Genomic DNA, 57,406 nt, shown 5'->3' with positions numbered 1-57,406 from the left:
TTTGCCGGATGGTGGCTCGCAGGGCCGGCTACGCTGGCCGTATTGGTGTTCCTTATGCTGCCGGTCGCGGCCACCATCGCCACGACCTTCGGCGAGGACGGCGGTATTTTCGCGCCCTACATCGCCTTCTTCAACAGCGGCTTCCGCCGCACCGTGCTTTGGCGCACCATCGAGATTTCGCTGGCGACCACCGCCATCTCGCTCGTCGTCGGCTTCCTCACCGCCTATGTCGTGTCGAAGTCGCCCGGCAAGCTGAAGAGCCTGTTGATCATCGCCGCCGTCTTCCCGCTGCTGACAGGCGTCGTCGTTCGCTCCTTCGCCTGGCTGATCATCCTTGGCAAGAACGGCATCCTCAACAACTTCCTGGTCGGCATCGGCGCGATCAGCGAGCCGCTGTCGATGCTCTACACGCAAGGCTCGGTCATCGTCGCGATGGTCTACCTGTTCGTGCCGCTGATGATCCTGACGCTTGTCGGCGTGCTCGAGAACATCCCTGACGACGTGGTGCAGGCTTCCGCCTCGCTGGGTGCGACACCGGCAGGCACCTTCCGGCAGGTGATCTTGCCGTTGGCCGTGCCCGGCCTCATCGTCGGCGCCGTGCTGGTCTTCACCGGCTCCTTCACCGCTTACGCCACGCCGCAGCTGCTTGGCGGCGAGCGCCAGATGGTGATGGGCACGCTGATGTACCAGCGCGCCATGGTGTCGTTCGACTGGGTCGGCGCTTCCACAATCGCAGCGATCATGGTGGTAATCACCATCACCGTGGTTCTTGCCATGAGCCGCGTTGCGCGGCGTCTCAACCCGATGGCGACATGATGACCAGCCGTATCAACCCCCTGCTGATCCTGTTCACCGTCGTCGTCTACATCTTCCTGATGGGGCCGCTGATCATCGTGCTTGGCGCCTCGGTCAGCGACACCACCTATCTGACCTTCCCGCCGCAGGGCCTGACGCTGCGCTGGTTCGAGAACATCTTCGAGATCAGCGCCTTCCGCCGCACCATCATCACCAGCCTCGAACTCGCCTTCCTGGCGACGGGCCTGGCACTGCTGGTCGGCATCCCGGCAGCCTATGCGCTCAACCGCTACCGCATCAAGCTGCCGTCCTGGCTGTCGACGGTGTTCGTGCTGCCGATCCTGGTGCCCGAGATCGTGCTCGGCTTTTCGCTGCTCAAGTCGGTGGCGGTCGGCATGGAGACGCCGATCTTCCTGACGCTGCTGATCGGCCACATGCTGCTGGTGCTGCCCTATTGCGTGCGTGTCGTCTCGGCGAGCCTCGCGTCCTTCGACTTCTCGATCGAGGAAGCCGCCGTCAGCCTTGGCAGCCCGCCGGTGAAGACCTTCTTCACCATCGTTTTGCCCAATGTGCGCTCGGGCGTGATCGCGGCTTTCATCCTCGCCTTCATCACCTCGATCAACGACGTGTCGACCTCGCTGTTCCTAACCGGTCCCGGCATCTCGACGCTGCCGATCCAGATCCTCGCCCATGTCGAGCAGTTCTTCGATCCGACGATCGCGTCGGTGTCGGTGCTGCTGATGCTGCTGACCGTCGCAGTCATGGCCATCGTCGAGCGCACGCTCGGCCTCACCTTCCTTGCGAAGTAGAACCATATGACCCAGGCACTTACCGTCCAGAATCTTACCGCCCACTACGGCACCACCAAGGTGCTGGAGGACTTGTCGCTGTCGGTCGGCAAGGGCGAGCTCGTCTCGCTGCTTGGCGCCTCGGGCTGCGGCAAGACGACGACGCTGCGCCTCATCGCCGGCTTCCTCGAACCGACCTCGGGCACGATCCGGCTTGGCGACAAGGACCTGACCCGGCTGCCGGCCTACAAGCGCGACATCGGCCTGGTGTTCCAGAACTACGCGCTGTTCCCGCATCTGAGCGTGCTCGACAATGTCGCCTTCGGCCTCAAGCAGCGTGGCGTGGCCTCGGCGGATCGTGAGAAGCGCGCCAAAGCGATGCTCGAGCGTGTCGGCCTGTCGCCGCTCGCCGACCGCCTGCCGGGCGCCTTGTCGGGCGGACAGAAGCAACGTGTGGCGTTGGCGCGTGCACTGGTCATCGAGCCGCCGCTGCTGATGTTCGATGAGCCGCTGTCCAACCTCGACGCCAAGCTGCGTGTCGACATGCGCGTCGAGATCCGCCAGCTGCAGCGCGCCAATGGCACCACCTCGGTCTATGTCACGCACGACCAGGAAGAGGCGTTTTCGATCTCCGACCGCGTCGCCATCATGAATGCCGGCCGCATCATGCAGTTCGACACGCCCGAGATGCTGTACCAGCGCCCGGCCAACGCCTTCGTCGCCCGCTTCGTCGGCTTCGAAAACCTGGTGCCGATGACGGTGTCGGCGCGCGATGGCGAAACCGTTACCGCAACGACGCAGGACGGTTCGCAGCTCAAGCTGTCGCAGGAGCGTTTCGGCGCCATCCCCGATGCGTTCGTGCTGGCCGCACGTGCGGACGGCCTGTCCGTCTCGACCGACGCCAAGGCCGAAGGCATCCCGGCAACGCTCGGCCTGCGCACCTATCTCGGCCGCGCCTACCAGTACCAGAGCGAAACGGCTGCCGGCCAGCTTATCGCCAACGGCTCGCTGTCGGCGCCGCTGGAGCCGGGCGCAAAGGCGAAGCTGGTGCCGGTGCCCGACCAGTGCTGCGTGCTGCTGCCGGAATGAACTGAGGACTGCAATGTCCATTCTGATTGCCAACGCCATCGTTCTCCCCTGCACGGACGACATGCCGGTCATCGACAAGGGCTGGGTCCATGTCGAGGGCGACACCATCAAGGCCGCCGGCGCGGGCGAGGCGCCTGAGATCGCCGGCGCGGAAATGATCGATGCCGAGGGCGATCTCGTTATGCCCGGCATGGTCAACCCGCATTGTCATATGGCGATGACGCTGTTTCGTGGCCTGGGCGAAGACGTCGACGACCGGCTCTACCGCTACATCCTGCCGCTGGAGCGCAAGTTCGTGCGGCCCGAGGCGGTGCGTGCCGGCACCGCACTTGCGGCGCTCGAGCTGATCGAGGGCGGCGTCACCTCAGTTGCCGACATGTATTACTTCGAAACCGAGGTCGCCCGCGTGGTCGCTCAGGCCGGCATACGTGGCGTGCTCGGCCAGACCATCGCCGACTTCGATCCGCCTGACCACAAGACCGCCGACGAAGGTTTCGAACTGACCGAGGCGCTGGTCGCCGAATTTGCCGGCCATAGCAGGGTCACGCCGTCGATCGCGCCGCATGCGCCCTATTCGACCGGCATCGCCGTCATGGAGCGCATCGCCCGCTGGTCGCAAGATCATCCCGACGTACCTGTCCAGATGCACCTCGCCGAAAGCGACGCTGAGATGGAGTGGGCCCAGAAGACCCACGGCATGCGCCCGGTCGAGGTGGTCGAGAAGGCCGGCCTGCTGCGCAAGGGGCTGATCTGCGCCCACTGCCTGCATGTCGACGAGACAGACATCGAGCGCATGGCCCATGCCGAGGTCTGCGTCGCGCACAACGCCCGCTCCAACGGCAAGGCCGGTCGCGGCATTGCGCCCGTCGAGGCGATGCGGAAAGCCGGCATTCCTGTCGGCATCTCGACCGATGGCGCGATGAGCGGCAACACGCTCGACCTGTTTTCGCAATTCGCGCCGGTGTCGATGTTTGCAAAGCTGCTCGGCCACAGCCGCAAGCCGATGGCCTCGATCGATGTCGTGCGCATGGCGACCCGCGACGGCGCCAAGGTGCTGGGGCTCGACGCCAGGGTCGGCTCGCTCGAGCCGGGCAAGCAGGCCGACCTCATCCGCGTCAGCCTGGCCTCGCCGCGGCAGCAGCCGATCTACGACATCTATTCGACGTTGGTTTTCGCCACCGTGCCGACTGACGTGCGTGACGTCATGGTCGGCGGCGGCTGGCTGATGCGCGGCCGCGAGGTGCTGAGCCTCGAACGCAAGAAGGTGCTGCGCGACGCGCTGCAGGTGGCGCAGAGCTTCAAGGCCGAGATGGCCCGCATCGACGCCGTCGGCTAGGGCAGTTCCAGGAAAAGCGTGAAGCGGTTTTCAGTCCGGAATTGCGTCAAAGGACTTTAGGGAAGGACAAAGCCATGAACAGATCAGAAGCTTCGGCACGCCTCGACGAGGTGCTCGCCAATGTCGACGCCAACATCGACGGCAGCCTGGAGCGCCTGTTCGACCTGATCCGCATCCCTTCCGTCTCCACCGATCCGACGCACGCCGCCGACTGTAAGCGCGCCGCCGAATGGCTGTCGAAGGAGCTTGGGCAGCTCGGCTTCGACGCCTCGGTGCGCCCGACCGCGCGCCATCCGATGGTGGTCGGCCACGACCGCACCGGGCGGGGGCCGCATGTGTTGTTTTATGGCCACTACGATGTCCAGCCGGTCGATCCGTTGGCGCTTTGGCACTCCGATCCGTTCGAACCGAAGCTGGTGCCGCAGCCCGACGGCGGGACCCATATCGTTGCCCGTGGCGCCTCAGACGACAAGGGCCAACTGCTGACCTTCGTCGAGGCGTGCCGGGCCTGGAAGGCCGTCACCGGCAGCCTGCCGATCCAGGTCTCGGTGCTGTTTGAGGGCGAAGAAGAGATTTCGAGCCCGAGCCTGCCGCCGTTCCTCGACACGACGGGCGCCGAGCTCAAGGCCGACGTGGTGCTGGTCTGCGACACCGACATGTGGGACGCAGAGACGCCGGCCGTCACCACCATGCTGCGCGGCGTGCTGAAGGAGGAGATCGTCATCTCCTGCGCCAGCCGCGATCTGCATTCGGGCATCTACGGCAATGCCGCGCGCAACCCGCTGCAGGTGCTGTCCGACATCGTCTCCAGCCTGCGCACGTCCGATGGCGGTGTCGCCGTCGAAGGCTTCTATGACGGCGTCACCGAACTGCCCGACGCGATCAAGGCCCAGTGGCAGCGCCTGCCTTTCGACGACAAGGGTTTCCTGGGCAACATCGGCCTCAACATCCCCGCCGGCGAGAATGGCCGCTCGGTGCTCGAGCAGGTCTGGGCGCGCCCGAGCTGTGAAATCCACGGCATCATAGGCGGCTACACGGAAGAGGGTTTCAAGACCGTCATCCCGGCCAAGGCGCAGTCCAAGATCTCGTTCCGCCTCGTCGCCGGCCAGGACCCGGCCAACATCCGCGACGCCTTCCGCGCCCATGTCCGTGCCCGCATCCCCGGCGATTGTTCGGTCGAGTTCATCGACCACGGCGCCAGTGCCGCGACTGTCATGCCGATCGACGGCGATTTTCTCACCAAAGCGCTCGGCGCGCTGACCGAGGAGTGGGAGCGCGAGGCGGCAGTGGCCGGAAGTGGCGGCTCGATCCCGATCGTTTCTGCCTTCAAGGAAAAGCTCGGCATGGATTCGCTGCTGATCGGCTTCGCCCGCTTCGACAACCGCATCCACAGCCCGAACGAGAAGTACGACCTGACGAGCTTCCGGAAGGGCACCCGCTCCTGGGCGCGGATTTTGGCGGCGTTTGCCGAAGACAAGGGCTGAGGTCGGGGCTGGCGGGTACGTCCTTCGCGGCTCGCCCACCGAGGTTTTCGCGAACTGGTCGGCGGTCTTGCGGGCTCCCCTGTCCTCAGCCCGAAGTGCTCGCCCATCGGGCGAACCTTAAAGGGCGCACTTAGGCTCTAAAGCCTCGCCGCTACCAAACGACCTTCTGGCTTTCGCCTGTCTGCACGTTGACGAAGCCCTCGGGCACCGCATCGGTCGGTGCCACCAGCACCCAGCGCCATGGGGCGCAGGTCAGCGTCGCGAACTGCAGCCGCTCGGGGAAGCCGGGGAACCAGCGCGGCGAGAAGGTCGGCTCGTAGAGCCAGTCGATCTTGTTGGCCTCGGTATAGAGCTTTTCCATCTCGGCATCGAGCGCCTCGGCCGGCCGGTTGGTCATCAGTCCGCCGACCTCGTAGTGCACGTCGGCCACCACCTTGCCCCCCGTCACCAGCGCCCAGCCGCCCTGGTTGTCCGAGATGCGGTTGACCACTTCGGCCATGGCGGCGTCGGACGAGCCGACGACCCAGATGTTGTGCTGGTCGTGCGCCACCGTGCAGCCGACCGCCGTGTCGGGCGTCTTCGGGCCGCAGCCGAGCCAGAACATCTTGGCGACGCGGCCCTTGCCCGAATAGCGGTCGACGACGGCGAATTTGGTGATGTTGCGCTCGCTGTCGCGCTGCACCTCGCCATCGGCCACTGCAAGTTCAGTGGTGATGAAATTGTCGTCCCAGTGGAACGGACGCAGCAGGGCCGCCTGCATCGTCTCGCGCCCCGGTTCGGCCGCGATGGCGAAGTCGCCAGCACCGAGCTTGCGCCCGACATTGACCGTCTTGGTCGCCCATTCCGGCCAGTCGATATCAGGCAAATGGCCGGTGAAAGTCTTGCCCTCGGAAACCTGCTCGCCATCGGCCCAGACCTCCGCGATCGACACGGTCGCCACCTTTTCGAGCAGGACCATGTCGGCAAAGCGGCCGGGTGCGATGGAGCCGACAAAGGGTGTCAGCCGCATGTGCCGCGCCGGGTTGATCGACACGCACTGGTAGGCGATCTCGGGCGCCAGCCCGCTTTCGATGGCGAGCCGGACATTGTGGTCGGTCGCGCCCATCTTCAGCGTGTCGGAGGCGCTGCGGTCGTCGGTGGCGAAGGCCACTTGGCTCCAGTCGCGCAGGCCGCGCTCCAGCAGGCCCTTGATGATGTCGGGCATCGAATGCGGGCGGATCTCGATGAAGATGCCACGCCGGAGCTTGTCCCACGCCTCTTCAGGTGTCCACGCCTCGTGGTCGGAGGACAGGCCGGCGGCGGCGAAGGCGTTGATCGAGGGCAGGTCGCGCAGGCCGGCACCATGGCCCTCGACCACACCACGCTTTTCGAATGTGGCCTGGATCATGCCCCACAGCCTGTCATAGGACGGGTTCTCCGGGTTCCACACGGCGGGCCAGTCCATCACCTCGTCGAGGCCCGCAACCATCGTGCTTTCGCCGAGAAAGCCGATCTGCTCGGCATAGCCGAAATGGCCGCCGCCACCCTCATAGGCCGTCGGCGGCACGGCCGAACCGGGCAGTGGAAAGATCTTCATCGGCGAGCCGGCGCGGCGCGCCGTCAACCAGAATTCGAGGTTGTTGGGGCCGTTGACATTGGAGAATTCGTGGCTTGCCTCGCAGGTCCAGGTGTTGCCGCGCGGCATGACCAGTGCCGCCTCGTGCTCAGGCGTCAGGTGCGAGCTTTCGATGTGCTTGTGCACCTCGCCAAAGCCGGGAACCGCTGACAGATGCGTGCGGTCGATCGTTTCGCGCGCCGTACCTGCGAAACTGCCGGCGGGGCCGACATAGGCGATGCGCCGGCCGCGGATCGCCACCTCGCAATCGTCCATCCAGGTGCCGGTGTGCACGTCGAGCACGCGGCCGAACTGGACGAGGCGATCGGCCTCGCGCTTGCCAAGTGCCGTCAGCACAAGATCCTGGCGAATGAGGATTTCGTCGGCGGGTTCGATGAGGAGATCGGCGGGCAAGGGAGCTGTGTTGGTCATGGTGCCGCCTCTAATGCATCGCTGTTGAAATCGAAACCGGTTTCCGCTGTGCCAGCATACAGCAGGTTCGGTCGTGCGGCGCTGGGACAAGCATTTCGGCTTGATTCCCCTGTTGCGATGATGTGAAGCCAGTCGGACCCGATTTGAGACTGGAATGAAAGGTCGCGCCATGCAGCAGAATCCCACCCGCAAGGTGATCATCGACACCGATCCCGGCATCGACGATGCGGTGGCGATCCTGCTGGCGCTGAAGTCGGCGGAGTTCGACGTCATCGGCATCACCACGGTTGCCGGCAACATCGGGATCGCGACCACCACGCGCAATGCCGGCCGCATCCTGGCGCTCGAAGGCCGCGTCGACGTGCCGGTGGTTGCGGGCGCTGCCGGTCCGCTGTCGCGAAAAGGCTTCGACACTGCCGACATTCACGGCAACGATGGTCTTGGCGGCGTCGCCTTCCCCGATCCGTTGGCGAAGCCTGTGGCCGGTGATGCCGTGAGCTGGCTGCGAGATACGCTCACGGCTGCCGAAGCCGGCGCCATCGACATCCTGGCGCTTGGCCCGCTCACCAACATCGCCCGTCTGGTCACTGAACACCCCGAGGCTGCCCGCCGTATCGGCCGCGTCATTGCCATGGGTGGGGCGGTTTACGAGCCGGGCAACATTGGCCCGCGCGCCGAATTCAACATCGCCGCCGACCCGGAGGCGGCCGAGATCGCCTTTGCCGCCGGGCTCGACTTCACGCTGATCCCGCTCGACGTCACCCGCAAGGTGCGCGCGACGCGCGACGATACTGCGATGTTGCAGAACGCCGATGTGCCGGCGGCCGTCGCTTCGGGCGCGCTGATCGACGCCTATTTCCAGTCGACCACGGGTGGCGAGAGCCGGCCGCTGCACGACCCCTGTGTCATGCTGCTGGCGCTCGACGAGGCGCTGTTTGGCTGCGAGACGCTCAAGCTTGTCGTCGATACGAGCACGACGCGCGACGCTGGCGCTTTGACGGTCTCGCAAGATGGGGCTGCGGTTTCGGTGGCGCTGAAGGTCGAGAGCGCCGCAGTGCTGAAGCTGCTCTATCACAGGCTGAAGGCGGAGTAACCCTCGTCACCTGGAAGTGGAGTCAGATGCAGGCTATCCGGGATCTGCAACTGGAGGCACGTCGTCGCCCCATCGACTGGTGAAAGAGCCCCCACTCCGTCACGGCTTCGCCGTGCCACTTGGGAGAGGAAACGCCAATCTCGTAGGGCGCTACCTTCCAGAACTTGGGTTCGTCGCCCCCAAATTTCGGGCGGTAGGAAAGTGGGTGCCCCTGCAGCGGCTTTCCTCTCCCCCGTCGAACGGGGGAGAGGTGGTTTGCGAAGCAAACCGGAGTGGGGGTCGACAGCGCTTGAGTGGCCATCATGGGATGACGGCCTTGCGCACTTGCCCCCGAGCGACCGGAAACTATGCCGCCAATTCCTGCTCGACCAGAGTCGTCCAGAACCTGACCCCGCTCGCCAGCGCATCATCGTTGAAGTCATAGCGGCTGTTGTGGTGCAGGGCGCCGTCGACGGCGGGGCCGTTGCCGAGCCAGACATAGGCGCCCGGCACCTCCTGGGAGAACATGGCGAAGTCGTCGCCGGCAGTCGATGGCGGGAACTCGGTCATTACCTTGTCGACGCCGAGCGCTGCCTGCGCCGCCGCCAGTGCCCGGCGCGTGGCGTCGCGGTCGTTGACGACAGGCGGCATCTGCCTGAAATAGCGGTACTCCGCCTCGATGCCGTAGAGCCGCGCCGAGCCCTCGGCCAGCGCGCCGATCTCTTCTTCCAACTGGTCGCGCACGGCGGCCGAATAGGCACGCGATGTGCCGCCGATCTTGACCAGGTCGGGGATGACGTTGAGCGCCTCGAAGCTGCCGGCTTCCATGGCGCAGGCGCTGACCACGGCCGGCTGCAGCGGGTCGACGCGGCGGGCGACGATGGTGTGCAGTGCGGTCAGGAACTGGCCGGCTGCCGTCATCGCGTCGCGGCCGAGATGTGGCTTGGCGCCATGGGTGCCGATGCCCTTGAAGGTGACGGTCCAGCGGTCGGACGAGGCGAGCTGTGGCCCGGCGACCACGGCCATGGCATCGGGTGCGATACCGGGCATGTTGTGCAGTCCGTAGACCGCATCGACCGGGTATTGCTTGAAGAAGCCGTCCGCGATCATCGCCTTGGCGCCGCCGCGCCCTTCCTCAGCCGGCTGGAAGATGAAGTGCACCGTGCCGGAGAAATTCTGGCGCCGGGCGAGCTCGCGCGCAGCACCTAGCAGCATGACAGTGTGGCCGTCATGGCCGCAGGCGTGCATCTTGCCCTCGATGGTCGACTTGTAGGCACGCTCTTCGGCCATTTCGGGCATGGCGAGCGCGTCCATGTCGGCGCGCAACGCGATGCGCCGCGAGCCATCACCGAGCTTCAGCGTGCCGACGACGCCGGTCTTGCCGAGGCCTGTCTGCACCGAGATGCCGGCTTCGGCCAGCATCTTCTGCACGATGCCTGATGTGCGTAGTTCCTCGAAGCCCAACTCGGGATGGGCGTGGATGTCGCGGCGCAGCGCCGTCAGCATCTCGATTTCGCCCTTGTCGTGCCCGGCCGTCGATGTCATCACGCAAACTCCGTCCGGCCCGTCTCGCTGCTGTCATGCGGCGCCCAGGGCCATCGGCGCCACATATCCCTTCTGCATCAGAAAGGTCCATTGTGCCACTCGCTCCGCATCAATTCTGGCAGACAGTCTATCCCGAGGGCACGTTCGAAACGCAGCCCGCCGATGGCTTCAGCGACCTCTACCCAGCGTCGCTTCCCGACGGTCGCCAGATCGCACTGCCGATCCGCATCCTGCCGGGCGATGGCACGAGCGCAGTTGCCTCGATGATCGTCAACCAGGCGAGCTTCACCGTGGAAGATGCGCTGTCGGATGCCATGGCCGTGCATGCCCGAGCCTATGATCCCGAGGTGGTGATCGGCGTGCCGACACTCGGCCTGCCGCTTGCCAATGGCGTCGCCCGGCGTCTCGGGCATTCAAGAATGGTGGCGCTCGGGACGTCGCGAAAGTTCTGGTACAGCGAGGATCTGTCGGAGCCGATGAGCTCGATCACCAGCCCGGACCACGCCAAGCGGCTCTATCTAGACCCGCGCATGCTGCCACTGCTCGAGGGCAAGCGGGTACTGGTCGTCGACGATGTCATCAGTTCCGGCACCTCCATGTTGGCAGTGCTGAAGCTGCTTGAAAAGGCCGGCATCGAACCGGTCGCGGCGGTCTTCGCCATGCTGCAGGGTGACAACTGGCGCCAGGCCATCGGCGAACACGATGCACCACTCGTTTCACGCATCCACGGCGCGATTGTCTCGCCGCGCCTGAGACTCGGAGATGACGGTGACTGGTGGCCGTCAGCCAGCTGAGCCCGCCTGCCGTCCTGATCAGTTGGACGCCTTGGCCTCCGAGACCAGCACCGGGTCGCTGCGGTAGCGATCGGGGAAGAGGCGTTTCAGGTTCTCGATCTTCGGCAGGTCGTTGTAGACGATGTAGGGATAGGTCGGGTTCAGGGTCAGAAAATCCTGATGATAGTCTTCGGCCTTGTAGAAGGCGTGGCCGGGTTCGATCGTCGTCGCGATCGTCGCGTCAAAGACCTTGGCCTTGTCGAGTTGGGCGACATAGGCCTTGGCGACCTTGGCCTGCTCGGCGTCGGCCGGGAAGATCGTCGAGCGGTACTGGGTGCCGGTGTCGGGCCCCTGGCGGTTGAGCTCGGTCGGGTCATGCGCGACCGAGAAGTAGATCTGCAGAATCCGGCCATAGCTGATTTTCTGCGGATCGAAGGTGATCCTGACCGACTCTGCATGACCGGTCGAGCCACTGCCGACGACGTTGTATTTGGCCGTCTGCTTGTCGCCGCCGGCATAGCCTGACACGGCGTTCGTGACGCCCTCGACATGCTGGAACACGCCCTGCACGCCCCAGAAGCAGCCGCCTGCCAGCACCGCCACCGCCGAGTTGCCTTGCGCCGGTGCGTCGAGCATTGGCGCCGGAATCTTGATGCCCTCCTGCGCGGCACTCGGTGTCGTCAGAGCCCAGGTGCCGAATGCGGCTGCCGCGGCTAACAGCCAGAATGCCGGCCCGCTGGCAATCTTTCTCACTTCCGAAAATTCGCGTGTCATCCAACTGCTCCAGTTCGTCGATCCTGGCGGCGTTCTTGTGAGGCGCCTGGGCTCACCCGGCCAAGCCAGCCGATGTCCGCCAGCACAGGATACGGAGATGAACGTGGCTTTGTTACGCGGAATCGGCGTGGGTCACGCGCAAGTGACTGCGGCTGCGGTTCATGCCCGACGCGCGATCCAAGTAGCCCCTGCGCCCGATGCCAACCGTTTCCCGCTGACCCTACGGCCCGCAATCCAAAATACCGACGCCATTTCGAGGCGGTTGATCTCGCCGCGAACTTACGTTATCACGATGATGGTTTGATCAAATGAGCGTACAAGGCAGAGGCGACCAATGACCAGAAAAGCGATCTATTCAGGCTCCCCCTTCGAGGAGCTGGCTGGCTATTCACGAGCCGTGATCGATGGCGACTGGATTTTCGTCTCGGGTACGGCGGGATACGATCCCGAAATCGGTGGCTTTGACCCTGACGCGGCAGTGCAGACGCGCCGGTCGCTGGACATCATCGCCGCCGCTCTGGCCGAGGCCGGTTCCAGCATGCGCGACATCGTGTCGGTGCGCGTCAATCTCGCCAGCCGTGACGACGTCATTGCCGTGTCGCGCCTGCTCGGCCAGACCTTCTCCGATCCGCGCCCGACCAACACGACCGTCATCGTCGGTTTCGCCGTCGAAGAGATCAAGGTCGAGCTCGAGGTCATCGCGCGGCGTCAGGCCGACACCGCGGCAGATGCAACCAAGGTGGGACAATGAGGCGGGTCGCGCGGCGTATCTCCGGGACGCCACAGAAATCATTCGGCATGTACCAGAAGGCTGCGGCGCTGGCCGGCAGCGGGCGTGACCTGATCCATCTCGAGCTTGGCCGTCCCGCCGCCGATACGCCCGAACACATCAAGCAGGCAACGATCGCGGCGCTGCTTGCCGGCGACGTCCATTACAGCGACCTCAAGGGCACCGCTAGCTTCCGGGCGGCGCTGGCCGAGAAGCTGCAGCAGCAGAACGGCATGCACGTGAGCGCGGCCGACATCCTGGTCACCAATGGCCTGACGCATGCCTCGTTCGCGGCATTCCTTGCCCTGCTCGATCCGGGCGACGAGGCGATCCTGCTCGACCCGTTCTACCCCCAGCATATCGGCAAGATCGAACTGGCCGGCGCCAGGCCGGTATTCGTGACGCTGGATGCCGCCGACGACTTCGCGCTCAGGCCGGAGCTGATCGAGGCCGCCATCACTGAGCGCACCCGGATGATCGTGCTGGTCAATCCGGTCAATCCGACCGGCCGAGTCTATTCCCGCGCCGAGCTCGAAGGCCTTGCCGAACTGGCGATCAGGCGCGACCTGCTCGTCATTTCCGACGAGGTCTACGAAGACATGGTCTATGACGGCCGCGAGCATATCAGCATTGGTGCACTGCCCGGCATGGCCGAGCGCACCGTTACCGCCTTTGCGTTCACCAAATCCTTCGCCATGGATGGATGGCGTCTCGGCTACATGACAGCACCTGCCTGGGCGATGCCAGGGCTGCTCAAGATCACCGCCAACGACGCCACCCACGTCAATACATTCATCCAGGCCGGGGGGCGTGCTGCGATCACCGGTCCTTCCGAAGTGCTCGCCGAGCTTGTCGACCACGACCGCCAGAAGCGCGATCTTGTCGTCCGCCGCCTGAACCAGATGCCGGGCGTGAAATGCCCGTCGCCGCAAGGCGCGATCTACGCATTCCCTGACATCTCGGCCTTCGGCATTCCGTCTCAGGCGCTTGCCGAAAGGATCCTCGACGAGGCAGATGTGGTCGTCGAGGCCGGCAGCTTCTACGGTCAATCGGGCGAGGGCCACCTTCGCGTCTGCTTCGGTTCCGAGAGCCTGGAGCGACTGGACGAAGGCATGAACCGGTTGTCCAGGTTCTTCAACAATCTCTGGGACGGCCGCGACGGCGCGGCGGCCAGCGAAGCAAAGCGGGGCAGTGCATGACACAGACCGGCGATGTCATCCTGCAGACCCGGGGACTGTCCAGGAGCTTTGGCGCGCTCAAGGCGGTGGACGGCGTCGACATGGCGGTCAAGGCGGGCCAGATCACCGGCCTGATCGGCCCTAACGGCGCCGGCAAGAGCACGCTATTCGGCCTCATTGCCGGCGAAGTCCAGCCGAGCGCCGGCGATGTCATCTTCGACGGCAAGCCCATTTCGGGCCTCAGGCCCGACAGGATCTTCCGCGCCGGCCTGGCGCGTACCTTCCAGATCCCGCGGCCGTTTCCTGAAATGTCGGTGCTGGAAAACGTCATGCTGTCGGCCACCGGCCAATCGGGCGAGACCTTCTGGAACAACTGGTTCCGCAGCAAGCTGGTCGCCAGCGAAGAGCGTCAGGCCCGCGAACGCGCGATGGAGGTGCTCGCCTTCACCGGTCTCGCCGACAAGGCGCGCGACCTCGCCGGCGTGCTTTCGGGCGGCCAGCAGAAGCTGCTCGAACTTGCCCGCGTCATGATGGTCGATCCGCCGCTCATCCTGCTCGACGAGCCGACGGCAGGCGTCAACCCGACGCTCATCGAGACGCTGATCGACAAGATCGTGGCGCTCAACGAGCGCGGCGTCGCCTTCCTCATCGTCGAGCACAACATGGACATGGTGATGCGCATCTGCCGCCACATCGTGGTAATGGCGCAAGGACGGGTGATTTTCGAGGGCGATCCGGCCGGCGTGATGAAAGAGCAGCGCGTCGTCGATGCCTATCTTGGTGACGTGACGGTGGGAGAACTGGCATGAGCGCGCCCGTCTGCGAAGCACGCAACCTGCGTGCCAGCTACATCCCCGGCATGCCGATCGTCTTTGACATTTCGGTCACCATCGATGCCGGCGAACTTGTCACCCTGATCGGCCCGAACGGTGCCGGCAAATCGACCTTCCTCAAGGCGCTCGCCGGCCTGGTGCTGGTCGAGGGCGGCGAGGTCAAACTTGGCGGTCAGCGCATCTCGGGGTTGCCGACGCATGAGATCATCGCCGCCGGCGTCGGTTTCGTACCGCAGACCAGCAACGTCTTTTCCTCGCTTTCGATCGAGGACAACCTGATCAGCGGCGGCCACACCTTGCCGCGTTCGCTGTTGCGCGAGCGTGTGCAACGGGCCTTCGAGCATTTTCCCGCTCTGGCCGACCGTCGTCGCGCCGCAGCCAACGTGCTGTCGGGCGGCCAGCGCCAGATGCTTGCGGTGGCACGCGCGCTTATGACCGATCCGCGCGTCATCATGCTCGACGAGCCGACGGCGGGCCTGGCACCCAAGATCGTGCACGAGGTGCTCGATGATTTGCGCCGCCTCGCCAAGAGCGGGGTTGCGGTGCTGATGGTGGAGCAGAACGCCAAGGCGGCGCTTCGGGTTTCCGATCGTGCCTATGTCCTGGTCGAAGGCCGCAACCACATGACTGGAACGGCGGCCGACCTGCTCGATAACGACGCCATTGCCGAAGCATTCCTGGGCTTCCGGAGGAAATCATGATCGGACAAGCCATCGCCGACGGTCTCTTGACCGGCGGCATCCTCGCGCTCGGGGCAATCGGCTATTCGCTGTGCGCGCACATGCTGAAATTTGCCAATTTCGCTCACGCCGAAATGCTGACCTGGGGCGCCTATCTCGCGCTTGCCGTCGTGGCATTCCTGCCCGCAGGCCAGCCCATCGGCCCGTTCTCCTTCGGCTGGCCGCTGCTCGTGGCAATCGCCGTCTCCTGCGTCGGTACCGGGCTGATCGCCGTTGCTGCCGACGCGCTGGTGTTCTCCAAGCTCAGGAAGCGTCGCGCCAACAGCCTGACGCTGGTTTTCGCCAGCTTCGGTATCGCGCTGATCCTGCGCAATCTGGTGCTCTTCGTCTGGGGCGCGGACGCCCACTACTATGGCCAAGAGCTGCAGATCTCGCTCGAAATCCTGCCCAATGTCAGGCTGATGCCCGACCAGGTGCTCGTCCTCGTGCTGACGGTGGCGTTGGTCGTGGCGTTGCACCTGTTCCTCAAGTTCAGCCGCATTGGCGTCGCCATGCGCTCGATGGCCGAGAACCCGGCTCTGTCGCAGGTCTGCGGCATCGACATCGCCAAGGTGGTGCGCTGGACCTGGATGCTCAGTGGCGCCCTTGCCGCCATTGCCGGCGTGTTTGCCGGATTGACCGTGCAGATCCGCCCGGAGATGGGCTTCAACATGCTTCTTGCACTGTTCACAGCGGCGATCCTCGGTGGCACCGGCAGCCTGTTTGGTGCGGTCGCCGGCGGCCTGATCGTCGGCCTTGCCGAAAGCCTGTCGGCGCTGGTCATACCTACCGGCTACAAGGCGGCGGTGCCCTTCGGCCTGCTGCTCATCATCCTCTACCTCAGGCCTCAGGGTCTGTTCTCCAGGTCGGCACGCGTGTGAGGCTCAGATGATCGGATTTGTTTCGTATCTCGTATTCTTCCTCACCGTCGCGCTGATCCTCGGCATCGCGACCCTGGGGCTCAACCTGCAATGGGGCGGCACCGGCCTGTTCAACGCCGGAATCGTCGGCTTCTATGCTATCGGCGCCTACACCTTCGCGATCCTGACGGCGCCTCCGCGGCCGGAACTGGTGGGCAATTTCGAACTGCCCTGGATCGTCGGCCTGGTTGGCGCGATGGCTGCCGCAGCTCTGGCGGCACTTATCACCGGGATGGCGACGGTCCGGTTGCGTGGCGACTATCTCGCGGTCGCCACCTTCGGCATCGCCGTCACCATCCAGCTCGTCGCCACCAACTTCGAAGCCTTGACCGGCGGCACGATGGGCATTGCCTCGATCCCCAATCCGTTCCGTGGGCTGTTTGCGACGCCGCTCGCCAACAATCTCGGCTACCTGGCAGTCGTGGTGGTGATCCTGGCCGTCGCCTATGTCGCCCTCGAGCGCATCGCGCGTTCGCCGTGGGGACGCGTGCTCAAGGCGATCCGCGAAGACGAGGTCGCCGCCGAGACGCTGGGCAAGAACACCCGCAGCTTCCGCCTGCAGGCATTCGTCATCGGCTCGACGCTGATGGGGCTTGCCGGTGCGCTTTATGCCAGCTTCATCGGCTTCGTCAGCCCGTTCGACTTCCTGCCGATCCTGACCTTCCAGATATGGACGATGTTGATCATCGGCGGCAGCGGCAACAACCGCGGCGCCATCCTCGGCGCGATCGTTGTCTGGGGCATCTGGAGCGCCATCGGCGCGGCGTCGTCGAAGATGTTGCCCGAACAGTTCCAGATCTATGGCGGTGCTGCTCAGGCGATGATCATCGGCCTGGCGCTGGTGCTCGTGCTGTTGCTGCGCCCGCGTGGCCTGATCGGCGAGCAGCCGGTCACCTCGCGGCACGCAGCCTGAGCCCATCGGCTAAAAGGGCCGGCGCTCTTGCGCCGGCCGGTCAGCTTGTCTCGACGGCTTCCTTGCACAGCCGGCGCAGCAGCGCTTGCGTCGTCTCGATGTCGCCCTTGATCGCCTTGGCGGCGGCACGGGCGTCGCCCGCATCCATAGCCTCGATCAGGTCGCGATGATGCGAGCTCGGCTGGTACTTGCCGGAGACCAGTACCGGTTCGATATGGCCGGACAACATGCGCATATAGGGGCCGAAGCGCAGCCACAGGCTCTGGATGAACTGGGTGATGACAGGCGAGCCGCAGCAGTCGTAGATCGCGAAATGCAGCTCCTGGTTCCGGGCCAGCATCTCTTCGAGATTCCGGTCGTTGGCGGCGGCCTCATGCTCCTCGACGAGATGCCGGAAGGTCTTGCGGTCGGCCGGCGTCGAGCGTTCGGTGGCGAGCTTGGCCGCAAGCGTTTCCAGCGCTATGCGCGTCAGGCACAGATCGTCCAGTGCCGCGAGGCTTACGGTGGGAACCTGCGCCGAGCCGGTGGTCAGCACGACCAGCGCGTTCTCTGCGATCAGGCGACGCAGCGCCTCGCGAACCGGCATGTGGCTGGTCTTGAACGTGTCGGACAGCATCGCGATGGTCAGTGTCTGGCCGGGATCGAAATGCCCCGACATCAGCGCCTTTCGCAGCTGCCGGTAGATACCGTCCTGAATCGTCGAGCGCGACGAAACAGGCTCCAGGAAATCGACGCTCATCCAGCTTCCTCTTTTGATCAAACGATGAATGTGCACATAGCATAGAAATCGCGCCGCGCGGTATCAAGCCGGCACGACGCGCGTGAACTGTTTGCCTGCGAAGGCTCTACCAGTCGACCCGTTGGCCGAGGCCCCTGTCGGTGGCGTTGCTCACGGCGCGGATGGCCGCCGCTGCATCCTCCACGGCAATGCCGAGCGACTTGAACACGGTGAGTTCCTGAGGCGACGAGCGCCCGGGACGCAGTCCGGCGAGCACCTCGCCGAGCTCGGCACGGGCATGGTCGGGACCGATCACGCCGCGTTCGAGCGGCTGCAGCAGCTCGCCGCACTCGATGGCGGCCTGGCTGCGCGAATCGACAAAGAAGGCCGAGGCGGCGACGATGTCGTCGCCAAGCTCGCGCGCATTGCGATTGCTCGAGCCGACGGCATTGATGTGGCAGCCTGGCTTCAGCCAGCCAAGCTCGATGATCGGCTCCTTCGATCCGGTCAGGGTGCAGATGACGTCGGCGTCGGCCACTGCCCCCCGCGCGCTGTCGGCCACCTCGCCGCCGCTTTTGCGGGCAAGCTCCTCGAGCTTGTCGGGCGAGCGCCCCCAAAGCACGAAGGCAGCCTCAGGGATGACATGGCGCAGCGCTTCGATATGCGTCTCGGCCTGCGTTCCGGTGCCGAGGATGGCGACCGTCCTGGCGTTGGGCCGGGCCAGCGCCGCCGTTGCCACAGCCGAGGTCGCGGCGGTGCGGCGGGCGGTGATTTCGGTGGCGTCGAGCACGGCGCGCAGTTGGCCGGTCTCGCCATCATTGAGCAGTACCGCGCCCTGGTGGTTGTCGAGGCCGCGCGCCGCATTGTCATGAGCGACCAGCACATCTTTCAGGCACCAGAGCTTCTCGCCGCCGGCCAGCGAGAATGTCGGCATCAGCCCCATCAGCACCTCGCCGGGGCCGGCATTGAGCTGCTGGCGGGGGAACAGCCGGTAGCCGCCGGTGGCGAAATCAGCCAGCGCGATACGCATCGCGTCGATGCAGTCGGCCATGGGCAAGGCGGCAGCGACGGCCTGCCGGTTGAGGATCAGCATCGAAAACGGCTCCTTTGCGAGGCCAGACAGATATGCCGTCGTATCAGGCGATTACAATCCCTGGCGCCGGTCCTGCCATCTGGCCTGGGCAATGGCGACCGACGGGGCAGCGGCGGCGAAACTGCGAAACGGCAGGGCCCGCGGCGAAGTCTGCGGGATTGGCAATGCATCGAGCGGCGTGCCCGACGCAGCGTCGGCCAGCACCTCGCCGAGCATGGCGGTCAAGGCGATACCACGGCCGTTGCAGCCAATGCCGCCGATGAAGCGCGGGCCGAACTCATAGACATGTGGCAGGAAATCGGTGGTCATGGCGGCGGTGCCGCGCCAGATGCTTTCGACGGCAGGCAGTCGCGGCAGGCCGAGCTCGGCCTGCAGGCGGCCGGCGACCATCGCGGCCATGCGCGCCTCGGCGCCAAGCGGAAGCATCGACATGCCGCCGCTGATCAGCCGGTTGTCGCGGTCGAGCCTGAAGGTGAAGAGATTGGCACGCGTGTCGGCGACGGGGTTCCGCTCCGGCGAAATGCGCCGCACCGTGACCTCGTCGAGCGGGGCGGTGGCAATCTGGTAGACGCGCAGCGGCACGACGATGCGGCCGAGGCGGCGGGCAACGCCCTGTTCCGAGGCATTGGTGCATAGCAGGACCGTATCGGCGTCGATCGTGCTTTGTCCGCTGGTCAGCCGCCAGCCATTGTCCGACCGTTCCACGGCCTGGACAGGTGCGTTTTCGTGGATCGAGGTTCCGGCCTTGATGGCAGCACTCGCCAATCCATAGGCGTAGTTGAGCGGATGCAGCGTGCCGCCGCTGTCATCGATGAGAGCTCCGGCGTTATGCCTGAGGCTGGCGCGGCGGCGCGCCTCTGTAGCGTCGAGCATGCGCACCGGACGGCCCAGCGCCTGCCAGGCTTCCGCCCGGCGTTCGAGGATGCCGAGCATCTTTTCCGAGTGCGCGACGTGCATCCAGCCGACCTGCTCGGCATCGCAAGCGATGCCATGTTCGCGGATGGTCGCGTAGACGCGATCGGCGCCGCCACCGATCATCTGCAGCAGTCTGTAGCCGCGTTCCTCGCCAAGCTTGCCAACCACCGCCGCAGGGTCTGCCTTGGCGAAATTCGGCACCACGAAACCTGCATTGAGTCCGCTCGCGCCGCTGCCGATCGTCTCTGCCTCGAGCACGGCGACACGCGCGCCGCGTCGAGCGAGGTGGAGTGCAGCGGTCAGGCCGGTGAAGCCGGCGCCGATGATCGCGACGTCGACCTTGCTTGCAGCGCGCAAGGGCTGGGTAACAGGGGCCGGATTGGCGGTTTGCCACCACACCGTACGCATGTGTTGGTGCGGCGCGCTCTGTGCGGTGGTCATGATGTCGCGAAGTCCGGCAGGCAAAAGGCGGTGACAGGTGGAAGCGGGCCGGCAAAGGCGGCGATCTCGACAAGGCACGTCTGGGCGCTGCAGCCTTGCGACAGGCCGGACGCCGGCACGTCGAGCGTCAGCACGTTCGGGTTGCCGTGCTTTTCGAGCCCGGTTTCCGGGTCCGGATCGAACCAGGCGCCGGTGTTGAGCCGCGCCACGCCGGGCATGATGTCGCTGGTGATCGTCACCGCAGCCAGGCAGCGGCCGCGGTCGTTGAACAGCTCGACGATCTGGCCTTCCCCGAGCCTGCGTTGTGCGGCGTCTGCCGGGTTCATGTAGACCAGCTCGCGGCCATTCGACTTGCCGCCGGCACTATGGGGACTGGCGTCGAGCTGGCTGTGCAGCCGGCGCGCCGGCTGGTCAGTCAGAAGGTGCAGCGGATATCTGGTGGCAAGCCCGGCGCCCAGCCACTCCACCGGTGCCATCCATGTCGCATGGCCGGGGCAGTCGTCCAGGCCGAAGCCGGCGATACGCTGCGAGAAGATCTCGATCTTGCCCGACGGTGTACCGAGCGGTTTGCTCTCCGGATCGGCGACGAAATCGGCAAGCATGGTGACCGGCCGGTCGAGCGGGGTCAGGTCGATCAGCCCATCGCGCCAAAAGGTTTCGAAATTGGGCAGGTCGAGCCCGCGCGCGCGATTGTGCGGCCGGCATTCCTCGTAGAGCCGCGACAGCCAGCCCGTCGCGTCGAGCCCTTCCGAGAAGGTTTCGCCGCAGCCGAGTCGCTCGGCCAATTCGGCGAAGATGGCGTAGTCGTCGCGCGCCTCTCCCGCCGGCGGCACTGCTTGCTTCATGGCAACGATGAAGGCCTCCAGCGTGGCCGAACCGATATCGTCGCGTTCGAGCGAGATTGTCGCCGGCAAGACAATGTCGGCGCGCTTGGCCGTCGGCGTCCAGTACTGCTCGTTGACGATGACGGTGTCGGGCTTCTGCCAGGCCGTGAGCAGGCGGTTGAGATCCTGGTGATGGTGGAACGGGTTGCCGCCGGCCCAGTAGATCAGGTGGATGTCAGGGTAATTCTGCGTCTTGCCATTGTAGGTGAAGGGCGCGCCGGGATTGAGCAGCATGTCGGCGATGCGCGCGACCGGAATGAAGTCGGGAATGCCCGGCTTGAGCTGCGACAGCGTCGGCCCCTTGATACGGGTGTGGGCGCTGCCGACAAGATTTGCCGCGCCATAACCGACGCCGAAACCGCCGCCAGGCTTCCCGATCTGGCCAAGCATTGCCGCCAGCGTCACCACCATCCAGTAGGGTTGTTCGCCATGGCTGGCGCGCTGCATCGACCACGAAACATTGAGCATCGTGCGTGCCGATGCCATGTGGCGGGCAAGATCGACGATGGTTCCGGCAGGCACGCCGCTGATCGCTTCGGCCCATTCGGGTTTCTTCGGCACACCGTCGGTGGCTCCGGTGAGGTAGGGGACGAAGTTCTCGAAACCCGTGCAGCAACGGTCAAGGAAGGCCTTGTCGTGCAGGCCCTCGCTGAACAACACCCAGGCCAGCGCCAGCATCAGGGCGGTGTCGGCGTTGGGGCGGCAGGCGATCCATTCCGCCGCATCGGCGACCGCGCCGAAATTGTCGCGCACCGGGCCGATATTGACGAAGCGGGTGCCGGCTGCGCGCATGCCGGCAAGGCCTGCCGGCACGCCGTGCAGGGCAACGCCGCCGGCATTGATCTGCGCGTTCTTGACCGGCACGCCGCCGAAGCTGACGAACAGCTCGCAATGCGCGGCCAGCGTGTCCCAAGAGGAATGGCCGGCCATCAGATCGTCCATGCTCGCCACGATATGCGGCAGCACGACGTTGGCGGCGCCCAGGCTGTAGGAATCGACATGGCGGACATAGCCGCCGGCGGCATTCAGGAAGCGGTGGACCTGGCTTTGCGCGTGGTGAAAGCGGCCGGCACTGGACCAGCCATAGGAGCCACCGAAGATCGACGCATTGCCGTGGGTGATGCGGACCCGGTCGATCTCGGCGGCAGTGAGGTCGAGCGCCACGTCCCACTCGACTTCGACGAAGGGATCGCTGCCGCGCCGTTCCGCAGCCGCTCCCGGACCATGATCGAGCCAGCTCTTGCGTATGGCCGGTCGCCGGACCCGGAGCCTGTCGAGCGCCGGGTCGAGCTGGTAGAGGCCGATCGGGCTCGGGTCCCGATCGCGCCTGAACGGCTTGAGGGCGGGCAAACCGTTTCCACGGGGTTCGACCTCGTAGGTGCCCCAATGGGAAAGGGTGTAGCTGGTCATGCCCGTCCGGTACCCGTTGTTGCTTAGCCGTCGATTTCCGCTAGCAGCTTTGCCATATCCTCGGCGCTGATGGTCTTGTCGATGACCAGTTCCTCGCCCTCGATGTGCCAGGTCAGCGCGGGGCCGCTGATGTCACCATTGACGTCGAACTCGATCGGGCCGAGCGCGCCGACATATTTGATCGGCTTGCCGGCCTTGACCAGCTCCAGTGCCTTCTTGAACTCCGCCGGGCCGGTGCCGATGACCTCGCCGCCTGATGTCTGGGTCTTGCGGATCGCATCGCGGATCGAAGGGCCGGACAGGTCGGGCGCGATGTTCATGGCAAGGCCGAGGATCGTCACTGCGTCGTATTCGTTGGAAATGCCGGGGCCGTCGGCACTGATGTTGTAGGCCGACTTGAACGCTGCCTTGAACTCGTCGAGCGTGGCGCTCTGGGTCGAGGTATTGTCGGTGCCGAACGCCTTGGTCAGGTACTTGGCGCCGACGGCCTTGACGAAATCGGGGCTGCGCAGCGCGTTGTTGAGGATCAGCTCCTGCGTGCCGCCGAGCGAAATCCATTCGCGGGCGATGGTGGCGCCGTCCTGCGGGAAGGCGACGATGAACATCGCATCGGGCTTCTCGGCCAGTGCCGCCGAAACTTCGGCGCGATACGACGCCTGGTTTTCGTTGAAGGCGACAGCCTTGACCACTTCGCCGCCGAACTTCTCGGTCGCCTTGGTGAAATCCTTCACCAGGCTCGCGCCGTAGTCGGTGTTCACATAGATCATCGCGATGCGCTTGAGGCCGCGGTCGGCCGCGATCTTGGCCGGCAGGTAGGAGAGGTTCTTGACCACCGGGAAGGTGCGGAAGAAGAACCCGCCGGTCTTGCCTTCCTGCGCCATCGTCGTCAGCACCGGGGCTGACGAGCAACAGGCGATCTGGGGGATCTGCGACGGCGCTGAAACCGAGGTCAGGATCGGGATGGTAACGCCGCTGCCGATGCTCGCCGACAGTGCCTTCACGCCCTCGACATCGACGAGATACTTGGCCGCGTCGACGCCGACATTGGGCTGACCCTGGTCATCGCGCAGCACGAACTCGACCTGGCAGCCCTTGATGCCGCCGCCTTCGTTGATGTTGGCGATGGCGAGCTGTGCGCTGTTGCCGATGGCCTTGCCCACCGCACCCATCGAGCCGGTCAGCGACAGCACGCCGCCGATCTTGACTGGGCAAGCGGCGTCCTGGGCCATTGCCGAGGTGGTGGAAAATGCGGTGGCTGCAAGCAGGCTGGCCAGCATCAGGCCCTTGGTTTTGTTCATCAGTCCGTTCCCCTTGTTTGGATGATGGCAGCCGCGTGCTCGTCTCAGGCCTTGGTGCCCGTTGGTCAAACCGTCGCGGAAACGTTCCTCACTTCCATCATTTGATCATAAGCGCACAAAATTTTGCCGTTGTAAAGCGAGGCCGGAAGACGTGGAATCGAGATCACAACGGCGAAGGAAATGTCGAAATACGTGATTGTAATCAGATGTTTGATTTATTTAGCAGTGTCTTTCGTAGCTGCGTAACGCAGCAGAAAAACGAAGCGTCCGGATTTCGGTTTTTTGTCGAATTTGTGCCGGATCGGAAGATTTTCACCTGCCCTGAAGCCGAACGCAGGCACGATGCGGCGGCCTGCCGGGGCCAAGGTCAGGCCCGCTGGCATCTCGACAGCTGCCCCTTGGTCAGTCAAATCCGGCCGGAACCATGCATGCGGGGATATTCGAGCTTGAAGGATGCCAGCCTTGTTGGCATCTAGGCAAAAATAATATTTGCAAATGCATATGACTTGATTAGGCTGAAGCAAACCTGGCCTTCCGGACCGGGCAAAGAGGAGGAGAGCCAAGATGACAGCCAACCAGACGCTGGCGGATTTCGCTTCAGCAATTGCCACCGGCGCGGTCCAGATCGTCGACCTGACGGCGCCGCTTGGGCCGGACACTCCGGTTTTGTATCTGCCGCCGGATTTCGCCAAGAACACGCCGAAGTTCAAGATGCACGAGATTTCGCGCTACGACGCCAACGGGCCGTGGTGGGCGTGGGGTTGGATGGAGCTGGGCGAGCACACCGGCACGCATTTCGATGCCCCGGTGCACTGGATTTCCGGCAAGGACGTCGCCCAGGGCACGACCGATACCGTGTCGACGCAGTCCTTCGTAGCACCTTGCGTCGTTATCGACTGCTCCAAGGAGGTCGCCGCCAATCCGGACTTCCTGCTCACCGCCGATGGCGTGAAAGCCTGGGAGGCCGTGCACGGTCAGATCCCCAGGGGCGCCTGGGTGCTGATGCGCTCGGACTGGTATCCGCGCAACACTTCGACCGAGGCCTTCCTGAACGCTGACGAGAATGGCCCGCATACGCCCGGACCAAGCGTCGATTGCATCCGCCTGCTGGTCGAGCGCGGTGTTCTCGGGTTCGGCAACGAATGCGTCGGTACCGATGCCGGCAGCGCGGTGGCGATGGATCCGCCGTTTCCCGCCCATAGTCTGCTGCTCGAAGTCGGCAGCTACGGCCTTGCCAGCCTGTGCAACCTCGACAAACTGCCGGCGACGGGTGCCGTGCTGGTCGTCGCCCCGCTCAAGATCGTCGGTGGCACCGGTAGCCCGGTGCGCGCCTTCGCGCTTGCGCCACGCGCCTGATCGAGCCTCATCGAGGACCGCGGCGGCTCCCACCGCCGTTGTCGCCGCAAGATGGATGGGCACCAGCCGTCTCGCGGCGTAGGGCCGGGTTGCCTTTTTGGTGCCCGGCCTTTTCGTTTGATGTGAGCTGCGTTGCTCTGGACGGTTGCCGGATAATCGGCTTCATGGCAATCCGAACAGCGTCGAACTCCCTCGAGCCGAACGGGTAGCAATGGTCACGAAATACTTCACCGGGTCGTTCAGGGAAGCCGGCGACGGAAACCGTTTGCCCAGCCTCGGCGAAATCGGGCTCAACCGCTTCGCGCCGCATCTGATCAACCGCCTGTCGGCGAGCTACAACGCCAATCTGCAGGAACGGCTGCGCCCGCTTGACCTGACCACGCCGAAGATGCGGGCCATCGCGCTTTTGACCATCTCGCCGGGGCTGACCGTCAATGAGCTGTCCTTCCTTGCGGTTGTCGAGCAGTCAACGATGAGCCGCACGCTTGATGCGCTGGAGGAGCAGGGGTTTGTCCGTCGCCAGTCGCGCGCTGACGACATGCGCGTGCGCGAAGTGCACATCACCGATGCCGGCCGCGACGTCTTCCAGCAGTTCTGGCCGGTGCTGTTCGGCATCTTCTCGCAGCTGTTCGAAGGCATCGAGCCGGACGAGTACGACGCCTTCATCGTCACGCTGCACAAGGTGCTGCGCAACATCGACAAGCTCGGTGGCGGCGGTGAAGCCACGGCAAAGGCCGGGGACGGAAAAGGCGACGCAGAGGCCTAGGCTGCGCGCCGAGAGTCGTCACGCGAAGCTTCTGACTGTCGCCAATGCGCCGTCGAGCGACTTGCCGGCTTCGTCCTGCAGTGCGGCCTGCACCAGGCGCTTGAGCCAGGTCCCGCCATCCTCGCGCGCCTTAAGCAAGGGCACCACCGAAAGCACCTTGTCGAACTTGCCCTGGCCGCGGCTGTGGGTGTCGGAATAGCCTTTCACCAACCGGCGGCTGCCGATCACCGCCGACGCCAGATCGTAATTGGCGGGCAGCAGGGCCGAGGCCGTCTCCAGCCAGCTTCCGATATGCGCCATCTCGCGCTTGTGACGCAGCATGGTGCGGCGCATCGGCTTCAGGCTGGAGAGCGCATAGAGCGCCACGAACCAGCCGACGGTACCGGTGCGCACACGCCGGCCCTTGCTGAACAGGCGCTCCAGCAGCTTGAGCAGTGCCGGGCGGTTCTCGACGAATTGGCCGAGCAACGCCGGCATAGTGCCGACGACTTCCTCGGCGCGCGGATGCATGTATTCGGTGGTGTAGACGAGTTGCTCGCCGGTCGCGCCGATTTCCTTGCGCACGCGCTCGAAGCGCGTCGCGCGCGTCTTGAGGTCTGCGACGCGCACGACATCGTCATAGGCCATGGCGATGGCGAGATATTTGGCGACTTCCTGGCTGAAGCCAAAGCCCCTGGCCGCGCCGCCGGCATCGCGGTCGTGGACAAGCAGGCGCGCGGCGGTGTCGAGATACTCTTCGGCGTAACGCGGGTCCTGGAAGTCGACGAGCTTCTTTACTCCGGCATAAAGCATCGGCGCCAATACAGGCGGGAATTCGGAATGGATGCGGCCGAGCAGCCGGTCTAGCTTTGGATGGCCGACTGACACAGGTGCATCCGGCAGCAGTTTGTCAGGCTTCCTGGCCACCTTATCAGGCTTGCCGTCGCGGGCACGGTCGAAGGCGGCGCCAAAGGCCCGCAAGCTGGCCTCGACGCCTTTGCCACCGGCGCGCACCGCAGCCTCGAACGCGTTTCGGGTGAAGGGCAGGACATTGGCGCCGGCCAAGGCACCGAACATTGCCGACGAGATCACGCTGCCATTCTTCTCGGCCAGCGTCTGCATGTCGAAGATGACAGTCTTTTTGGCCGCGACATCGAAGGCATCGACGACGGCGAGCGGATCGCCGATGCCGTCGCCCGGCACCTCCTTCTCGCCGACCGCGTAGGAGCGATGCGTCGACGCGATCAGCGTGGTCTTTTCCGGTGTCACCAACCCGCGCAGCATCGAGCGGCCCGCTTCCATGAACTCGGCTGCCAACACGACATCGACGTCGCCGGGCGTCGGCATCAGTGATAGCACTGGCATCTGGCCGCCCTTGGGCTTGAGCATCTCGACATAGTAGATCGTGGCGCCAGTGCGCTGGGCCACTCCGGGCACCGAGGTCGACTGGGCCACCCAGCCCTCGGCCTCGGCGAGTGCCACCACCCAGTCGGCGAGCACACCGCCGCCTTGCCCACCCATGGCAAGGATGGCGATGGCGATAGGCTTTTCGTCGACTGAAATTGGGTTGATCGGCCTGCTCATGTCGTTCACCCGAAGACCACGCGCCGGGCTTCGCGGCGGCGTTGCAGGAAGCCGATTACGGCGTTGCGCACCTTGGCTGCGAAACGGTCGCGTCGGGTCGGGTTGTAGATGATGTCGGCGCGGTAGAAGGACGGGCACAGCACCGCCGCTTCTGAGACCTCGCCGCAATTGCCGCAGCCGACGCAGGTGTTGTCGATCGCCACCACCGGATCGTCGCGCAGTGGGTCGTCGGTGTGCTTGAGCGACAGCGACGGGCAACCGGACAGGCGGATGCAGGCATGGTCGCCAGTACAGGTGTCCTCGTCGACGCCGAAGCGTTCGCGCACCATGCGCTGGCCCGATTTCACCGCCTTGGAAAACAGCGGCTTCTCGCGGCGCTGGCGGTTGAGCATACATTCAGACGAGGCGACGATGATCTTCGGGCCTTCCTCCTTCGAGGTCAGCGCCTCCTTCAGCGTGTCGCGCATCTTCGCCACGTCATAGGTGCGGTCGATCTGGCGCACCCATTTGGCGCCGATACCCTTGACGGCGTTGACGATGGAGTTGTTGGTCGAGCGCTCCGGATTGTCGGCGCGCGACGACAGGATGTCCTGGCCACCCGTCGCCGACGAATAGTAGTTGTCGACGACCATGATGACGCCGTCATGCTTGTTGTAGACCGCGTTGCCGACCGAGGTGGTCAGCCCGTTGTGCCAGAAGCCGCCATCGCCCATCACCGAGATGGCGCGCTTGCCGGCGTCTACGTTGAAAGCGGATGCGGAGGCCGGTCCGAGGCCATAACCCATGGTGGAGCCGCCGATGTTGAAGGGCGGCAGGATGGAAAACAGGTGGCAGCCTATGTCGGCCGAGACATGGTGTTCGCCGAGTTCCTGCTCGACAAGCTTCATGGCGGCGAAGATCGGGCGTTCTGGGCAGCCGGTGCAGAAGCCGGCGGGCCGTGCCGGCACGACGGCATTGAGCGCCTTGACCTTCGGGTCGGCGAGCACCGCGTCGGCGCTCGGCAGCGGCGGGCGGTTGCCGAGCAGGGCCACGGCGTGTTCTTCAAGGAACGCCTGGATGCCGTTCATCAGGACGGCAGCGGTATAGTCGCCGCGTACGGGCAAGGCGCCCTTGCCGGCGAGCCTGGTGTTGATGTCGCGCCGGCGCAGGATGGAGTTGACCGCCTGCTCGAGATAGTCTGGGTGCCCCTCCTCGACCATCAGCACGGCGCGTTTGCCTGCGCAGAACGCCGACACCTCGTCGTCGATCAGCGGATAGGTGACGTTGAGCACATAGAGCGGAATGATCGTATTGCCGTAGGCGTCGGCGAGGCCCAGCAGCTGCAGCGCGCGCATCACCGAATTGTACATGCCGCCTTGCAGGATGATGCCGACGGCGCCTTCGTCGGGGCCGAACCATTCGTTCAGCTTGCGGCTCTTGATGAAGTCGATCGCCGCGGGCCAGCGTTTTTCGATCTTCTCGCGATCATGCACCGTGATCGACACCGGCGGCAGCACGATGCGGTCGAGATCGCGGACCGGATTTTCGAGTGCTTCCTTGATGGTGTAGGCTGGGCGCTTGTTGTCCTTGGCGACGAACTGGCCGTGAACATGGCAGGCGCGGATGCGCACCTGCATCATCACAGGTGTGTTAGAGGCTTCCGACAGCTCGAAGCCATCCTCGACCGATTTGACGATCGATTCGAGATTGGGGCGTGGGTCGAGCAGCCACATCTGCGACTTCATCGCAAAGGCATGGCTGCGCTCCTGCGGGATCGACGAGCCCTCGCCATAGTCCTCGCCGAGGATGATCAGCGCGCCGCCCTTGACGCCGCTCGACGCGAGGTTGGTCAGCGCATCGCAGGCGACATTGGTGCCGGCGGTCGATTTCCAGGTCACAGCGCCGCGCAGCGGATACATCACCGAAGCCGAGAGCATGGCGGCGGCGGCGGCCTCGGACGCGGAGGACTCGAAATGCACGCCGAGTTCGTCGAGCACCGGCTTGGCATCGGCGAGAACGTCCATCAGATGCGAGATCGGCGAACCCTGGTAGCCGCCGACATAGGACACGCCGGACTGCAACAGCGCCTTGGTGATGGCCAGGATGCCCTCGCCGCGAAAAAGATCGCCTTCACCAAGCTTGAGGTCTTCGACCTCGCGCGCAAAAGACCGTTCCGCCATGTCGACCCTCCCAGGTGTGGCAAGACCGCTGCCACCAGGGCTCGACGCCCCTCAGGGCCGCCAGGCTTGCCGGGCGTCGAGCTGCATATCTATGAAAATGCATATTCATGCAAATGCATGGAACTGTCAATTGGTCAGGGTCGGATCATATTCATTGTTAAGATAGCAGCCGACCGCATGCGCGGCGCTTGCCATTGTTCAGCGCGTCAGATGCATGTCGGTGCATATATAAAAACGGCGACACGTGTCGTGGCGCCTGAATGCGCCGCCAGAACCCCCGCTCAGTCGGCTTGGCGATGCCAGCGTAGCGACATGCAGGACAGGCCGGCGTCGATCTTGCCGATCTCGGTGGTCTTGAGTGCGACCACCTTGTAGCCGAGCTTGTCGAGCATCTCGATGGTCCTGGGGTAGTCGGCGCCAACCATCACCACGTCGTTGACGCGCAATGCATTGGCGGCGGGCTCCTCGCCTTCGGGGATGAGCACCTCGCGAAAACCCTTGAACACGCCCGAGCGCGCGAGCCGCTTTGTCGACAGCATGGTCTCGCCATCGAGCAGCGAACAGTCGCTCTTGAAATGCAGCACGCCTTCGGGCGTCCGCACGATCTCGCCCTTGCGCCCGAGCCTGGCGAGGCTTGATATCAGTCCTTCGGCGCCGGCGCGGTCGGTGCGGGCCGACAGGCCGATCATCACGCTTTTGGGCGCCGTCAGCACGTCGCCGCCGTCAGCGAAGCCTGATGACGGCAGGTCGAGAACTGTCTCGAACATCCTTCTCAGCGTCGGTGCGATCTCGGGGGTTTCGTTGACGCGGGTCTCCGCACCCGGGCGCAACAGGATTGCGCCCTCGGGAAACACCAATGCCGGGTCTTCGACGAAGATCGAATCCGGGAAGTTTTCCAGCGCTGGCAGCACTGTCACCTCGACGCCCGCCGCGCGCATCGCCGCGATGTAGGCTGCATGCTCGGCCTTCACCCCGTCAAAGGTCGGGTTGCCGCGATCGTCGGCACGCAGGCCGTTGACCACTGACCGTGCCGGCTCGCGCACGATGGCGGCGTTGAACTCGTAGACCGCTGGCTTGGATGTCATGTCGCTGTGCTCGTCTTCGGGGCAGATACTGCAACGTGCCCGAATTGGCGAGACCTGTCGACGGGGCAAGCGCTGACGGCTACTGCCCCCGTGCGCGGCGGAATTCGCTTGGCGAATGGCCTGATATACGGTGGAAATCGCGGCTGAAATGGTAGGGATCGGCATAGCCCGAGCTTTGCGCCACCGCCGAGATTTTGGCGTCGGAGGAGGTCAGCAGCCGCTTGGCAAGGTTCATGCGCTCGTGGCGCATCCAGTCCATCGGGGTGGTGCCGGTCTTCTGGCGGAACTGGCGGTGCAATTGCGAGGCGCTGAGGTTGGAAATGGCGGCCATGTCCTCGATCTGCCAGTTGCGCGCGATGTCGGCCCTGAGCGCCCGCATCAGCCGCTGGATGCGCTCGCCGCTGTCTTCCTCCTGCTCGCCGCGCTCGGCGACAAGCAGCGCCACCAACTGGCCGGTGATGGCGCTCGATAGCGCGTCGGTGGTCTGGCTACGATGGGCGAGCGTGGCGATTGCCTGCTCGAACAGCGGCTCAGCCGTGCTCAACCCGGCGAAAACAGGCGACTGGCCGACGCGCAGGAAGGCAAACACCGCGTCGAGCCCGTGGCCATCGATGCTCATCCAGAGGTAGCGCCAGTGGTCGGCCTCGGGGTGGCAGCCATGGGCGTATTGCATCGCCGTGTCGAGCCAGACAACGCTACGAGCGCCTGCGGCAAAGCGCTGGCCGGCGACCTCGATCTGGCCGCGACCCGAAATGGTCAGGATCAGCGTGTGATGGTGGAAGCGGCGCGTCACCAGCCCATCTCCGGCGGTGAAGCGCGTGCGCCCGGCAACCAGGATCTTGTAGGGATAGGCTTCCGCATGCCGCCCCGGCGTGTGGAACAGGATCTCATCGCGGTGGTTTTCAGTCATTTTTGCGCAGGCCGTCGAGCTTATCCGTTGCCCACCTTGTAGCTGCATGTCCAAAACGATGCGAGTTTTATCCATCAAGGTGCGATTTCAGTGCATTCATATCGGCGCCGTTGTCGATAGCCTAGGGAAGGCTGCCGCATCGTGGCGGCAATCCATCTCAGTTGGAGCGACCAGATGGCGAGCGCTACCCCAAAGGCAAGCGTATCAGGCACGGCATTCGAGCCATTGTCGACCGCCTTCGCCCAGAACCCCTATCCCGCCTATGCGGCGCTGCGCGAGAAGGGCGAACCCCAGTTCTTCCCCGACTTCGGAATGTGGCTGGTGACCCGCTTCGACGATGTTGCCGGCATCGCCCGCGACAATTCCATGGTGCGATCGCCCGAGTTCTTCATGTCGCATGAGGAGATCGAGGCCGAGAAGCGCGCCCAGAACTGGCACGACATGCCGCACCATTCGCGCTTCGTGCAGTTTTCCATGCTCGACAGCGATGGCGAGGTGCACGACCGGCTGCGCAAGCAGGTGTTCCGCGAGTTCACGCCTGCGTTCATCGCCCGCCAGCGTGGCATGATCCAGAGCTTCGTCGACAAGCTTGTCGACGGCCTGATCGACAAGGGCGAGATCGACTTCGTCGAGGACCTCGCCGCACAGGTGCCGGGCCACATCATCGGCCGGGTGCTCGGCGTGCCGGACGAGGACTGCCCGCAACTGCGCGTCTGGTCGGAAAACGTGGTCAAGTTCTTCGATATCGACCGCAACGACGAGCGCAAGGCGACCGCCGAAAAGGCGACGACCGAGTTTTATCATTATCTGCAGAAGCTGATGGCCGAACGCCGGGCCGCCCCGCAGGACGACCTGATCACCCGGCTGATCGCGGCGCAGGACGCCGGCCACCTCAACGAGGACGAACTGGTCTCGACCTGCATGCTGATCCTGATGGCCGGCCACGGCTCGACGATCGACGTGCTGGGCTCGGGCATGCATGCGCTGCTGCGCTTTCCCGATCAGATGGAGCGGCTGCGACAGGACCCGGGCCTGATCCACACCACGATCCAGGAGATGTTCCGCTTCGAGTCGCCGCTGCCGTTCTTTCATCGCTATTCGACCGCCGACTGCGTGGTCGGCGGCAAGGCGTTTCCGCGCGGCACCAAGTTCGGCCTGCTCTATGGCGCTGCCAACCGCGACCCGACGGCCTTCGGCGACGACGCCGGCAGCTTCGATGTCGGCCGCAACCCCAACCGCCACCTCGCCTTCGGCGGCGGCGCTCATTTCTGCCTCGGCAATCATCTGGCGCGCCTCGACATGGAGGTGATCTTCACCACGCTGATCAAGCGGTTGAAGTCGATTTCGCTTGATGAAGCCGAGCCCCAATACAAGCCCGGCCTGTCCGTGCGCGGCCCCAAGGCGCTGCGCCTGACGCTGGCCCCGGCCTGACCCCTTTCGTTGTTGCGCAATTCCGGGCGCAAAACCGCTGCGCACTTTTGCTGAATTGCTCCAGGAGACAAATATGTACCGCGTAACCTTCGTCGACGCCGACGGCCAGGCCAGGGAACTCACCGCCAATGAAGGCCAGAGCGTCATGTCGGTGGCTGTCGCCAACGGCATCGACCAGATCCTGGCCGAATGTGGCGGCTCCTGCGCCTGTGGCACCTGCCATTGCTATGTCGACGAGACCTGGACCGAAAGATTGCCTGCCCCCGACGATTCCGAGCAGGGCATGATCGAATGCCTGATGAGCCCGACCGAGCGCAGCCGGCTGAGCTGCCAGCTCAAGATGACGGCTGCGCTCGACGGTCTTGTGGTGCACCTGCCGCGCGAGCAATATTGAGGGTGGCCGCTCCGGCATAACGGAGCTATTTCTAGGGCTTCCCGGTAACAGGAGGCTCCGATGACGCTGCAACTGACGGGCATTCACCATCTCACCGCCATTACCGCCGATGTATCAGGCAATTTGCGCTTCTACACGCAGGTGCTCGGCATGCGGCTGGTCAAGAAGACGGTCAACCAGGACGACACCAGCGCCTACCACCTGTTCTACGCCGACGGCAGGGCAAGTCCCGGCTCGGACCTGACCTTCTTCGACTGGCCGATCGGGCGCGAGCGCCGCGGTACCCACAGCATTGCCCGCACCGGCCTCAGGGTGGTGGACGAGGTGTCGCTGTCATGGTGGCGCGATCATCTCAAGGCCGAAGGCGTCGAAACGTCGGAGACAAGCGATGTCAGCGGTTACAGTGCGATCGATTTCGAGGATCCGGAAGGCCAGCGCTTCAGGCTGATCGACGACGGCGGCCGGGGTGGTTTCAATCCCTGGATGGGCAGCGTGATTCCCGTGGAACATCAGGTCAGGGGCCTCGGCCCGATCACCATCAGCGTGCCCGACCTTGCCAGCACCGAGACGGTGCTGACCAAGGTCATGAACATGCACAAGGTGCGCGACTACGCGTCTCCCGACGGCGTGGGCCAGGTCCATGTCTTTGCCATGGGCGAGGGCGGCCCGACCGCCGAGTTGCATGTCGCCGTCCAGCCCAAGCTCAACCCGGCCATGCAGGGTGCTGGTGGCGTCCATCACGTCGCCTTCCGTACGCCCGACGTCGAGCAGATCCACCAGTGGGCGGCGCGGCTGCAGGAATTCCGCCTGCCGTCGAGCGGCGAGGTCGAGCGCTACTACTTCCGCTCGCTCTATTTCCGCGAACCCAACGGCATCCTGTTCGAGATCGCCACCGACGGCCCCGGCTTCACCGTCGACGAGCCGCTGGAGAGCCTTGGCGAACGCCTGTCGTTGCCGCCATTCCTCGAGGGCAAACGGGCGTCGATCGAGGCCAAGCTCAAGCCGCTGTCGTAATTCGGGCGGCGATCCATTCGCGTAGGATCGCGATGTCGGCGTCGTCGAAGCCGTGACCTGACGGGATGGTACGGGCGTCGACTTGGGCACCGGCGTGGCGCAGCAGGCCGCCCAGTTCGGGGCCGAAACTACTGAACACGTCGACGTCTCCGGCAATCAGCAGCACGTCAGTGTCCGACAGGTCGGCCTCCGGCGGCTGCTCCAGCACCATCGCCGCCCGCAACAATGCCGCGCGGCGGATGACATGCGGGTGCAGCAGCATGGTCGCCGCCAGCATGTTGGCGCCATTGGAATGGCCAAGGAAGACCAGCCTGGCCGGATCAAGCCGGTAGGCATCGATGGCCGCGTCGACGAAGGCTGCCAGTGCCGCGGCCTCCGACCTGATATCGGCCTGGTCGAACTTGCTGGCGGAAAGCCGGCGGAACCAGCGCGGCGTGCCCTCGTCGGTGGCGCGGCCACGCAAGGCAAGCAGCGTCGCGCACGGTGCCGCCTTCGCCGCGAAGGGCAACAGGGAGGTCTCGTTGCCGCCGGAGCCGTGCAGAAGCACGATGGTTGTGCCATCTGGACTTTCGGGCGTGTAGAAGCGATGGACGAAGGGCAGGTCGCGATAGATCACGCGCTCTTCGCCCGGCCAGGAAAACTGCGGCAGCATCGTCTTCAACTCGTCGATCTTGTCGGACCTGTCTGGCGGCACGAACAGATGCGTACCGAGCTCGTCGGCGGGTTCGTCGACCGCCATGCCAGGGCCGTCGGTCGCCAGTTCGAACAGCGTGCCGCCCGGTTCGCGCACATAGAGCGAGTAGAAATACTTGCGGTCGTGCACGTTGGTGATAGTCGAGTTGCTGGAGGCAAGCGCGCCATGCACCCGCTCGACCTCGTCGGCGTCTTGTGCTCGGAAGGCGATGTGGTCGATGGTGCCGGTGCCCGGTGCGCTGGTCCAGAAGCCCTTGGCGTCCCGGATGTCGATGATGTCGCCGGTGTCGGAGACAAGCCGCTTGATGAACTCAGTGCCTTGCGCCTGGCGGTAGCCGAAGTGGCGCACAAGGAAGCTTTCGGTGAGTTCGGGCACTTCGCTGAGGATGGTCGCGCCACGGATGCGGCGGATCGCCTGTTTTGCCGGCACGTCGCTGCCTTCCCAGACGGCGGGCTCGGGAAAACCACTGACGCCGACGAGCTTGACGATGACCCCGTCTGGATCCTTGAGCCGCAAGGTCGGCTCGCCCATCTCCTCCGACGGGCCCGTTATCTCGACATGATGGGACAGGGCACGGGTCAGCCAGAAGCCGATACTGGCCGGATCGATGGTGAGCGAAATCTCGCTCGGCTGGCCGTGGCCGACACGCCCCTGGGCGCCGTCCTCCCACACCAGGAAGGTGATCAGCGAGCCCGGACTGGCCGCGCCGTCACCATAAAACAGATGCAGCTGGGCCGCGTCCTCATAGCCGCCGGTCTGCTTGACCAGGCGGAGTCCGAGAAAGCCGACATAGAAGTCGACATTGGCCTGCACCTTGCGGGTGATGAGGGTGATGTGATGGATCCCGGCGCCCATGACGCACCTCCGGCCGATTTGCTTTGGCCCGACATTCCCTCAGCCGGGCTGGGCGCGCAACCGATGATCGCGTGCTGCAGCAGAAAGGCCCCGCGATGAACGGGGCCTTGCCTATCCGGTTTTCGCCCTGCCTTACGCCGAAATCGCTTTGGCCTGGCGACGCCTGATATGCAGCACTTGCTCGGTATAGCCATTTGGCTGCGACCTGCCTGTAAACACCAGGTCCTCGGCCGCCTTGAAGGCCGGGCCGTCGAAGCCGGGCGCCAGCGGTGTGTAGCCTTCGGTCCCGGTGTTCTGCCGGTCGACGACAGCCGCCATGCGCCGCATCGTCTCGCGCACCTCGGTCTCGCCGACAATGCCGTGGCGCAGCCAGTTGGCAACATGCTGGGAGGAGATGCGCAGGGTCGCGCGGTCTTCCATCAGCCTGGTATCGTCGAGGTCGGGCACCGTCGACACCCCAATCCCCTGTCCGACCCAGCGCACGACATAGCCGAGCAGGCCCTGGAGGTTGTTTTCGAGCTCGGCCTTGATCTCGTCTGTGCTGTAGCTGCGGGTTGCCAGCGGAATGGTCAAAAGGTCTGACAGCGCGGCATGCTCCCTGCCGCGCAGGTCGTCCTGCACGGCCGCCACGTCGACAAGGTGATAGTGCATCGCATGCAGCACCGCAGCCGTCGGTGTCGGCACCCAGGCCGTGCTGGCGCCGGCGAGCGGATGGGCAATCTTCTTGTCGAGCAGTGCGGCCATCTGGTCAGGTGCTGCCCACATGCCCTTGCCGATCTGGGCGCGGCCGGGAAGGTTGCGGGCAATGCCGACATCGACATTGTTTGCTTCATAGGCCTTGAGGAAGGTGGCATCGGCCATCTCGGCCTTGCGCAGCATCGGCCCGGCTTCCATCGAGGTGTGGATCTCGTCACCGGTGCGGTCGAGGAAGCCGGTGTTGATGAACACGGTGCGGTCGCGCACCTTGGACATGCAGGCAGCGAGATTGGCCGATGTACGGCGCTCCTCGTCCATGAGGCCGATCTTCATGGTGTATTTGGGCAGGCCGACAAGCTCCTCGATGCGCTTGAACAAAAGGTCCGACAGGCCGACTTCGTCGGGGCCGTGCATCTTGGGCTTCACGACATAGATCGAGCCGGTGCGGCTGTTGCGCACGGCGTTTTCGCCACGGATGTCCTGGGAAGCACTGGCAACGGTGATCGCTGCGTCGAGGATCGCCTCGGGCACCGGCTTGCCGGCTTCGTCGAGCACTGCGTCGGTGAACATGTGGTGGCCGACATTGCGCACCAGCATGGTCGAGCGGCCATGCAGCACAAGCGTGCCGCCGCCGGGCGCTGTGAAGGCGCGGTCCTCGACCAGCTTACGGGTGACGGTCTTGCCGTTTTTGGTGAATTCCGAGCTCAGGCTGCCGTCCATCAGGCGCTGCCAGTTGCGGTAGACGACGACCTTGTCTTCGGCGTCGACTGCCGACACCGCATCCTCGAGATCCATGATGATCGAGATCGCCGCCTCGATGACGACGTCGGCGATGCCGGCGGCGTCGAGCGCGCCGACATGAAGTTCGCGATCAAACACCAGCTCGATATGCAGGCCGTTGTTGACCAGAAGTACGCTCTTCGGCTCGTGGCGCGGTCCGGTGAAGCCGGCGAACTTGGCAGCTGACTTGAGCCCGCACTTGCTGCCGTCGGCAAGCATGACCTGCAGCCTGCCGCGCTCGACGATGTAGCCGACAGCATCGGCATGGCTGCCCTTGGCCAGCGGCACGGCCTGGTCTAGGAAATCGCGCACGCGGGCGATGACCAGCTTGGCGCGGACTGGGTTGAACACCTTGCCCTTCTCAGCACCATCGGTCTCGGCAATGGCGTCGGTGGCGTAGAACGCATCATAGAGCGAGCCCCAGCGTGCGTTGGCGGCATTCAGCGCATAACGGGCATTGGACAGCGGCACGACCAACTGCGGGCCTGCGATGGTGCCGATCTCGGCATCGACGTTCTTGGTCGCCACCTGGTAGGCGTCGGCAGCCGGTGCTGGCACCAGATAGCCGATGTCGCGCAGGAACTGCTCGTAGGCGGCGGCGTCATGCGGCTTGCCCTTGTGCTCCAGATGCCAGCTGTCGATCCTGGCCTGCAGGTCGCTGCGTATGGCTAGCAACTCGTGATGCCGGGGCGCGAGGTCGCGGATGATCTCCGAAAGCCCGCTCCAGAACGCCGTCGGCTCAAGCCGCGCATTGGGCAGCACTTCCTGCTCGACGAAGGCACGCAACACAGGGTGGACTGAAAGGCCGGCGACGCTTTCATAGGTCTTGGTCATGGGAGGCTCCTTCGATACGCGCCAGTCGCGGCAGTTCGTAGGATGCTGATGACAGTGATTGTATCCATTGACAAGCATTTTTTGATACAGGATAGTATCCGAGTACCGAGCCCGCAGGGGTGGTCGCTATCCGACGCGCCCGCTGGCTGCGCAACATTCTCTCCGGCGAGGCGTCAGTATGATCGGCATCATCAAGAGTTCATTGCCGGACGGCCGCAGCCTCACCACAGCCGAAGCGCTGCAGGCTACGGTGAAACTGAGGCTGCAGGGCCTGCTGTTCAACTCGCTCTTCGACATCAGCTCGACTCTCGATCCGGCGGAGCTGACGGCTGCCCGCGCCGAAGCGGATCGGCTTGGCCTCGACATTTCGTCGATGCTCGGCATCGTCAATCCAGCACTGCCGGCACGTTGCCAGCCGATCGTCGATGCCGGCGGTGGCGACATGCAGGCCGGTATCGAAAGGCTCATCGAGCTAGCCGCCGGCATCGGCATCCACGACATGTTCTTCATCATCGGCATGATCGAGGACCGTTTCGAGGTCGATGTGAGCTGGCAGGCCCAACTCGATGGGGTGGCCGAATTGCTCTCGCGCTGCGCTACCGCCTTGCGCCGGTACGGCTCGAAGCTGCTGCTCAAGACCCATGAGGAGATCGCGACATCGGAGATCGTCGCCCTTGTCGAGCGGGTCGGGTCTGATGTGTTGGGCGTTGCCTTCGACCCGGTCAACGTGCTCTGCCGCCTGGAGGATCCGGTTGCGGCGGCTCGGCGCGTCGCGCCTTACGCCACCCAGCTCTATGTCGACGATGCCGTCATGCGTTTCCAGGAAAATGGCGTCCGCCGCTTCCTTGCGCCGCTCGGCGAAGGTTTTGTCGACTGGGAAGCGATCAGGCTGCTGGTGCCTGACGCAAAAATCTGGATCGAGATGCATGCCGGCCAGTTCGCCATGCCGGTGTTCGACCCTAATTGGCTCAAGCGCCAGCCACCTGTCGCGGTCGAGGAGTTCGCTGCTGTCCTCGCCATGGCGGCGAAGTTTGGAACGCGCGAGATGCCGTGGGATCAGGCCGCGCCTGTCGCGCGTCTGACACAGGCATTGCGTAGATGCCTGCCATAGCCTTCTCACCGGATTATTGGATACGATTTTTACACTGAGCCGCATTTGAAGCGTCGGGATTTTGCCGGCGTCGAACGTCAACACACAGTCATTCGCGCGGGAAGCGACCGCGCACCCAAGGAGACCTTCATGCGATACCCCCGCGACATGCGTGGCTACGGCGAGAACCCGCCCCACGCCAACTGGCCGGGCGGCGCCAATGTCGCCGTGCAGTTCGTGCTCAACTACGAAGAGGGCGGCGAAAACAACATCCTGCACGGCGATGCCGCCAGCGAGGCGTTCCTGTCGGAAATCCCAGGTGCTTCACAATGGCCAGGGCAGCGCCACTGGAACATGGAGTCGGTCTACGAATACGGCGCCCGCGCCGGCTTCTGGCGGCTGCACCGGCTGTTCACCGACCTCGATGTCCCGGTCACTGTCTATGGTGTCGCCACCGCCTTGATGCGCGCGCCCGAGCAACTGCGCGCCATGCAACAGGCCGATTGGGAGATCGCCAGCCACGGCTACAAATGGGTCGAGTACAAGGACATGCCGACCGAGGAGGAGTGCGCGCAGATTCAGGATGCGATCCGCCTCCACACGCTGGCCACTGGCCAGCGCCCGACCGGCTGGTACACCGGCCGCTGCTCGGTCAACACCGTCGATCTGGTCTCTGAGGAGGGCGGCTTCGATTATGTCTCCGACACCTATGACGACGACCTGCCTTACTGGCGCGAGCACCAGGGCAAGGAGCAACTGATTATCCCCTACACGCTCGAAGCCAACGACATGCGCTTCGGCACGCCCAATGGCTTCAATTCGGGCGACCAGTTCTTCGCCTATCTCAAGGACACCTTCGACTATCTCCATGCCGAAGGTGCCGCCGGACGGCCAAAGATGTTTTCGATCGGCCTGCATTGCCGCCTCGTCGGTCGCGCCGGGCGGATCGCAGCGCTCAAGCGCTTCATCGAATATGTGCAAAGCCACGACAAGGTCTGGATCGCGCGGCGCATTGACATTGCCCGCCACTGGGTCAAGGAACATCCCTACGTGAAGCCGAAGCTGGTGCCGTCGAGGATGGACAAGGCAGGCTTTGTCGAGACCTTCGGCCAGTGCTTCCGCAATGGCACGCTTTTGGCCGAACGCGCCTTCGACGGCGAGCTGGCCCAGGTCAACGACAGCCCCTATGGCCTGTTCTTTGCACTGCGCACCCAGTTCCGCGCCGCGAGCGAGGTCGAGAAGTTCGAGGTGCTGAAGGGCTACACGCCGCTTGATCCGCGCATCAAGGCGGCAAGGATCGTCGCCGATGAAAAGGACGCTGACGGCCTCGACGCCATGACCGCCGAACAGCAGCAGCGGTTGCTGGAATTGCTTGGCGCCTATGTCGAGAAATTCGGCTTCGGTGCCATCTTTGTCGTGCGAAACTACACCACCGCCTCGCTGCTGGCGTCGCTGGGCGCGCGGCTCAAGACCGACCGCGACACCGAACTGGCGGTTACCTATGGCGAGGTCGAGCGGCTGGCGGAGATCCAGGTCGAGGCCCGGTTTGCGGCGTAGGTTAGCGCCGATAGCGAGAGCCTCCTTCGAGGCTCGTTCGATGGGCAGGTACCTCAGGATGAGGGCCGTTGTGCCTCACCGAAACCGTCCACCCCGCGCTATTTCCTGGCCCGGGCAGTTTCTAGATTGGGGCAGTGGGGCGCGCCGTACCCACGGTCCTCATCCTGAGGAGCCCGTCGAAGAACGCACCGACGTCCCGCCCTCGCTTCAGGCGTAGCGGGAAAGAATCTCGCTGAGATTGCGCTTGGTCCGCTTGGTCTGGCCGATATTTGCCTGCTCGAACACCTGCTGCAGGTGCTCGATGATCGCATCGGCGCTGGCCTTGGGGTCTCGCGCCCGCAGTGCCTGCAGGATCGCCGCATGTTCGTCGACGCTGCAGTCGGTTTCCTGGTGCGTGCTGTGCTGGGCGAGGATCAGTGACGTCCGCGAGATCAGCGATTTGAGGAAGCCGGCGAGTACCTCGTTGCCGGCCATCTGGGCCGCGAGCAGGTGGAATTCGCCCGAGGCCACGATCGCCGCCGTATGGTCGCCAGCGTGACGGATGCTGTGTTCCTTTTCGAGGTGCTGTTCCAGCATCCCGATCTGCTTGTCGGTGACAACGGACGCCAGCTTGGAAAAGATCTCGCGTTCGATGGCGTTGCGCGCCTCGAACACCTGGCGCGCCTCTTCGGGCGTCGTGCTGGCGACGAAGGCGCCGCGATTCTGCCGGAACTCGACGAGTGATTCGGTGTGCAGGCGGTTGAGCGCGGCGCGCACGATGGTGCGGCTGACAGAAAACAGCGCGCCGATCGACTCTTCGCTGAGTTTTGTGCCAGGCGTCAGTTCGCGCGCCAGAATGGCCCTGAACAGAGCCTGGTAGATCGCATCGATCTTCGAACCGGCTTTCTCGTCGAGATCAGTATTCGCAGCTTTCGCCATTCCCTCACCAGCCAGTGTTGTACAGGCAGCGCGTAACAATGCTACGTCTCAGATGCATCGGCGCACGGCGGAAGACAAGTGGAATGCAAGCCTTGCTTCGTTGTTCGTTTTATATTAGCCGGTATCGTACGATGCAGCCGGCGTGCCATAGCCGCCGATTTCCTCCGCTGCAAGCCGGCGCAGGCGCCTTGTTTGCATTGCGGCCACTCTAGCACATGTTTTCTAATACAATAGCGAAAACTATTGCGCGCAATCGTAAGGTCTTTTGAATACGATTTGAAAATGAGCCGGTTTTAGCCGATCAGCGCCCGCCGTCGCAGCGCTGGAGCTCAGGCGCCGGTTCACCCAACGCCTGCGCCAGGAAGGGCGACAGGCCGAAGGTTTCCGTCGCGGCTGCGGGCACAATCGGGGCCGCTGGCCGCCGATTTGCTGCCAGCCGCAGCGCCTTGCCGATGGCGATGCGGTGGGGGTCGAGAATTTGAACGTCCGCGGTCGCGATGACCTCGGGCAAAACAGGGATCAGTCCGGCTCCACCCAGGACGATACGCTCAGCCCTGAGTGCCTTGGCCTCCTTCACCAGGAAGCTGGCGATGGATCGTGCATCGTCGGCGACCGCTTCGATGGAGCGGATGCCGGCGATCTTGTCACCAAGGCCGAGCTTCAGTACCAGTTCATTGAGCATCTCGCACCAGACCGTGCCGTTGGTCGAAACGAGCGAGGTTCCCGGCAGTGCGGCGGCGGTCAGCAGTCCGGCTTCGGCAAAGCCGATAACGGGCAGCCCGGTCATCTCGGCCAGCGCCTCGCGGCCGGGGTCACCAAAGCAGGCAAGCACGATCGCGTCGGGCCTGGCCCCTTCGGCAATCGCCTTGGCTGCAGCCTCGAGCACCGCATGCGCGGCGATCGACACCGCGACGCGGGTCGAGATGTAGCTGAAGCCGAAGCTCGCCGTGACGGTCTGCACCTGTGCGGCGCCCACTACCTCCTCGCGCACGAGTGCGTCGATGACCTGGCTGACGCCGGTCGAAGTGTTGGGGTTGATGACGAGCAGGCGAGGCAGGCGGCGCATCGAATTCCTCTGGGAATGACGGACTTTGCTTCTGCCCCTCGCGCAACTGGACGGTAGCTTGGGGCTTGAGGACGTAGGCTTTCATCGAAGAGGCGACCCGCCTGCAGCCCATCCTTGGTATCATTGTATCATATGCGGTGTAAAGTTTGTATCCATAAGTCGGATGCAATTCTGCCCAAGAGGTGGGCAGATTGCCTTCTAACTTGCCAACTGTCGCAACGGAAATTGTAAGTTCAGCGCTGCGTCGTATCCGCTTTCGTGGTTGCCATCCGTATCATCGTTTTCATCGGATGAATGGCCATCTTCGCTTGCCGGCGGTATTAACACATTGTTTTTGCGTGTCTTTGTCGGGATGTCCGTTGTCGCTTGACGTGGCCGCTCGTTACGTAACATTTATGTATCCACTGGGAGAAAAATCGGATACAAAAGTGATGGGAGCGCCTTTGCGAAAAGGCAGAGTCAATTCAGCATATGGGAGCGACAATCATGCGTGCTTTTTTCTCGGCCTTTTCGTCTCTGTCACATAGTCGGCGACAGTTTCTTGCGACCGTTGGTGGCGCCGCGCTGGCGATCTCGGTTGGCCTGGGCGGCTCGGCGGCCCTGGCGGCGGACCGCGAGCACACGATCATCGTTGGCCTCGGCGGCCAGATCAACACGCTCGACCCGCTGCGCGCCGACTACAACCAGACCAACACCATCATCAGCGCCGTCTACGACACGCTGGTGACCTATGACGATATCAAGCTGGTCGGCTCGATTGCCGCCGAATACGCCTATGGCGCCGACGCCAAGTCGATCACCTTCACCTTGCGTCCCGACGTGAAGTTCCACGATGGCACGGCGCTGACCGCCAAGGACGTCGCCTACACGCTCGATCGCCTGAAGCGGATTGGCACCGGCGTCGCATCGCTGATCGATGGCTATGACTCGACGACGGTCACCGACGACACGCACCTTACCATCAACCTGTCCAAGCCGAACACGCTGTTCCTGCCGTCGCTGAGCAAGGTTTACATCCTCAATTCGGCGCTGGTCGAAGCCAACAAGGGCGCCGATGACGGCCAGGGCTGGCTGCAGGGCCATGACGCCGGGTCCGGCGCCTATGTGCTGGGCGACCAGTCGCAGGCCGTGGTGATCGATCTGTTTCCAGGCTACTGGGCCGCCGAGGCCGGCCGTCCCGAAGCGATCGTCTTCCGCCGCATCGATGAAAGCTCGACGCGCCGCGATGAACTGCGTGCCGGCAACATCGACGTTGCTTTCGGCTTCGCCGACCGCGACGCCGCCGCCATGGCCACCGATCCCGCGCTGAAGGTGGTGCCGATCAACACCAGCTACCAGACGGAGGTGCTGTTCAACACCAAGGTTGGCCCGACCGCCGACCCCAAGGTGCGCAAGGCGCTGCGCATGGTCTACGACTATGCCGGTGGTCTGCGCGGCATCCGCGGCGGCAACGGCAAGGTGGCCAACGGCCCGCTGCCGGCCCGCCTCGACTGCCGTCCTGAGTTGCCCGAGGTGAAGCGCGATCTCGATGCTGCCAAGGCGATGCTCGCCGAAGCCGGCGCCGCCAACCTGAAGCTCAAGATGAACTTCCAGCCGGTGTTCGAGCTGCAGAAGCAGGAAGCGACGCTGTTCCAGTCCAACCTGCGCGAGATTGGCGTCGAGCTCGAGCTCGAGCCGATCGCCTTCCCGAACTACCTCGCCAGCCTGAAGGATCCGAATTCGATCCCGCAGATGATGTTGCTTGAGGACTTCGCCCAGTTCCCCGATGCCGGCATCATGCTGGTCAAGGGTTACAAGTCGGACGCGATCGGCACCAACCGTACCGGTTATGCCAATCCGGAGGTCGACAAGCTGCTCGACGAGGCACTCGCCACCGCCGACGACGCCAAGCGTTGCGACCTCTACAAGCAGGTCCAGACCATCCTCGACAATGACTCCGTGATGGTCGACATGTATGGTGTCTACAAGCCAGCCGCCTACCGTGTCGGCACGCTTGCAGACCTCAAGGCCAGCATGCTCGCGACACCCGCCGAACCGGCGGACTTCCGGCTCGCCAAGCCGTAAGCGAGGTCTCAGATGCTCGCGTTTCGCGCCTATTCCTGGTTCCTGGGCCGCCGCCTGGGTCTGACCCTGTTGACCCTTTGGGGACTGGCCTCGCTGGTCTTCCTGATGATCAAGCTCATGCCCGGCGACGAAGCCCAGATGGCCGCCGGCGCGGACGCCTCCGCCGCCCAGATCGAGGCGGTGCGTGAAAGGCTGGGGCTCGATGCCCCTGTCATCATGCAGTATCTCAGCTTCCTGGGTCGCCTCCTACGCGGCGACCTGGGCACCTCGATCGTCACCCTTCAACCTGTTTTGGCCGACCTCGAAAAGGTCCTGCCCAGCACGCTGGAACTCGTCTTCATCGCCATGCTGCTCAACCTTGCGGTCGCCATTCCTGCCGGCATCGTTGCCGCCTATCGCCAGGGTGGCGTCTTCGATACGACCAGCCGCATCACGGCCGTCATGCTCGGCGGCATGCCTGCCTTCTGGCTGGCGCTGGTGCTGCAATATGTGCTCGGCAGCGTCTGGCGAGTGGTGCCTATCTCGGGCCAGCAGGGCTATGGCATGAACTCGCCCGTCGTCACTGGCGCGCCGACGCTGGATGCGCTGATAGCTGGCAATTTTGCAGGCTTCTTCGACACGCTGCACCACATCATCCTGCCGGCGGCGGTGCTGGCGGCACTGTTTGCCACCCAGATCTTCCGCACGCTGCGGGCCGCCTTGCTTGGCGTGCTGCGCTCGGACTTCATCATGGCCGTGCGCGCCAAGGGCGCGACCGCCCGCCACATGCTGGTGCGTCATGCTTTGCCGAACAGCCTCAACCCGGTGCTGACCCTTTCGGGCGCCCAGGCCGGCGCCATGATCGGCTCGGCCGTGCTGGTCGAAACCGTCTTCGCCCGCCAGGGCATCGGCGCCTACATGTTCAACGCCGTTGCCCAAAAGGACGCCTTCGCGGTGCTGGGCTCGGTGATGTTCATCGGCACCGTCGTCTGCCTCGTCAACTTGATCGTCGACATCCTCCAGCTTCTGGTCGACCCGCGCATCCGCGCCGCACAACTGGGGAGCCAAGGCCAATGACCGCCATCGCCCAGCCGGCGACTTCCCGCCGCAAGGAAGGCTTCAGCGCCTTTGAGATCTTTGTCTTCTCCCTTGTCATCGCCCTTTTGGCGATCGCCGTTTGCGGACCGTTCCTCGCGCCCGACAGCATCTACAACTCCGACATAGCCAACTCGCTGATGCCGCCGAGTGCCGCCAACTGGTTCGGCACCGACGACCAGGGCCGCGACGTGTTTTGGCGCCTCATCGTCGGCGCCCAGACGACGCTGCTCTCAGCCTTCCTGGTGGTGACGCTCTATTCGCTGATCGGTGTCACGCTTGCCACCGTGGCCGCTGCCGGTCCGCGCTGGCTCGACGAAGGGCTGATGCGCATCACCGACATCGGCCTGGCACTGCCCGGCATGATCGTGGCGCTTGGCTTCGCTGCCGCCATGGGCGCCAGCCTGCGCTCGGCGATCATCGCCATGGCCATCACCGGCTGGCCGATCACCGCCCGCATGCTGCGCGGGATCATGCGCCAGACGATGGAACAGCCCTTCGTCGCCGGTGCCCAGGTGCTCGGTGTGTCGAAGTGGCGGCTGATGACCAAGCATGTGCTGCCCAATTCGCTCGACGTCTTGATCGTCAAGTGGGCCGGCGACATCGGCACCACCGTTCTGGTGCTGGCCAGCCTGTCCTTCATCGGCGTCGGCGCCCAGCCGCCGAGTGCCGAGTGGGGCGCCACCATCGCTGCCGCCCGTGGCTATGTCTCGACCGCCTGGTGGACCGTCGTCGCCCCAGGTGCCGCCGTTGCCATCACCTCGATCGCCTTCGGCCTGCTCGGCGACATCATCCAGGTCCGCCGCGACCCGTCCTTGAGGGGCAACTGAGATGAGGACCGTGCACCCAATGCCAGACCAATCCGCAGTCACCCCGCTTCGGCAGCCGCTCGTCACCGTCGACAAGCTCACCGTCGACATGCCGCTCGGCCGCAGCGGATCGAGTGTGCGCATCGTCGACGGCGTCGACTTCAGCATCGGCGTCGGCGAGCGCGTCGCACTTGTCGGCGAGTCCGGCTCGGGCAAGTCGCTGACGGCGCGTGCGTTGATGCGGCTCGACCGCCTTGCCAGGCTCTCCGGCCGGGTCGACTTCGACGGCACCGACCTGCTCAAGCTGTCCGACCGCGACATGGGCAGGCTGCGCGGCAGCTCCATCGCCATGGTCTTCCAGGACCCGATGAGTTTCCTCGACCCGCTGATGACCATCGGCGACCAGGTCGCCGAGACGCTGCGCATCCGCGGCGTCGGCAAGGCCGAGGCACGCAAGCGGGCGCTGGCCGTGCTCGACGAACTCGGCGTCGACCGTGCCGCCGAACGCCTCGATGCCTATCCGCATGAATTCTCCGGCGGCATGCGCCAGCGTGTCGTGCTCGCCATGGCGCTGGTCGGCGAGCCGCGCCTGCTGATCGCCGACGAGCCGACGACCGCGCTCGACGTGCGCGTTCAGGACCAGGTGCTCGACCTGCTCGACGATGTCTCGGCGCGGCGCGGGTTGGCGGTGCTGTTCATCACCCACGACCTCGGCGTCGTCGCCGGCTTCGCCGAGCGCGTCATGGTCATGTATTCGGGCCGCATCGTCGAGGACGGCGAGGTTGCGAGCGTCTTTGCCAAGCCGAGCCATCCCTACACGCAAGGGCTGATCAAGGCGGTACCGCGCATCGACCAGGATCTCAATACGCTTTACGCCATCCCGGGCGCGCCGCCGCCGCCCTTGGCGCGGCCGAACGGTTGCCCGTTCCATCCGCGCTGCGACCAGCGCTTCGAGCGCTGCGACAAGGACCTGCCGGCGCTGTTGCAGGTCGGTCTGTCGCGCGTCGCCTGCCACCTGCATGACGGCCAACAGCATGACCGCCACCCGCATGACCGAAAGGGCGCTTGACCATGCTCATGTCCATCGACAGCATCGCTAAGTCATACAACGCCTTCCCCAACCCGCCGGCCAAGGTGCTGCACGACGTCACGCTCAAGGTCGACACCGGCGAAGCCATTGGCCTTGTCGGCGAATCCGGCTCCGGCAAGTCGACGATCGCCAAATGTATGCTGGCGCTGATCAGGCCGGAAGCGGGTGCCATCACCTATGACGGCATCGACGTCATCCACGCCAAAGGCGAAGATCTGAGGCGTTTCCGCCGCGAAGTGCAGATGGTGTTTCAGGATCCTTATGGCAGCCTCAACCCACGCATGACGGTGGAGGAACTGATCGGCGAGGGGCTTTTGATCCACAAGCTCGAACCGACCGCAGCGGCGCGACGCGCGCGTGTCGCCGAGATGATGGAGATGGTCGGCCTCAACCCCAATGACATGGACCGCTACACGCGTTCCTTCTCCGGCGGCCAGCGCCAGCGCATTGCCATTGCCCGTGCGCTTGTCATCCGCCCGCGCATCCTTGTCTGCGACGAGCCGGTGGCAGCCCTCGACGTCTCGGTCCAGGCCCAGGTCATCAACCTGCTGCAGGACATGCAGAGGAAGCTCAACCTTGCCATCGTCTTCGTGGCGCATGACCTCGCCGTCGTCCGCCACCTCTGCGAAAGGATCGTCGTGCTCCACAAGGGCAAGGTGGTCGAGCAGGGCACGCGCGAGCAGATCTTCGACAACCCGCAGATGCCCTACACCCAGTCGCTCTTGGCGGCGGTGCCGGTGCCTGATCCTGTCGTCGGCCGCGCCCGCCGTGCGGCGCGCCGCCTCGAAACCGCAAACTGACAAAAGACTAAGGAGACTGCCGATGCGTATCGGTGTCGATGGCCGCAAGATTCCCGAAGCCGCCAAGCGCGGACCTGTGGCCAGCTTCGATCATGCCAGGGAACTGGGCATGGAGGGCCTGTTCTTCCGCACCGTGCTCGACATGAGCCCGACACTCGACGCTGGCTATCTCAGTGAGATCAAGCAGCGCGCCGACGAGCTCGGCATGTATCTCGAAACTGGTCTCGGCAAGGTCAATCCGTATGCGACGCCCGAGGCGCCGGAACTCAGGCTAATCGGTGATGGCGACATCGTGCTCGGCTTCCGCCGCATGATGGAGGCCTGTGCCGCCATCGACTGCCGTGAGCTGTGGGTGGCTACCGCCAACTACAAGCCGGCCTATACCGGCCGCTTCGCCTATGACCGCTTCCGCACCGACGTGACCTGGCAAGAGCAACTCGACGCGACCGCGCGTTTTCTCAAGAAGCTCGCGCCGATCGCCCGCGACCTCGGCATCCACCTGAATCTCGAGACGCACGAAGAGATCACCTCCTTCGAACTGGTGCGGCTGGTCGAGGAGGTCGGGCCCGACACGACCGGCATCGTATTTGACACGGCAAACGTGTTGCAGCGCGCCGAGCACCCGGTCTGGGCTGCCAGGCGCGTCGCGCCCTATGTGCGCCAATCCCACATCAAGGACGCGCTGATTGCCTATGACGGCGAGGTGCTCGATTTCCAGATGCGGCCCTGCGGCGGCGGCGTCGTCGATTTCCGTGCCATCATGCCGATCCTGGCCAAGGCCAACCCCGATCTCAACCTGTCGATCGAGAACTACGAATCCTTCTCCGACCGGCCGCGCAATCCGCCCAAGATGATCATCGAGATCGCCGATCCGAAATGGCTCGAAGGCCACCCCGACCTCAGCGTCGAGGAATATGCCGACTACATGAAGATCGTGCAGGACTACGCCGCCCGCATTGCCAGCGGCGAGGTCATGGACCGCGACAGTTTCGCTGCCTGGGCGGTGAAGAACTACCACTATGCCGAGACGGTCGACTACATCAAGACGAGTGCCGCCCATGTCAGGGGCATCTGCGCAGAGCTCGGCCTGCCGCTGACGAAGGCGGCGTAAGCCGGCGATCGGTCGCTAACAACGAGCCCGCGGAAGGATACTTCCGCGGGTTTTTGTTTGCCGTCGGCATCCGCACCAACTTCCCCTCTCCGGCCCTTCGGGCCACCTCTCCCCAAAGGGGCGAGGAAATCCGCTGCCGCTATGGCGGCGCTCATCCGGCTTGGGTTCCTCGCCCCTTTTGGGGAGAGGTGCCGAGCGAAGCGAGGCGGAGAGGGGGGCCTTTGTGAAAGCCAGGAACCTAACAATAAGGCCGCGCTGTGAGTGCGGCCTCTTGATCAACCGTGGTCGCAAAAGCCTACCACTCGAGCACGATCTTGCCGGCCTCGCCGTTGGCGGCGTTGTGGAAGGCTGTCTGGTAGTCGTCGGCCTTCATGCGGCTGGTGATGACCTTGCGGATGTCGAGGCCGCTTTCCAGCATCGCCAGCATCTTGTGCCAGGTCTCGAACATTTCGCGGCCGTAGATGCCCTTGAGCGTGATCATCTTGAACACGACCTTGGCGAGGTCGATGGGAAAGGGCTTGGCCGGCACGCCGAGCAGCGCGATGCGGCCGCCCATCAGCGTGTGGTCGAGCAACTGCTCGAAGGCGGCGGGCGAGCCGCTCATCTCGAAGCCGACGTCGAAGCCTTCGCGCATGCCGAGCCGGCCCATGGCGTCGCGCAGCTCTTCCTGCGCCACATTGACCGGGGTTACGTCGGCAACCTGGGTGGCGAGTTCGAGGCGTTTCGGGTTGACGTCGGTGATGACGACATGGCGCGCGCCGCAATGCCGCGCCACCGCCGCACCCATGATGCCGATCGGGCCGGCACCGGTGATTAGTACGTCCTCGCCGGCGACGTCGAAGGACAATGCCGTGTGCACCGCATTGCCGAGCGGATCGAGGATCGCGCCAAGCTCGTCGTCGATCGAATCGGGCAGCGGCACCACGTTGAAGGCGGGGATGCGGACATACTCGGCAAAGGCGCCGGGCAGGTTGACGCCGATGCCTTGAGTCTCCGGATCGAGGTGGTAACGGCCGGCACGGCTGGCGCGGCTGCGCATGCCGATGACATGGCCTTCGCCCGAAACGCGCTGGCCAACCTTGAAGCCGCGCACATGCGAGCCGAGCTCGACGATCTCGCCGGCATACTCATGGCCGGTGATCATCGACACCGGCACGGTCTTGGCCGCCCACTCGTCCCATTTGTAGATGTGGATGTCGGTGCCGCAGATGCCGGTCTTCTTGACCTTGATCAGCACGTCGTCGGGGCCGACCTCAGGTACGGGCCGGTCTTCCATCCAGATGCCGGGTTCAGCCTTGGCCTTGACCAGTGCGCGCATGGGAAAACTCCTGAATATCAAATGATGCCGAGCGACTTGCCGGCGTCGGCAAAGGCGTCGATGGCAAAGGTAATGTCGGCGTCGTCGAGTGCGGCCGACATCTGGGTGCGGATGCGCGCCTTGCCCTGCGGGACGACGGGATAGAAGAAGCCGGCGACATAGACGCCGCGCTCGTCGAGCGCCTTGGCCATTCGCTGCGCCAAGACAGCGTCACCAAGCATGACAGGGATGATCGGCGTTTCGCCCGGCAGCAGGGTGAAGCCGGCCTGGGTCAGGCCGTCGCGGAAACGCGTGGTGTGGCGGCCGAGCTTGGCGCGCAAATCGTCGGCGGCACGGGCAATCTCGATTGCCTTTAGCGAGCCGGCGGCAACGGCGGGCGCCAGGGAGTTGGAGAACAGATATGGGCGGGCCCGCTGGCGCAGCAGATCGATTACAGGCTGCGACGCGGCGATGAAGCCGCCCATGGCGCCGCCCAGCGTCTTGCCCAGCGTGCCGGTGATGATGTCGACGCGGTCCCCAGCGCCCGTCAGAGCGGGCGTGCCACGGCCCTGTTCACCGATATGGCCTGTGGCATGGCAATCGTCGACGGCGACGATCGCGCCGTAGCGCTCGGCGAGATCGCAGATCTCCTTGAGCTTGGCGATGTGCCCGTCCATCGAGAACACGCCGTCGGTGACGACAAGCTTGAAACGGGCGCCGTCTGCAGCGGCCTGTTTGAGCTGCGCTTCGAGGTCGTTCATATCGCCTTGGGCATAGCGGAAGCGCTTGGCCTTGGAGAGCCGCACGCCATCGATGATCGAGGCGTGGTTGAGGCTGTCGGAGATGATGGCGTCCTCGACACCAAGCAGCGGCTCGAACAGCGCGCCATTGGCGTCGAAGCAGGCGGCAAACAGGATGGCATCCTCCTTGCCGAGATAATCGGCAACGGCATGTTCCAGCTCGCGGTGCAGGGTCTGGGTGCCGCAAATGAAGCGCACCGATGCCATGCCGAAGCCGAACTCGTCGAGCGCCGCCGCCGCCGCCTTGCGGATGTCGGCATTGTCGGCGAGGCCGAGATAGTTGTTGGCGCAGAGATTGACCATCTGGCGTTCGCCGGCTGGACCCTTCACCTTGATGCGGCCCGACTGCGGGCCGTTGATTTCGCGCTCGCGCTTATAGAGACCGTCGGCCTCGATGCCCTGGAGAACATTTGAGATGTGGGAAAGGAAATCCTGGTTCATCGGTCTCTCCATCCGTTAAGATGGAAATTCCGATATAATGGATATGATGGCAAGTCTAGTGGAATCCCGTTGGGCCAGCAGTCCAGACGCAAATGCCTCGCAGGACGGCCAAGCCAGTGCTATCAGTGTGCCGCTTTTGGGGGAGGCAACATGGAATTGAACGACGCGCCGAAGATCGGCCCGGTAATCCAGAAGGAACGCAAGGAGCGCCATCTGACGCTTGACCGGCTAGCGGCGATCTCGGGCGTTTCGCGCTCGATGCTGTCGCAGATCGAGCGCGGCGAGGCCAACCCGACATTCGCGGTTCTGTGGTCGCTGACCCAGGCGCTCGGCATCGATTTTTCCCAGCTCATCGCCGGCGGCATCACCCACCAGCGTAAAACCGAAGCCATCGAACTGGTGACGCTGGCGCTGACGCCTGAAATCAAGAGCCCCGACGGCGCATGGCGGCTGCGCATCCTGAGCTCGCCCGCGCTCGCTGGCCGTATCGAATGGTACGAGGTCGAGATCGCGCCCGGCTGCAAGCTGCAGAGCGCGCCGCATGCGCCCGGGACCTTCGAGCACCTGACCGTCCATACTGACGGCCTTCTGGTGGAAACCGAACTGGGGCGCCAGGCGCTGAAGACAGGCGAGACCGCGCGCTACCGCGCCGACGTCGCCCACGAAGTCAGCAATAGCGGCAACGAAACCGCCCGTGCGCTGATGGTGGTTCTCTACGATCAGGACAACTAATCCCATCGGCGTCAGATGGCGCGGGCTTTCTGCTCTTGACGGGGCAGCTGGCCTGCCGCTTCCTCCCAGACAAGCGGCAATGTTTCTCGACGCGCCGCGACTTCGATCAGGAGAGCGTCATGTCGGGCAAGTGGGATTTCTGGGTCGACCGCGGCGGCACCTTCACCGACGTCATCGGTCGTGACCCCAGGGGCAATCTCCATCCGCGCAAGCTTTTGTCGGAAAATCCCGAGGCCTATCGCGACGCCGCCATCCAGGGCATCCGCGACCTGCTCTGCCTCGCGCCGGGCGCTGCCATCCCTGCCGGCAGCATCGGTGACATCAGGATGGGCACGACGGTTGCCACCAATGCGCTTCTGGAGCGCAAGGGCGACCGCGTTCTTCTTCTCATCACAAAGGGCTTTCGCGATGCGTTGCGTATCGCCTATCAGGCGCGGCCCGACATCTTCGCCAAGGAAATCATCCTGCCCGAGCAGCTATACGCGCGTGTCGTCGAGGTCGACGAGCGGGTTCGGGTCGACGGTACCGTCGAGCGCCTGCTCGACATAGCGGAGATCAAGCCGCAGCTGCTGCAGGCCCGGGCCGACGGCATCGAAGCGGTGGCTGTCGTCTTCATGCACGCCTGGAAATTCCCCGAGCACGAACGCGCCGTCGCCGCCGTCTGCCGCAAATGCGGATTCAGCCAGGTCTCCGTCAGCCACGAGGTCTCGCCGCTGATCAAGCTCGTCGGGCGCGGCGATACCACTGTCGTCGACGCCTATCTCTCGCCGATCCTGTCGCGATATGTGCAGCAGGTGGCGGGGCAACTGGGCGCAACGCCAATCTCCCCCTTCGTGGGGGAGATGTCGGCGGAGCCGACAGAGGGGGGCGCTGTCCCGCAACCCTTGCAGTCGACCAGTCCCGAAGGTCATCCCACCACGTTGCCTCTCTCTGCCCTGCCGGGCATCTCGCCCACAGGGGGGGAGATCAGCCAGCCGGATGGCCCCCGTCTGATGTTCATGATGTCCTCCGGAGGCCTCACCGCCGCTGACCTGTTCCAGGGCAAGGACGCGCTATTGTCAGGTCCTGCCGGCGGCGTCGTTGGCATGGTCGAGACGGCAAAGCTCGCCGGATTCGACAAGGTCATCGGCTTCGACATGGGCGGCACCTCGACCGACGTCACTCATTATGACGGCGAATACGAGCGCAGCTTCGACACCGAGGTCGCGGGCGTTCGCGTCCGTGCGCCGATGATGCGCATCCACACCGTCGCCGCCGGTGGCGGCTCGGTGCTGCATTTCGAGGCCGGGCGATTCCGCGCCGGGCCCGATTCCGCCGGCGCCAATCCCGGTCCCGCTTGCTACCGCCGTGGCGGCCCGCTCGCCGTCACCGATGCCAATGTCATGTTGGGCAAGCTGCAGCCGGATTTCTTCCCTGCCATTTTCGGCCCTGGCCAGGACCAGCCGCTCGATGCCGTCGTTGTGCGCGAAAGATTTGCCGTCCTTGCCCGCGAGATTGGCGACGGCCGGACGCCCGAAGCGGTTGCCGAGGGCTTCGTCACCATCGCCGTCGAAAACATGGCCAACGCCATCAAGAAGATCTCGGTCCAGCGCGGCTACGACGTCACTGAATACCTGCTCAACTGCTTCGGCGGCGCCGGCGGTCAGCACGCTTGCCTGGTCGCCGATGCGCTGGGCATGGAGGCGGTGCTGATCCATCCCTTCTCCGGCCTGCTGTCGGCCTATGGCATTGGGCTGGCGTCGGTCTTCGCCTCGCGCCAGCAGGCGCTGCTCAAGCCGCTGGAAGATGGCTCGCTCGATCAGATCGAGGCTTTGATCGGGGAACTGCGCGCCCAGGTCATGGCCGAACTCGCCAGCCAGGCCATCGATGAGGCCGATGTCGTTGTCCGGCCGATCCTGCACATCCGCTACGACGGCACCGATACGACTTTGCCTGTTGGCTTCGAGAATGGTTCTATCGTCGACGCCAAAGCTGCCTTCGAGGCCGCGCACAAGGCACAATTCGGCTTTGCATATAAAGACAAGCCCATCGTGGTCGAGGCGGTGGCGCTCGAAGGCCGCGATGGCAGCGCCCGCGGGCTTTCGGAACACGAGGCCGGGCTAGAGCAAAAGCCGGCCATTTCTTCGGAGGTGAGACAGATCTTCGCCGAGGGCGTCTGGCACGATGCCGGCATCTTCCGCCGCGCCGTCATGAAGCCGGGCCACAAGGTGTCGGGTCCCGCTCTTATCATAGAGAGCCACCAGACCATCGTGGTCGAGCCGGGCTGGCTGGCCGAGATCACCGCCCGCGACCACGTGCTGATGCGGCGTACCGAGAAAAAGCTGCGCCGCGCCGCCATCGGCACCGCCGCCGACCCGGTCATGCTTGAGGTGTTCAACAATCTGTTCATGTCGATCGCCGAGCAGATGGGCGTGACGCTGCAGAACACCGCCTATTCGGTCAACATAAAGGAGCGGCTCGATTTCTCCTGCGCCGTCTTCGATCACACCGGCGCGCTCGTCGCCAATGCGCCTCACATGCCGGTGCATCTTGGCTCGATGGACCGATCGGTCGAGACCATCATTCGGCTCAACCAAGGCGACATCCACCCCGGCGATGTCTTTGCGCTCAACGCTCCTTATAATGGCGGCACCCATCTGCCCGACATCACCGTCGTGACACCGGTCTTCGATGAGGCGGGAAAAGACATCCTCTTCTGGGTCGCCGCGCGCGGCCATCATGCCGATGTCGGCGGCACCGCGCCCGGCTCGATGACACCGCTGGCGACGACCGTCGACGAGGAAGGCGTATTGTTCGACAATTTCCGCCTCGTCGCGCGCGGCACCTTCCGCGAAAACGAGTTGCTCCAGCTGCTCACCGATCACCCATACCCGGCACGCAACCCGCAGCAGAACATCGCTGACCTCAAGGCGCAGATCGCCGCCAACGAAAAGGGTGTGGCGGAACTCAAAAAGATGATCGGCCATTTCGGGCTCGAGGTCGTCGAGGCCTATATGGGCCATGTCCAGGACAATGCCGCCGAAAGCGTGCGCAGCGTGCTTGAACGCCTGCCCGACCATTCCGAATATGAATATCCGACCGATACCGGCCAGGTGATCAAGGTCAGGATATCAGTCGACCGCGACAGGCGCGAGGCGACTGTCGATTTCACCGGTACCTCGCCTGTGATGAAGAACAACTTCAATGCACCCGAACCCGTCGCCCGCGCCGCCGTGCTCTATGCCTTCCGTGTCATGGTCGAAGACAACATCCCGATGAATGCCGGCTGCCTCCGGCCGATCAACATCATCATCCCTGAGGGATCGATGCTGAAGCCATCCTATCCGGCGGCCGTTGTCGCCGGCAATGTCGAGACCTCGCAGCACGTCACCAACGCCATCTTCGGTGCCATGGGGGCGCTCGCCAATGCGCAAGGCACGATGAACAACCTGACTTTCGGCAACGCCACCTACCAATATTACGAGACGATCTGCTCGGGTTCATCAGCCGGCCGCATGAACGATGGCAGCGGCTTTGCCGGCACGTCGGGGGTGCATACTCATATGACCAATTCGCGCCTGACCGATCCGGAGATCCTCGAACTGCGCTTTCCCGTCCTGCTCGAGGACTTTCATATTCGCGAGGGTTCGGGCGGCAAGGGCCGCTGGCCCGGTGGCGATGGCACTAGGCGCACGATCCGTTTCCTTGAAAAGATGGAGTGCTCGATCCTGTCGTCGCATCGCGCCCGTCCGCCGCTTGGACTTGATGGCGGCGGCGAGGGTCAGAAGGGCGCGACCAAGGTCCGCCGCAATGACGGCACCGTCGACGTGCTCAGGGCCTGCGACCAGACGGTGCTGCAGGCAGGCGAGGCGGTTATTGTGGTGACGCCGACGCCAGGCGGCTTTGGTTCGGCGTGAATCGGTGCTGAATCATTGTTGCAAGCGCGCGATTCCCGACGGCAGCCCGTTGTTTCCCGTGGTTGGATACATGACTTTTGGCGACTTCGCGTTTGGATTGAATGACTTGCCGGACTTTGCTGAAGAAGTTGGGCAGTTCCCGCCGCCCTTCCGCAGGGTCTTTGTGGGTTGTGGTTGAGTGTTTGGTTTTGTGTCTTAAAAAATTCGCAAAAGTTGGAAAAGGTCGTTGACAGTTTGGAGGGGTGGCGACTATATACGCCTCAACAACGAGGGCGGCGCGCCGCTGGCGGCCCCGGAGTTCGCTCCAAGGAACTGGTTTTCTTGGTTGGCGGGTTTCAGAAAGGTCCTTGT

The 57,406-nt window shown here is 64.4% G+C and carries 47 protein-coding genes (1 of these 47 cut by a window edge); 28 read left to right on the top strand and 19 right to left on the bottom strand.

Annotation, left to right across the window (positions count from 1 at the left end):
• From IHE39_RS07860 to IHE39_RS07840, 5 genes are all read left to right on the top strand, one after another.
• Positions 1–816: the 3' portion of an ABC transporter permease gene (locus tag IHE39_RS07860; protein WP_192566579.1), read on the top strand. The gene continues 9 nt to the left of window position 1, outside the view; only the last 816 of its 825 coding nucleotides appear in the window; its start codon lies beyond the left edge, outside the window; the stop codon is at positions 814–816.
• Positions 813–1,604, top strand: coding sequence for an ABC transporter permease (locus tag IHE39_RS07855; RefSeq protein WP_210327522.1), 792 nt, complete (start codon positions 813–815; stop codon positions 1,602–1,604). Before IHE39_RS07860 ends, IHE39_RS07855 begins: the two co-directional genes overlap by 4 nt.
• A 6-nt stretch (positions 1,605–1,610) precedes the next feature.
• Entirely contained in the window at positions 1,611–2,672 is a 1,062-nt protein-coding gene (locus IHE39_RS07850) for an ABC transporter ATP-binding protein (RefSeq protein WP_192566109.1), read from the top strand.
• Positions 2,673–2,685: 13 nt separating this feature from the next.
• Positions 2,686–4,008, top strand: a complete 1,323-nt coding sequence (locus IHE39_RS07845) for an amidohydrolase family protein (protein ID WP_192566108.1) — start codon at positions 2,686–2,688, stop codon at positions 4,006–4,008.
• A gap of 74 nt (positions 4,009–4,082) precedes the next feature.
• On the top strand, positions 4,083–5,492 hold the full coding sequence (locus IHE39_RS07840) for a M20/M25/M40 family metallo-hydrolase (RefSeq protein ID WP_192566107.1): 1,410 nt from the start codon (positions 4,083–4,085) through the stop codon (positions 5,490–5,492).
• A gap of 151 nt (positions 5,493–5,643) precedes the next feature.
• On the opposite strand, the gene IHE39_RS07835 is transcribed toward IHE39_RS07840, so the two are convergent.
• Complete coding sequence (locus IHE39_RS07835; RefSeq protein ID WP_192566106.1) at positions 5,644–7,518, bottom strand: adenine deaminase; 1,875 nt, start codon at positions 7,516–7,518, stop codon at positions 5,644–5,646.
• A 154-nt stretch (positions 7,519–7,672) separates the two neighbouring features.
• Between IHE39_RS07835 and IHE39_RS07830 the strand changes: the two genes are divergently transcribed.
• Positions 7,673–8,611: a nucleoside hydrolase gene (locus tag IHE39_RS07830; RefSeq protein WP_192566105.1), complete on the top strand. Its 939-nt coding sequence runs from the start codon at positions 7,673–7,675 to the stop codon at positions 8,609–8,611.
• A 345-nt stretch (positions 8,612–8,956) separates the two neighbouring features.
• Here IHE39_RS07830 and IHE39_RS07825 read toward each other — a convergent pair whose 3' ends face one another.
• Complete coding sequence (locus IHE39_RS07825; RefSeq protein WP_192566104.1) at positions 8,957–10,135, bottom strand: M20 aminoacylase family protein; 1,179 nt, start codon at positions 10,133–10,135, stop codon at positions 8,957–8,959.
• Positions 10,136–10,227: 92 nt separating this feature from the next.
• Between IHE39_RS07825 and IHE39_RS07820 the strand changes: the two genes are divergently transcribed.
• Positions 10,228–10,929 (top strand): phosphoribosyltransferase, encoded by a 702-nt coding sequence (locus tag IHE39_RS07820; RefSeq protein ID WP_312880742.1) that lies wholly within the window; start codon positions 10,228–10,230, stop codon positions 10,927–10,929.
• An 18-nt stretch (positions 10,930–10,947) separates the two neighbouring features.
• Here IHE39_RS07820 and msrA read toward each other — a convergent pair whose 3' ends face one another.
• Positions 10,948–11,682, bottom strand: coding sequence for a peptide-methionine (S)-S-oxide reductase MsrA (msrA, locus tag IHE39_RS07815; RefSeq protein ID WP_184768538.1), 735 nt, complete (start codon positions 11,680–11,682; stop codon positions 10,948–10,950).
• Positions 11,683–12,016: 334 nt separating this feature from the next.
• On the opposite strand from msrA, the gene IHE39_RS07810 reads away from it, so the two are divergent.
• The 6 genes from IHE39_RS07810 to IHE39_RS07785 are packed head-to-tail and all read left to right on the top strand — an operon-like array spanning position 12,017 to position 17,014.
• A complete protein-coding gene (locus IHE39_RS07810; RefSeq protein ID WP_184768539.1) occupies positions 12,017–12,433 on the top strand; it encodes a RidA family protein in 417 nt (138 codons plus the stop codon).
• Positions 12,430–13,650, top strand: coding sequence for a pyridoxal phosphate-dependent aminotransferase (locus IHE39_RS07805; RefSeq protein WP_184768540.1), 1,221 nt, complete (start codon positions 12,430–12,432; stop codon positions 13,648–13,650). The genes IHE39_RS07810 and IHE39_RS07805 overlap by 4 nt, the downstream gene beginning before the upstream one ends.
• Positions 13,647–14,438: an ABC transporter ATP-binding protein gene (locus IHE39_RS07800; protein ID WP_192566103.1), complete on the top strand. Its 792-nt coding sequence runs from the start codon at positions 13,647–13,649 to the stop codon at positions 14,436–14,438. Before IHE39_RS07805 ends, IHE39_RS07800 begins: the two co-directional genes overlap by 4 nt.
• Positions 14,435–15,163, top strand: a complete 729-nt coding sequence (locus IHE39_RS07795) for an ABC transporter ATP-binding protein (RefSeq protein WP_115729897.1) — start codon at positions 14,435–14,437, stop codon at positions 15,161–15,163. The genes IHE39_RS07800 and IHE39_RS07795 overlap by 4 nt, the downstream gene beginning before the upstream one ends.
• Positions 15,160–16,062, top strand: coding sequence for a branched-chain amino acid ABC transporter permease (locus tag IHE39_RS07790; protein ID WP_184768542.1), 903 nt, complete (start codon positions 15,160–15,162; stop codon positions 16,060–16,062). Before IHE39_RS07795 ends, IHE39_RS07790 begins: the two co-directional genes overlap by 4 nt.
• Positions 16,063–16,069: 7 nt before the next feature.
• The gene (locus IHE39_RS07785; protein ID WP_192566102.1) at positions 16,070–17,014 is read left to right on the top strand and encodes a branched-chain amino acid ABC transporter permease; all 945 of its coding nucleotides are present in this window, start codon (positions 16,070–16,072) and stop codon (positions 17,012–17,014) included.
• A 40-nt stretch (positions 17,015–17,054) separates the two neighbouring features.
• Here the strand turns inward: IHE39_RS07785 and IHE39_RS07780 are convergent, their stop codons facing one another.
• The 5 genes from IHE39_RS07780 to IHE39_RS07760 all read right to left on the bottom strand — a co-directional run bounded on the left by IHE39_RS07780 (position 17,055) and on the right by IHE39_RS07760 (position 23,773).
• On the bottom strand, positions 17,055–17,753 hold the full coding sequence (locus IHE39_RS07780) for a GntR family transcriptional regulator (protein ID WP_184768544.1): 699 nt from the start codon (positions 17,751–17,753) through the stop codon (positions 17,055–17,057).
• A 106-nt stretch (positions 17,754–17,859) separates the two neighbouring features.
• Complete coding sequence (locus tag IHE39_RS07775) at positions 17,860–18,825, bottom strand: ornithine cyclodeaminase family protein (RefSeq protein ID WP_192566101.1); 966 nt, start codon at positions 18,823–18,825, stop codon at positions 17,860–17,862.
• A 51-nt stretch (positions 18,826–18,876) separates the two neighbouring features.
• A complete protein-coding gene (locus IHE39_RS07770) occupies positions 18,877–20,181 on the bottom strand; it encodes an NAD(P)/FAD-dependent oxidoreductase (RefSeq protein WP_184768546.1) in 1,305 nt (434 codons plus the stop codon).
• Positions 20,178–22,475 (bottom strand): molybdopterin guanine dinucleotide-containing S/N-oxide reductase, encoded by a 2,298-nt coding sequence (locus IHE39_RS07765; RefSeq protein WP_192566100.1) that lies wholly within the window; start codon positions 22,473–22,475, stop codon positions 20,178–20,180. The genes IHE39_RS07770 and IHE39_RS07765 overlap by 4 nt, the downstream gene beginning before the upstream one ends.
• A gap of 23 nt (positions 22,476–22,498) precedes the next feature.
• Entirely contained in the window at positions 22,499–23,773 is a 1,275-nt protein-coding gene (locus IHE39_RS07760) for an ABC transporter substrate-binding protein (RefSeq protein ID WP_184768548.1), read from the bottom strand.
• Between the two features lie 564 nt (positions 23,774–24,337).
• Here IHE39_RS07760 and IHE39_RS07755 point away from each other — a divergent pair.
• Together IHE39_RS07755 and IHE39_RS07750 are read left to right on the top strand one after the other, a co-directional pair.
• Positions 24,338–25,129, top strand: coding sequence for a cyclase family protein (locus IHE39_RS07755; RefSeq protein WP_192566099.1), 792 nt, complete (start codon positions 24,338–24,340; stop codon positions 25,127–25,129).
• Between the two features lie 211 nt (positions 25,130–25,340).
• Positions 25,341–25,895 carry a MarR family winged helix-turn-helix transcriptional regulator gene (locus IHE39_RS07750; RefSeq protein WP_184768550.1) on the top strand — a complete coding sequence of 185 codons (555 nt, stop codon included), beginning with the start codon at positions 25,341–25,343 and terminating at the stop codon, positions 25,893–25,895.
• A gap of 18 nt (positions 25,896–25,913) precedes the next feature.
• Here IHE39_RS07750 and IHE39_RS07745 read toward each other — a convergent pair whose 3' ends face one another.
• The 4 genes from IHE39_RS07745 to IHE39_RS07730 form a co-directional block, all read right to left on the bottom strand.
• Complete coding sequence (locus tag IHE39_RS07745; RefSeq protein ID WP_192566098.1) at positions 25,914–27,458, bottom strand: indolepyruvate oxidoreductase subunit beta family protein; 1,545 nt, start codon at positions 27,456–27,458, stop codon at positions 25,914–25,916.
• A 5-nt stretch (positions 27,459–27,463) separates the two neighbouring features.
• Entirely contained in the window at positions 27,464–29,617 is a 2,154-nt protein-coding gene (locus tag IHE39_RS07740; RefSeq protein ID WP_192566097.1) for a ferredoxin family protein, read from the bottom strand.
• Positions 29,618–29,898: 281 nt separating this feature from the next.
• Positions 29,899–30,702, bottom strand: a complete 804-nt coding sequence (locus tag IHE39_RS07735) for an arginine deiminase family protein (RefSeq protein ID WP_192566096.1) — start codon at positions 30,700–30,702, stop codon at positions 29,899–29,901.
• Between the two features lie 79 nt (positions 30,703–30,781).
• Positions 30,782–31,612 (bottom strand): AraC family transcriptional regulator, encoded by an 831-nt coding sequence (locus tag IHE39_RS07730; RefSeq protein WP_192566095.1) that lies wholly within the window; start codon positions 31,610–31,612, stop codon positions 30,782–30,784.
• A 174-nt stretch (positions 31,613–31,786) separates the two neighbouring features.
• Between IHE39_RS07730 and IHE39_RS07725 the strand changes: the two genes are divergently transcribed.
• The 3 genes from IHE39_RS07725 to IHE39_RS07715 all read left to right on the top strand — a co-directional run bounded on the left by IHE39_RS07725 (position 31,787) and on the right by IHE39_RS07715 (position 34,451).
• Entirely contained in the window at positions 31,787–33,043 is a 1,257-nt protein-coding gene (locus IHE39_RS07725) for a cytochrome P450 (protein WP_192566094.1), read from the top strand.
• Between the two features lie 73 nt (positions 33,044–33,116).
• The gene (locus IHE39_RS07720) at positions 33,117–33,437 is read left to right on the top strand and encodes a 2Fe-2S iron-sulfur cluster-binding protein (protein WP_192566093.1); all 321 of its coding nucleotides are present in this window, start codon (positions 33,117–33,119) and stop codon (positions 33,435–33,437) included.
• Between the two features lie 60 nt (positions 33,438–33,497).
• The gene (locus tag IHE39_RS07715) at positions 33,498–34,451 is read left to right on the top strand and encodes a ring-cleaving dioxygenase (RefSeq protein WP_192566092.1); all 954 of its coding nucleotides are present in this window, start codon (positions 33,498–33,500) and stop codon (positions 34,449–34,451) included.
• Here the strand turns inward: IHE39_RS07715 and IHE39_RS07710 are convergent.
• Together IHE39_RS07710 and IHE39_RS07705 are read right to left on the bottom strand one after the other, a co-directional pair.
• Positions 34,435–36,000, bottom strand: a complete 1,566-nt coding sequence (locus IHE39_RS07710) for a VOC family protein (protein ID WP_192566091.1) — start codon at positions 35,998–36,000, stop codon at positions 34,435–34,437. The two genes, IHE39_RS07715 and IHE39_RS07710, sit on opposite strands and share 17 nt — an antisense overlap.
• Positions 36,001–36,132: 132 nt before the next feature.
• Positions 36,133–38,310 carry a malate synthase G gene (locus IHE39_RS07705; RefSeq protein ID WP_192566090.1) on the bottom strand — a complete coding sequence of 726 codons (2,178 nt, stop codon included), beginning with the start codon at positions 38,308–38,310 and terminating at the stop codon, positions 36,133–36,135.
• Between the two features lie 178 nt (positions 38,311–38,488).
• On the opposite strand from IHE39_RS07705, the gene IHE39_RS07700 reads away from it, so the two are divergent.
• Positions 38,489–39,421 carry a sugar phosphate isomerase/epimerase family protein gene (locus IHE39_RS07700; protein WP_192566089.1) on the top strand — a complete coding sequence of 311 codons (933 nt, stop codon included), beginning with the start codon at positions 38,489–38,491 and terminating at the stop codon, positions 39,419–39,421.
• Between the two features lie 129 nt (positions 39,422–39,550).
• Positions 39,551–40,957 carry an allantoinase PuuE gene (gene puuE, locus IHE39_RS07695; RefSeq protein ID WP_192566088.1) on the top strand — a complete coding sequence of 469 codons (1,407 nt, stop codon included), beginning with the start codon at positions 39,551–39,553 and terminating at the stop codon, positions 40,955–40,957.
• Between the two features lie 207 nt (positions 40,958–41,164).
• On the opposite strand, the gene IHE39_RS07690 is transcribed toward puuE, so the two are convergent.
• Positions 41,165–41,875 carry a GntR family transcriptional regulator gene (locus tag IHE39_RS07690; RefSeq protein WP_184768562.1) on the bottom strand — a complete coding sequence of 237 codons (711 nt, stop codon included), beginning with the start codon at positions 41,873–41,875 and terminating at the stop codon, positions 41,165–41,167.
• 301 nt (positions 41,876–42,176) lie between these two features.
• Positions 42,177–42,941 carry an aspartate/glutamate racemase family protein gene (locus IHE39_RS07685; protein WP_184768563.1) on the bottom strand — a complete coding sequence of 255 codons (765 nt, stop codon included), beginning with the start codon at positions 42,939–42,941 and terminating at the stop codon, positions 42,177–42,179.
• 486 nt (positions 42,942–43,427) lie between these two features.
• Here IHE39_RS07685 and IHE39_RS07680 point away from each other — a divergent pair, with 486 nt between their 5' ends.
• From IHE39_RS07680 to IHE39_RS07655, 6 genes are read left to right on the top strand one after another with little or no spacing between them, the layout of a single operon-like run.
• Positions 43,428–45,005, top strand: a complete 1,578-nt coding sequence (locus tag IHE39_RS07680) for an ABC transporter substrate-binding protein (RefSeq protein WP_184768564.1) — start codon at positions 43,428–43,430, stop codon at positions 45,003–45,005.
• 12 nt (positions 45,006–45,017) lie between these two features.
• The gene (locus IHE39_RS07675; protein WP_184768565.1) at positions 45,018–46,061 is read left to right on the top strand and encodes an ABC transporter permease; all 1,044 of its coding nucleotides are present in this window, start codon (positions 45,018–45,020) and stop codon (positions 46,059–46,061) included.
• Complete coding sequence (locus IHE39_RS07670; RefSeq protein WP_184768566.1) at positions 46,058–46,909, top strand: ABC transporter permease; 852 nt, start codon at positions 46,058–46,060, stop codon at positions 46,907–46,909. Before IHE39_RS07675 ends, IHE39_RS07670 begins: the two co-directional genes overlap by 4 nt.
• 19 nt (positions 46,910–46,928) lie before the next feature.
• Positions 46,929–47,957: an ABC transporter ATP-binding protein gene (locus IHE39_RS07665; RefSeq protein WP_192566087.1), complete on the top strand. Its 1,029-nt coding sequence runs from the start codon at positions 46,929–46,931 to the stop codon at positions 47,955–47,957.
• A gap of 2 nt (positions 47,958–47,959) precedes the next feature.
• Positions 47,960–48,778, top strand: a complete 819-nt coding sequence (locus tag IHE39_RS07660) for an ATP-binding cassette domain-containing protein (protein WP_184768568.1) — start codon at positions 47,960–47,962, stop codon at positions 48,776–48,778.
• 22 nt (positions 48,779–48,800) lie between these two features.
• Entirely contained in the window at positions 48,801–49,889 is a 1,089-nt protein-coding gene (locus tag IHE39_RS07655; RefSeq protein ID WP_192566086.1) for a sugar phosphate isomerase/epimerase family protein, read from the top strand.
• A 295-nt stretch (positions 49,890–50,184) separates the two neighbouring features.
• Here the strand turns inward: IHE39_RS07655 and tdh are convergent, their stop codons facing one another.
• Together tdh and IHE39_RS07645 are read right to left on the bottom strand one after the other, a co-directional pair.
• On the bottom strand, positions 50,185–51,207 hold the full coding sequence (gene tdh / locus IHE39_RS07650; protein WP_192566085.1) for an L-threonine 3-dehydrogenase: 1,023 nt from the start codon (positions 51,205–51,207) through the stop codon (positions 50,185–50,187).
• A gap of 17 nt (positions 51,208–51,224) precedes the next feature.
• Entirely contained in the window at positions 51,225–52,427 is a 1,203-nt protein-coding gene (locus tag IHE39_RS07645; RefSeq protein ID WP_192566084.1) for a glycine C-acetyltransferase, read from the bottom strand.
• A gap of 150 nt (positions 52,428–52,577) precedes the next feature.
• On the opposite strand from IHE39_RS07645, the gene IHE39_RS07640 reads away from it, so the two are divergent.
• Together IHE39_RS07640 and IHE39_RS07635 are read left to right on the top strand one after the other, a co-directional pair.
• Positions 52,578–53,159, top strand: a complete 582-nt coding sequence (locus tag IHE39_RS07640) for a helix-turn-helix domain-containing protein (RefSeq protein WP_184768572.1) — start codon at positions 52,578–52,580, stop codon at positions 53,157–53,159.
• Positions 53,160–53,278: 119 nt separating this feature from the next.
• A complete protein-coding gene (locus IHE39_RS07635) occupies positions 53,279–57,055 on the top strand; it encodes a hydantoinase B/oxoprolinase family protein (protein WP_192566083.1) in 3,777 nt (1,258 codons plus the stop codon).
• On the opposite strand, the gene IHE39_RS30410 is transcribed toward IHE39_RS07635, so the two are convergent.
• Positions 57,012–57,406: hypothetical protein (locus IHE39_RS30410; protein WP_210327521.1), on the bottom strand; the 395-nt coding region annotated here is incomplete at its 5' end. The genes IHE39_RS07635 and IHE39_RS30410 overlap by 44 nt on opposite strands.

The sequence above is a fragment of the Aminobacter carboxidus genome (assembly GCF_014863355.1).
In the GTDB taxonomy this organism is placed as follows: Bacteria; Pseudomonadota; Alphaproteobacteria; order Rhizobiales; family Rhizobiaceae; genus Aminobacter; species Aminobacter carboxidus.
The sequence above is the reverse complement of the archived record's forward strand: the minus strand, read 5'-3'. Positions and strand labels throughout refer to the sequence as shown.

Excerpts from the sequence above, each read along its gene's own strand:
- IHE39_RS07805 (WP_184768540.1), top strand. The coding sequence starts at position 12,430 with ATGAGGCGGGTCGCGCGGCGTATCTCCGGGACGCCACAGAAATCATTC.
- IHE39_RS07715 (WP_192566092.1), top strand. The coding sequence starts at position 33,498 with ATGACGCTGCAACTGACGGGCATTCACCATCTCACCGCCATTACCGCC.
- IHE39_RS07690 (WP_184768562.1), bottom strand. The coding sequence starts at position 41,875 with ATGGCGAAAGCTGCGAATACTGATCTCGACGAGAAAGCCGGTTCGAAG.
- IHE39_RS07785 (WP_192566102.1), top strand. The coding sequence starts at position 16,070 with ATGATCGGATTTGTTTCGTATCTCGTATTCTTCCTCACCGTCGCGCTG.
- IHE39_RS07855 (WP_210327522.1), top strand. The coding sequence starts at position 813 with ATGATGACCAGCCGTATCAACCCCCTGCTGATCCTGTTCACCGTCGTC.
- IHE39_RS07810 (WP_184768539.1), top strand. The coding sequence starts at position 12,017 with ATGACCAGAAAAGCGATCTATTCAGGCTCCCCCTTCGAGGAGCTGGCT.
- IHE39_RS07770 (WP_184768546.1), bottom strand. The coding sequence starts at position 20,181 with ATGACCACCGCACAGAGCGCGCCGCACCAACACATGCGTACGGTGTGG.
- IHE39_RS07730 (WP_192566095.1), bottom strand. The coding sequence starts at position 31,612 with ATGACTGAAAACCACCGCGATGAGATCCTGTTCCACACGCCGGGGCGG.
- IHE39_RS07745 (WP_192566098.1), bottom strand. The coding sequence starts at position 27,458 with ATGAGCAGGCCGATCAACCCAATTTCAGTCGACGAAAAGCCTATCGCC.
- IHE39_RS07830 (WP_192566105.1), top strand. The coding sequence starts at position 7,673 with ATGAAAGGTCGCGCCATGCAGCAGAATCCCACCCGCAAGGTGATCATC.
- IHE39_RS07660 (WP_184768568.1), top strand. The coding sequence starts at position 47,960 with ATGCTCATGTCCATCGACAGCATCGCTAAGTCATACAACGCCTTCCCC.
- IHE39_RS07790 (WP_184768542.1), top strand. The coding sequence starts at position 15,160 with ATGATCGGACAAGCCATCGCCGACGGTCTCTTGACCGGCGGCATCCTC.
- IHE39_RS07845 (WP_192566108.1), top strand. The coding sequence starts at position 2,686 with ATGTCCATTCTGATTGCCAACGCCATCGTTCTCCCCTGCACGGACGAC.
- IHE39_RS07840 (WP_192566107.1), top strand. The coding sequence starts at position 4,083 with ATGAACAGATCAGAAGCTTCGGCACGCCTCGACGAGGTGCTCGCCAAT.
- IHE39_RS07655 (WP_192566086.1), top strand. The coding sequence starts at position 48,801 with ATGCGTATCGGTGTCGATGGCCGCAAGATTCCCGAAGCCGCCAAGCGC.
- IHE39_RS07735 (WP_192566096.1), bottom strand. The coding sequence starts at position 30,702 with ATGACATCCAAGCCAGCGGTCTACGAGTTCAACGCCGCCATCGTGCGC.
- IHE39_RS07835 (WP_192566106.1), bottom strand. The coding sequence starts at position 7,518 with ATGACCAACACAGCTCCCTTGCCCGCCGATCTCCTCATCGAACCCGCC.
- IHE39_RS07700 (WP_192566089.1), top strand. The coding sequence starts at position 38,489 with ATGATCGGCATCATCAAGAGTTCATTGCCGGACGGCCGCAGCCTCACC.
- IHE39_RS07670 (WP_184768566.1), top strand. The coding sequence starts at position 46,058 with ATGACCGCCATCGCCCAGCCGGCGACTTCCCGCCGCAAGGAAGGCTTC.
- IHE39_RS07710 (WP_192566091.1), bottom strand. The coding sequence starts at position 36,000 with ATGGGCGCCGGGATCCATCACATCACCCTCATCACCCGCAAGGTGCAG.
- IHE39_RS07750 (WP_184768550.1), top strand. The coding sequence starts at position 25,341 with ATGGTCACGAAATACTTCACCGGGTCGTTCAGGGAAGCCGGCGACGGA.
- IHE39_RS07775 (WP_192566101.1), bottom strand. The coding sequence starts at position 18,825 with ATGCTGATCCTCAACCGGCAGGCCGTCGCTGCCGCCTTGCCCATGGCC.
- IHE39_RS07795 (WP_115729897.1), top strand. The coding sequence starts at position 14,435 with ATGAGCGCGCCCGTCTGCGAAGCACGCAACCTGCGTGCCAGCTACATC.
- IHE39_RS07680 (WP_184768564.1), top strand. The coding sequence starts at position 43,428 with ATGCGTGCTTTTTTCTCGGCCTTTTCGTCTCTGTCACATAGTCGGCGA.
- IHE39_RS07685 (WP_184768563.1), bottom strand. The coding sequence starts at position 42,941 with ATGCGCCGCCTGCCTCGCCTGCTCGTCATCAACCCCAACACTTCGACC.
- IHE39_RS07755 (WP_192566099.1), top strand. The coding sequence starts at position 24,338 with ATGACAGCCAACCAGACGCTGGCGGATTTCGCTTCAGCAATTGCCACC.
- tdh (WP_192566085.1), bottom strand. The coding sequence starts at position 51,207 with ATGCGCGCACTGGTCAAGGCCAAGGCTGAACCCGGCATCTGGATGGAA.
- IHE39_RS07780 (WP_184768544.1), bottom strand. The coding sequence starts at position 17,753 with ATGAGCGTCGATTTCCTGGAGCCTGTTTCGTCGCGCTCGACGATTCAG.
- IHE39_RS07640 (WP_184768572.1), top strand. The coding sequence starts at position 52,578 with ATGGAATTGAACGACGCGCCGAAGATCGGCCCGGTAATCCAGAAGGAA.
- IHE39_RS07635 (WP_192566083.1), top strand. The coding sequence starts at position 53,279 with ATGTCGGGCAAGTGGGATTTCTGGGTCGACCGCGGCGGCACCTTCACC.
- IHE39_RS07720 (WP_192566093.1), top strand. The coding sequence starts at position 33,117 with ATGTACCGCGTAACCTTCGTCGACGCCGACGGCCAGGCCAGGGAACTC.
- msrA (WP_184768538.1), bottom strand. The coding sequence starts at position 11,682 with ATGACACGCGAATTTTCGGAAGTGAGAAAGATTGCCAGCGGGCCGGCA.
- IHE39_RS07850 (WP_192566109.1), top strand. The coding sequence starts at position 1,611 with ATGACCCAGGCACTTACCGTCCAGAATCTTACCGCCCACTACGGCACC.
- IHE39_RS07665 (WP_192566087.1), top strand. The coding sequence starts at position 46,929 with ATGCCAGACCAATCCGCAGTCACCCCGCTTCGGCAGCCGCTCGTCACC.
- IHE39_RS07740 (WP_192566097.1), bottom strand. The coding sequence starts at position 29,617 with ATGGCGGAACGGTCTTTTGCGCGCGAGGTCGAAGACCTCAAGCTTGGT.
- IHE39_RS07800 (WP_192566103.1), top strand. The coding sequence starts at position 13,647 with ATGACACAGACCGGCGATGTCATCCTGCAGACCCGGGGACTGTCCAGG.
- IHE39_RS07675 (WP_184768565.1), top strand. The coding sequence starts at position 45,018 with ATGCTCGCGTTTCGCGCCTATTCCTGGTTCCTGGGCCGCCGCCTGGGT.
- IHE39_RS07705 (WP_192566090.1), bottom strand. The coding sequence starts at position 38,310 with ATGACCAAGACCTATGAAAGCGTCGCCGGCCTTTCAGTCCACCCTGTG.
- IHE39_RS07825 (WP_192566104.1), bottom strand. The coding sequence starts at position 10,135 with ATGACATCGACGGCCGGGCACGACAAGGGCGAAATCGAGATGCTGACG.
- IHE39_RS07765 (WP_192566100.1), bottom strand. The coding sequence starts at position 22,475 with ATGACCAGCTACACCCTTTCCCATTGGGGCACCTACGAGGTCGAACCC.
- IHE39_RS07760 (WP_184768548.1), bottom strand. The coding sequence starts at position 23,773 with ATGAACAAAACCAAGGGCCTGATGCTGGCCAGCCTGCTTGCAGCCACC.
- IHE39_RS07645 (WP_192566084.1), bottom strand. The coding sequence starts at position 52,427 with ATGAACCAGGATTTCCTTTCCCACATCTCAAATGTTCTCCAGGGCATC.
- puuE (WP_192566088.1), top strand. The coding sequence starts at position 39,551 with ATGCGATACCCCCGCGACATGCGTGGCTACGGCGAGAACCCGCCCCAC.
- IHE39_RS07725 (WP_192566094.1), top strand. The coding sequence starts at position 31,787 with ATGGCGAGCGCTACCCCAAAGGCAAGCGTATCAGGCACGGCATTCGAG.